The organism is Pseudomonas hygromyciniae (assembly GCF_016925675.1).
Taxonomy (GTDB): Bacteria; Pseudomonadota; Gammaproteobacteria; order Pseudomonadales; family Pseudomonadaceae; genus Aquipseudomonas; species Aquipseudomonas hygromyciniae.
Genome location: NZ_CP070506.1, coordinates 5,053,194 through 5,108,484, shown reverse-complemented (window position 1 = coordinate 5,108,484; position 55,291 = coordinate 5,053,194). Strand labels below are relative to the sequence as shown.

General features: G+C 59.6%; 54 protein-coding genes and 4 tRNA genes (1 of these 58 running past the window's edge). 35 read left to right on the top strand and 23 right to left on the bottom strand.

Going from position 1 to position 55,291, the window contains the following annotated elements; translation table 11 throughout:
* Positions 1 to 97: 97 nt before the first annotated feature.
* Complete coding sequence (locus tag JTY93_RS22860; protein WP_205478810.1) at positions 98 to 466, bottom strand: PilZ domain-containing protein; 369 nt, start codon at positions 464 to 466, stop codon at positions 98 to 100.
* A 173-nt stretch (positions 467 to 639) separates the two neighbouring features.
* Between JTY93_RS22860 and JTY93_RS22855 the strand changes: the two genes are divergently transcribed.
* From JTY93_RS22855 to yjiA, 3 genes are all read left to right on the top strand, one after another.
* A complete protein-coding gene (locus tag JTY93_RS22855; RefSeq protein ID WP_115129043.1) occupies positions 640 to 2,706 on the top strand; it encodes a carbon starvation CstA family protein in 2,067 nt (688 codons plus the stop codon).
* 15 nt (positions 2,707 to 2,721) lie between these two features.
* Positions 2,722 to 2,919, top strand: a complete 198-nt coding sequence (locus JTY93_RS22850) for a YbdD/YjiX family protein (protein WP_029292120.1) — start codon at positions 2,722 to 2,724, stop codon at positions 2,917 to 2,919.
* A gap of 156 nt (positions 2,920 to 3,075) precedes the next feature.
* Positions 3,076 to 4,035 carry a GTPase gene (yjiA, locus tag JTY93_RS22845; RefSeq protein ID WP_169999406.1) on the top strand — a complete coding sequence of 320 codons (960 nt, stop codon included), beginning with the start codon at positions 3,076 to 3,078 and terminating at the stop codon, positions 4,033 to 4,035.
* A 283-nt stretch (positions 4,036 to 4,318) separates the two neighbouring features.
* On the opposite strand, the gene glyA is transcribed toward yjiA, so the two are convergent.
* The 3 genes from glyA to JTY93_RS22830 form a co-directional block, all read right to left on the bottom strand.
* On the bottom strand, positions 4,319 to 5,572 hold the full coding sequence (gene glyA, locus JTY93_RS22840) for a serine hydroxymethyltransferase (protein WP_038443507.1): 1,254 nt from the start codon (positions 5,570 to 5,572) through the stop codon (positions 4,319 to 4,321).
* A 229-nt stretch (positions 5,573 to 5,801) separates the two neighbouring features.
* The gene (locus tag JTY93_RS22835; RefSeq protein WP_205518913.1) at positions 5,802 to 9,653 is read right to left on the bottom strand and encodes a bifunctional diguanylate cyclase/phosphodiesterase; all 3,852 of its coding nucleotides are present in this window, start codon (positions 9,651 to 9,653) and stop codon (positions 5,802 to 5,804) included.
* A 115-nt stretch (positions 9,654 to 9,768) separates the two neighbouring features.
* The gene (locus JTY93_RS22830) at positions 9,769 to 10,380 is read right to left on the bottom strand and encodes a LysE family translocator (protein WP_205479473.1); all 612 of its coding nucleotides are present in this window, start codon (positions 10,378 to 10,380) and stop codon (positions 9,769 to 9,771) included.
* A gap of 249 nt (positions 10,381 to 10,629) precedes the next feature.
* Between JTY93_RS22830 and ettA the strand changes: the two genes are divergently transcribed.
* Positions 10,630 to 12,294 (top strand): energy-dependent translational throttle protein EttA, encoded by a 1,665-nt coding sequence (gene ettA / locus JTY93_RS22825; protein WP_029292090.1) that lies wholly within the window; start codon positions 10,630 to 10,632, stop codon positions 12,292 to 12,294.
* Positions 12,295 to 12,642: 348 nt separating this feature from the next.
* The gene (gene gdhA / locus JTY93_RS22820; RefSeq protein WP_205479471.1) at positions 12,643 to 13,980 is read left to right on the top strand and encodes an NADP-specific glutamate dehydrogenase; all 1,338 of its coding nucleotides are present in this window, start codon (positions 12,643 to 12,645) and stop codon (positions 13,978 to 13,980) included.
* Between the two features lie 107 nt (positions 13,981 to 14,087).
* Here gdhA and JTY93_RS22815 read toward each other — a convergent pair whose 3' ends face one another.
* The 4 genes from JTY93_RS22815 to JTY93_RS22800 form a co-directional block, all read right to left on the bottom strand.
* Positions 14,088 to 14,444, bottom strand: a complete 357-nt coding sequence (locus JTY93_RS22815; protein ID WP_205479469.1) for a hypothetical protein — start codon at positions 14,442 to 14,444, stop codon at positions 14,088 to 14,090.
* 132 nt (positions 14,445 to 14,576) lie between these two features.
* Positions 14,577 to 14,879, bottom strand: coding sequence for a chorismate mutase (locus tag JTY93_RS22810; protein ID WP_205479467.1), 303 nt, complete (start codon positions 14,877 to 14,879; stop codon positions 14,577 to 14,579).
* Between the two features lie 164 nt (positions 14,880 to 15,043).
* Entirely contained in the window at positions 15,044 to 16,897 is a 1,854-nt protein-coding gene (locus JTY93_RS22805) for an Lnb N-terminal periplasmic domain-containing protein (RefSeq protein ID WP_205479465.1), read from the bottom strand.
* Positions 16,898 to 16,989: 92 nt separating this feature from the next.
* Positions 16,990 to 17,478: a DUF3015 domain-containing protein gene (locus tag JTY93_RS22800; protein WP_029292080.1), complete on the bottom strand. Its 489-nt coding sequence runs from the start codon at positions 17,476 to 17,478 to the stop codon at positions 16,990 to 16,992.
* 265 nt (positions 17,479 to 17,743) lie between these two features.
* Here JTY93_RS22800 and JTY93_RS22795 point away from each other — a divergent pair, with 265 nt between their 5' ends.
* A complete protein-coding gene (locus JTY93_RS22795) occupies positions 17,744 to 20,182 on the top strand; it encodes a Lon protease family protein (protein WP_169998546.1) in 2,439 nt (812 codons plus the stop codon).
* A gap of 222 nt (positions 20,183 to 20,404) precedes the next feature.
* Positions 20,405 to 20,725, top strand: coding sequence for a PA4575 family protein (locus JTY93_RS22790; protein WP_169998548.1), 321 nt, complete (start codon positions 20,405 to 20,407; stop codon positions 20,723 to 20,725).
* A 7-nt stretch (positions 20,726 to 20,732) separates the two neighbouring features.
* Here JTY93_RS22790 and JTY93_RS22785 read toward each other — a convergent pair whose 3' ends face one another.
* Positions 20,733 to 22,553 carry a hypothetical protein gene (locus JTY93_RS22785; RefSeq protein ID WP_205479463.1) on the bottom strand — a complete coding sequence of 607 codons (1,821 nt, stop codon included), beginning with the start codon at positions 22,551 to 22,553 and terminating at the stop codon, positions 20,733 to 20,735.
* Positions 22,554 to 22,717: 164 nt separating this feature from the next.
* Between JTY93_RS22785 and JTY93_RS22780 the strand changes: the two genes are divergently transcribed.
* Complete coding sequence (locus JTY93_RS22780) at positions 22,718 to 23,206, top strand: TIGR00645 family protein (RefSeq protein ID WP_029292073.1); 489 nt, start codon at positions 22,718 to 22,720, stop codon at positions 23,204 to 23,206.
* A 148-nt stretch (positions 23,207 to 23,354) separates the two neighbouring features.
* On the top strand, positions 23,355 to 23,972 hold the full coding sequence (bamJ, locus tag JTY93_RS22775) for a BamJ family beta-barrel-assembly machinery protein (RefSeq protein WP_169998552.1): 618 nt from the start codon (positions 23,355 to 23,357) through the stop codon (positions 23,970 to 23,972).
* 136 nt (positions 23,973 to 24,108) lie between these two features.
* Here the strand turns inward: bamJ and JTY93_RS22770 are convergent, their stop codons facing one another.
* From JTY93_RS22770 to JTY93_RS22760, 3 genes are all read right to left on the bottom strand, one after another.
* On the bottom strand, positions 24,109 to 24,366 hold the full coding sequence (locus tag JTY93_RS22770; RefSeq protein ID WP_038443494.1) for a PA4570 family protein: 258 nt from the start codon (positions 24,364 to 24,366) through the stop codon (positions 24,109 to 24,111).
* Between the two features lie 196 nt (positions 24,367 to 24,562).
* The gene (locus JTY93_RS22765) at positions 24,563 to 24,904 is read right to left on the bottom strand and encodes a zinc ribbon domain-containing protein YjdM (protein ID WP_169998554.1); all 342 of its coding nucleotides are present in this window, start codon (positions 24,902 to 24,904) and stop codon (positions 24,563 to 24,565) included.
* A gap of 115 nt (positions 24,905 to 25,019) precedes the next feature.
* On the bottom strand, positions 25,020 to 25,988 hold the full coding sequence (locus tag JTY93_RS22760; protein WP_032861875.1) for a polyprenyl synthetase family protein: 969 nt from the start codon (positions 25,986 to 25,988) through the stop codon (positions 25,020 to 25,022).
* 239 nt (positions 25,989 to 26,227) lie between these two features.
* On the opposite strand from JTY93_RS22760, the gene rplU reads away from it, so the two are divergent.
* The 5 genes from rplU to JTY93_RS22735 all read left to right on the top strand — a co-directional run bounded on the left by rplU (position 26,228) and on the right by JTY93_RS22735 (position 29,971).
* On the top strand, positions 26,228 to 26,542 hold the full coding sequence (rplU, locus tag JTY93_RS22755) for a 50S ribosomal protein L21 (protein WP_003176051.1): 315 nt from the start codon (positions 26,228 to 26,230) through the stop codon (positions 26,540 to 26,542).
* A gap of 34 nt (positions 26,543 to 26,576) precedes the next feature.
* Positions 26,577 to 26,834: a 50S ribosomal protein L27 gene (gene rpmA, locus JTY93_RS22750; RefSeq protein WP_029292052.1), complete on the top strand. Its 258-nt coding sequence runs from the start codon at positions 26,577 to 26,579 to the stop codon at positions 26,832 to 26,834.
* Positions 26,835 to 27,027: 193 nt separating this feature from the next.
* Positions 27,028 to 28,251 (top strand): Obg family GTPase CgtA, encoded by a 1,224-nt coding sequence (gene cgtA / locus JTY93_RS22745; RefSeq protein WP_154906582.1) that lies wholly within the window; start codon positions 27,028 to 27,030, stop codon positions 28,249 to 28,251.
* A 123-nt stretch (positions 28,252 to 28,374) separates the two neighbouring features.
* Entirely contained in the window at positions 28,375 to 29,493 is a 1,119-nt protein-coding gene (proB, locus tag JTY93_RS22740; protein WP_057441105.1) for a glutamate 5-kinase, read from the top strand.
* A gap of 13 nt (positions 29,494 to 29,506) precedes the next feature.
* Positions 29,507 to 29,971, top strand: coding sequence for a CreA family protein (locus JTY93_RS22735; protein ID WP_169998556.1), 465 nt, complete (start codon positions 29,507 to 29,509; stop codon positions 29,969 to 29,971).
* Between the two features lie 191 nt (positions 29,972 to 30,162).
* Here JTY93_RS22735 and rpsT read toward each other — a convergent pair whose 3' ends face one another.
* Positions 30,163 to 30,441, bottom strand: coding sequence for a 30S ribosomal protein S20 (gene rpsT / locus JTY93_RS22730; RefSeq protein WP_003215870.1), 279 nt, complete (start codon positions 30,439 to 30,441; stop codon positions 30,163 to 30,165).
* Between the two features lie 253 nt (positions 30,442 to 30,694).
* Here rpsT and murJ point away from each other — a divergent pair, with 253 nt between their 5' ends.
* From murJ to ispH, 6 genes are all read left to right on the top strand, one after another.
* A complete protein-coding gene (gene murJ / locus JTY93_RS22725; protein WP_205477293.1) occupies positions 30,695 to 32,233 on the top strand; it encodes a murein biosynthesis integral membrane protein MurJ in 1,539 nt (512 codons plus the stop codon).
* A 118-nt stretch (positions 32,234 to 32,351) separates the two neighbouring features.
* Positions 32,352 to 33,290, top strand: a complete 939-nt coding sequence (gene ribF, locus JTY93_RS22720) for a bifunctional riboflavin kinase/FAD synthetase (protein ID WP_057441100.1) — start codon at positions 32,352 to 32,354, stop codon at positions 33,288 to 33,290.
* Between the two features lie 13 nt (positions 33,291 to 33,303).
* The gene (gene ileS / locus JTY93_RS22715) at positions 33,304 to 36,135 is read left to right on the top strand and encodes an isoleucine--tRNA ligase (RefSeq protein WP_205477292.1); all 2,832 of its coding nucleotides are present in this window, start codon (positions 33,304 to 33,306) and stop codon (positions 36,133 to 36,135) included.
* Positions 36,128 to 36,637: a signal peptidase II gene (gene lspA, locus JTY93_RS22710; RefSeq protein WP_169951053.1), complete on the top strand. Its 510-nt coding sequence runs from the start codon at positions 36,128 to 36,130 to the stop codon at positions 36,635 to 36,637. Before ileS ends, lspA begins: the two co-directional genes overlap by 8 nt.
* 7 nt (positions 36,638 to 36,644) lie before the next feature.
* Positions 36,645 to 37,082, top strand: a complete 438-nt coding sequence (fkpB, locus tag JTY93_RS22705) for an FKBP-type peptidyl-prolyl cis-trans isomerase (RefSeq protein ID WP_169851210.1) — start codon at positions 36,645 to 36,647, stop codon at positions 37,080 to 37,082.
* Between the two features lie 139 nt (positions 37,083 to 37,221).
* The gene (gene ispH / locus JTY93_RS22700; protein WP_032861885.1) at positions 37,222 to 38,169 is read left to right on the top strand and encodes a 4-hydroxy-3-methylbut-2-enyl diphosphate reductase; all 948 of its coding nucleotides are present in this window, start codon (positions 37,222 to 37,224) and stop codon (positions 38,167 to 38,169) included.
* On the opposite strand, the gene JTY93_RS22695 is transcribed toward ispH, so the two are convergent.
* A complete protein-coding gene (locus tag JTY93_RS22695) occupies positions 38,123 to 38,704 on the bottom strand; it encodes a GspH/FimT family pseudopilin (protein WP_169998566.1) in 582 nt (193 codons plus the stop codon). The two genes, ispH and JTY93_RS22695, sit on opposite strands and share 47 nt — an antisense overlap.
* Before the next feature lie 203 nt (positions 38,705 to 38,907).
* Here JTY93_RS22695 and pilV point away from each other — a divergent pair, with 203 nt between their 5' ends.
* From pilV to thiO, 5 genes are read left to right on the top strand one after another with little or no spacing between them, the layout of a single operon-like run.
* A complete protein-coding gene (pilV, locus tag JTY93_RS22690) occupies positions 38,908 to 39,393 on the top strand; it encodes a type IV pilus modification protein PilV (protein WP_205477295.1) in 486 nt (161 codons plus the stop codon).
* A complete protein-coding gene (locus JTY93_RS22685) occupies positions 39,390 to 40,097 on the top strand; it encodes a PilW family protein (protein ID WP_169998568.1) in 708 nt (235 codons plus the stop codon). Before pilV ends, JTY93_RS22685 begins: the two co-directional genes overlap by 4 nt.
* A 34-nt stretch (positions 40,098 to 40,131) precedes the next feature.
* On the top strand, positions 40,132 to 40,623 hold the full coding sequence (locus JTY93_RS22680; RefSeq protein ID WP_205477291.1) for a pilus assembly PilX family protein: 492 nt from the start codon (positions 40,132 to 40,134) through the stop codon (positions 40,621 to 40,623).
* Between the two features lie 12 nt (positions 40,624 to 40,635).
* Positions 40,636 to 41,034, top strand: a complete 399-nt coding sequence (locus tag JTY93_RS22675; protein WP_205477290.1) for a type IV pilin protein — start codon at positions 40,636 to 40,638, stop codon at positions 41,032 to 41,034.
* A gap of 59 nt (positions 41,035 to 41,093) precedes the next feature.
* Positions 41,094 to 42,194: a glycine oxidase ThiO gene (thiO, locus tag JTY93_RS22670; RefSeq protein ID WP_205477289.1), complete on the top strand. Its 1,101-nt coding sequence runs from the start codon at positions 41,094 to 41,096 to the stop codon at positions 42,192 to 42,194.
* Positions 42,195 to 42,301: 107 nt separating this feature from the next.
* On the opposite strand, the gene JTY93_RS22665 is transcribed toward thiO, so the two are convergent.
* On the bottom strand, positions 42,302 to 42,535 hold the full coding sequence (locus JTY93_RS22665) for a PP0621 family protein (protein ID WP_205477288.1): 234 nt from the start codon (positions 42,533 to 42,535) through the stop codon (positions 42,302 to 42,304).
* 127 nt (positions 42,536 to 42,662) lie between these two features.
* Positions 42,663 to 43,688 (bottom strand): outer membrane protein assembly factor BamD, encoded by a 1,026-nt coding sequence (locus JTY93_RS22660; protein WP_169998579.1) that lies wholly within the window; start codon positions 43,686 to 43,688, stop codon positions 42,663 to 42,665.
* A 149-nt stretch (positions 43,689 to 43,837) separates the two neighbouring features.
* Between JTY93_RS22660 and rluD the strand changes: the two genes are divergently transcribed.
* The 7 genes from rluD to JTY93_RS22625 all read left to right on the top strand — a co-directional run bounded on the left by rluD (position 43,838) and on the right by JTY93_RS22625 (position 48,960).
* Positions 43,838 to 44,800 carry a 23S rRNA pseudouridine(1911/1915/1917) synthase RluD gene (gene rluD, locus JTY93_RS22655; RefSeq protein ID WP_029292014.1) on the top strand — a complete coding sequence of 321 codons (963 nt, stop codon included), beginning with the start codon at positions 43,838 to 43,840 and terminating at the stop codon, positions 44,798 to 44,800.
* Positions 44,797 to 45,522, top strand: coding sequence for a peptidoglycan editing factor PgeF (pgeF, locus tag JTY93_RS22650; RefSeq protein ID WP_205477287.1), 726 nt, complete (start codon positions 44,797 to 44,799; stop codon positions 45,520 to 45,522). The genes rluD and pgeF overlap by 4 nt, the downstream gene beginning before the upstream one ends.
* A 154-nt stretch (positions 45,523 to 45,676) precedes the next feature.
* Complete coding sequence (gene clpB / locus JTY93_RS22645; protein WP_092230488.1) at positions 45,677 to 48,241, top strand: ATP-dependent chaperone ClpB; 2,565 nt, start codon at positions 45,677 to 45,679, stop codon at positions 48,239 to 48,241.
* A 303-nt stretch (positions 48,242 to 48,544) separates the two neighbouring features.
* Positions 48,545 to 48,620 (top strand) — tRNA-Asn (locus JTY93_RS22640).
* Positions 48,621 to 48,629: 9 nt separating this feature from the next.
* Positions 48,630 to 48,706 (top strand) — tRNA-Pro (locus tag JTY93_RS22635).
* Positions 48,707 to 48,711: 5 nt separating this feature from the next.
* A tRNA-Lys gene (locus JTY93_RS22630) sits at positions 48,712 to 48,787 on the top strand.
* Between the two features lie 96 nt (positions 48,788 to 48,883).
* Positions 48,884 to 48,960 (top strand) — tRNA-Pro (locus tag JTY93_RS22625).
* A gap of 124 nt (positions 48,961 to 49,084) precedes the next feature.
* Here JTY93_RS22625 and JTY93_RS22620 read toward each other — a convergent pair.
* Genes JTY93_RS22620 through JTY93_RS22610 form a run of 3 tightly spaced genes read right to left on the bottom strand, consistent with a single transcriptional unit; the run spans position 49,085 to position 51,286 of the window.
* On the bottom strand, positions 49,085 to 50,383 hold the full coding sequence (locus JTY93_RS22620) for an NAD(P)/FAD-dependent oxidoreductase (protein ID WP_205477286.1): 1,299 nt from the start codon (positions 50,381 to 50,383) through the stop codon (positions 49,085 to 49,087).
* A 60-nt stretch (positions 50,384 to 50,443) separates the two neighbouring features.
* Entirely contained in the window at positions 50,444 to 50,617 is a 174-nt protein-coding gene (locus JTY93_RS22615; RefSeq protein ID WP_032861901.1) for a DUF3094 family protein, read from the bottom strand.
* Between the two features lie 39 nt (positions 50,618 to 50,656).
* Entirely contained in the window at positions 50,657 to 51,286 is a 630-nt protein-coding gene (locus JTY93_RS22610) for a DUF1780 domain-containing protein (protein WP_029292005.1), read from the bottom strand.
* A gap of 78 nt (positions 51,287 to 51,364) precedes the next feature.
* Here JTY93_RS22610 and JTY93_RS22605 point away from each other — a divergent pair, with 78 nt between their 5' ends.
* From JTY93_RS22605 to JTY93_RS22595, 3 genes are all read left to right on the top strand, one after another.
* Positions 51,365 to 51,856 carry an FAD/FMN-containing dehydrogenase gene (locus tag JTY93_RS22605; protein ID WP_240344387.1) on the top strand — a complete coding sequence of 164 codons (492 nt, stop codon included), beginning with the start codon at positions 51,365 to 51,367 and terminating at the stop codon, positions 51,854 to 51,856.
* On the top strand, positions 51,853 to 52,542 hold the full coding sequence (locus JTY93_RS22600; protein ID WP_205477284.1) for an energy-coupling factor ABC transporter permease: 690 nt from the start codon (positions 51,853 to 51,855) through the stop codon (positions 52,540 to 52,542). The genes JTY93_RS22605 and JTY93_RS22600 overlap by 4 nt, the downstream gene beginning before the upstream one ends.
* Positions 52,543 to 52,605: 63 nt before the next feature.
* A complete protein-coding gene (locus JTY93_RS22595) occupies positions 52,606 to 52,821 on the top strand; it encodes a hypothetical protein (RefSeq protein WP_057441062.1) in 216 nt (71 codons plus the stop codon).
* On the opposite strand, the gene yacG is transcribed toward JTY93_RS22595, so the two are convergent.
* The 4 genes in view from yacG to JTY93_RS22575 are tightly spaced (at most 2 nt apart) and all read right to left on the bottom strand, a layout consistent with a single transcriptional unit that may run on beyond the window.
* Positions 52,818 to 53,021: a DNA gyrase inhibitor YacG gene (gene yacG, locus JTY93_RS22590; protein ID WP_092238375.1), complete on the bottom strand. Its 204-nt coding sequence runs from the start codon at positions 53,019 to 53,021 to the stop codon at positions 52,818 to 52,820. The genes JTY93_RS22595 and yacG overlap by 4 nt on opposite strands.
* Complete coding sequence (coaE, locus tag JTY93_RS22585) at positions 53,018 to 53,641, bottom strand: dephospho-CoA kinase (protein WP_205477283.1); 624 nt, start codon at positions 53,639 to 53,641, stop codon at positions 53,018 to 53,020. The genes yacG and coaE overlap by 4 nt, the downstream gene beginning before the upstream one ends.
* Positions 53,638 to 54,510 carry a prepilin peptidase gene (locus tag JTY93_RS22580; protein ID WP_205477282.1) on the bottom strand — a complete coding sequence of 291 codons (873 nt, stop codon included), beginning with the start codon at positions 54,508 to 54,510 and terminating at the stop codon, positions 53,638 to 53,640. Before JTY93_RS22580 ends, coaE begins: the two co-directional genes overlap by 4 nt.
* 2 nt (positions 54,511 to 54,512) lie before the next feature.
* Positions 54,513 to 55,291: the 3' portion of a type II secretion system F family protein gene (locus JTY93_RS22575; RefSeq protein ID WP_205477281.1), read on the bottom strand. Its footprint extends 439 nt past the window's final position; the window shows 779 of its 1,218 coding nt (coding positions 440-1,218); its start codon lies beyond the right edge, outside the window; the stop codon is at positions 54,513 to 54,515.

Sequence of the window (55,291 nt, the reverse complement as noted above, 5' to 3'; positions counted from 1 at the left end):
TGAGCTGGCTTGCCTGCGATGGCGTCGAATCAGTCGATGCATCCCTGACTGACACGTCGCCATCGCAGGCAAGCCACACATTGACGTGTGCGCATCGTCAGATGCTCAGCAACTCGCCCAGCTCCCGATGCAGCTCGTCCTCATCCCCCAGATTCAGCTCGATCAACCTGCGCAAGTGGCTGATCGAGTTCACGTCGATATGCTTACAGACAAACCCCAGTTGCCCGTTGTCGTCATGGGCCAGCCGCACTTGCATGCTGACGTCCGTATCGGCGTCCAAATGAATGTCCACATCAAACGGCTCGTCACCCTTGGCCAGCCATGGCGTGGGCTTTTGTACCAGCAGCCCTTTGAGCGATAAATCCACTAACTGCACAGGCCATTTCTGGCCGTTCTGCTTGAGTTCGGTCTTGGCATCGAAGGCAATCCGCCGAAAACGGCGTCGATCTGATGGCTGCTCGCTCATGGTGAAACCCTCGGTAGGTACAGCAATTGTAGCCTTGCGCCATTATCGGGCGTTTATTTCTGCCTTTTTCACCCCGGCAAGGCTCTAGACCAACGTAGGGGGCTGGTCTTTAAGGCGCAGCGCGCTAAACTCGGACTGGCTGTCTTTCTGTCCAACCTGGCTGGAATATAAAAATGAAAAATAATAATAGCCTGCTCCGCCATCTACCCTGGCTGTTGCTGGCAATCGTAGGAGCGTGCGCCCTGGGCGTAGTGGCTTTGCGTCGCGGCGAGGCGATCAACGCCTTGTGGATTGTAGTCGCGGCAGTCGCCATTTATCTGGTGGCTTATCGTTACTACAGCCTGTTCATCGCAAATAATGTGATGCAACTCGATCCACGGCGGGCCACCCCCGCAGTGATCAACAACGACGGTCTGGACTATGTGCCGACCAACAAACATATTCTGTTCGGTCACCACTTCGCCGCCATTGCCGGTGCAGGTCCTTTGGTCGGGCCGGTCTTGGCCGCGCAGATGGGCTACCTGCCAGGTACCCTGTGGCTGATTGCCGGTGTGGTGCTGGCGGGTGCGGTGCAGGACTTCATGATCCTGTTCCTGTCCACTCGTCGCAACGGCCGCTCCCTGGGGGATATGGTTCGCGAAGAGATGGGCCGCATTCCCGGGACCATCGCGCTGTTTGGCTGCTTCCTGATCATGATCATCATCCTCGCGGTGCTGTCGCTGATCGTGGTCAAGGCCCTGGCTGAAAGCCCGTGGGGCATCTTTACGGTGATGGCGACCATCCCGATCGCGATGTTCATGGGCGTGTACATGCGCTACATCCGCCCGGGCCGCATCGGCGAGATCTCGATCATCGGCGTGCTGTTGCTGCTGGGTTCGATCTGGCTGGGTGGGCAGATCGCCGCTGATCCGGTATGGGCCAAGGCCTTCACCTTCACCGGGATCCAGATCACCTGGATGTTGGTCGGCTACGGTTTCGTGGCGGCGGTACTGCCGGTGTGGCTGATCCTGGCGCCCCGTGACTACCTGTCGACGTTCCTGAAAATCGGCACGATCATCGCCCTGGCGATCGGCATCCTGGTCACCATGCCTGACCTGAAAATGCCAGCGCTGACCCAGTTTATCGATGGCACTGGCCCGGTATGGAAGGGCGGCCTGTTCCCGTTCCTGTTCATCACCATCGCCTGTGGTGCGGTGTCCGGCTTCCATGCGCTGATCTCCTCGGGCACCACGCCCAAGTTGTTGGCCAATGAAGCCCACTCGCGCTACATCGGTTATGGCGGCATGTTGATGGAGTCGTTCGTCGCCATCATGGCCATGGTTGCCGCTTCGGTGATCGAGCCAGGCGTGTACTTCGCCATGAACAGCCCTGCGGCGATTGTCGGCACTGATGTGGTGACCGTTGCGCAGACCGTCAGCAGTTGGGGCTTTGCAATTACCCCGGAAGCGCTGCAGGCAGTGGCCAACGATATCGGTGAAACCACCATCCTGGCCCGTGCCGGCGGTGCGCCGACCCTGGCGGTCGGTATCGCGCAGATCCTGCACAGTGTGCTGCCGGGTGAAAACACCATGGCATTCTGGTACCACTTTGCGATCCTGTTCGAAGCACTGTTCATCCTGACTGCAGTTGACGCCGGTACCCGTGCCGGTCGCTTCATGCTCCAGGATCTGCTCGGCTCTTTCGTTCCGGCGCTCAAGCGTACCGAGTCCTGGACCGCCAACCTGATCGCAACTGCAGGCTGTGTGGCGATGTGGGGTTACCTGCTGTATCAAGGCGTGATCGACCCGCTGGGTGGCATCAACACCTTGTGGCCGCTGTTCGGCATCTCCAACCAGATGCTGGCCGGTATCGCGCTGATGCTCGCAACTGTTGTGCTGATCAAAATGAAGCGCCAGCGCTACATCTGGGTCACGCTGCTGCCGGCTGTCTGGCTGCTGATCTGCACCACCACCGCAGGCTTTATCAAGCTGTTCGACGCCAACCCGGCCATCGGCTTCCTGTCGCTGGCCAAGAAGTACAGCGATGCGCTGGCCAACGGGCAGATCCTCGCTCCGGCGAAGAGCATCGACCAGATGCAGCATGTGATTTGGAACGCCTACACCAACGCGACGCTGACGGTACTGTTCCTGTTCGTGGTCTTCAGCATCCTGTTCTATGCGATCAAAGTCGGCGTGGCCGCCTGGGGTACCAAGGAACGTACGGATAAAGAAGCGCCATTCCAAGCCATGCCGGACGCGTGATAGAGGGTTGCAAACATGTTCAATGACATTGGTCGCCTCGGTAAATACCTCGGTCAGGCCGCACGCCTGATGGTCGGCATGCCCGACTACGACACCTACGTCGAGCATATGCAAACCAAGCACCCGGACAAGCCGATGATGGACTACAAGGCGTTCTTCCGGGAACGCCAGGAAGCCCGTTACGGCGGCAAGGGCGGGCCCAAGTGCTGTTAAGTTGGTAAAACTGCTTTAACTGTAGGAGCGAGCTTGCTCGCGAAAAACCCAAGGACACCACGTGCATCCTGATAGCACGCGTTATCGTTGACGTTCTTCGCGAGCAAGCTCACTCCTACAGTGGTTTTTGCGTTCCCATTTTTCAGGAGAATATTTTTGTCCTCTCCCATCCCCGTCACCGTCCTCAGCGGCTTCCTCGGCGCTGGCAAGACCACCTTGTTGCGTCATCTGCTCAAGGCCGAACACGGCTTGAAAATCGCCGTGATCGAAAACGAATTCAGCGACGCCGGTATCGACACCCAGTTGCTGGGCGATGAGCCGGTCCAAGTCATGACCCTGTCCAACGGCTGCGTGTGCTGCACCATCCACACCGACCTGACCAAAGCCCTGTACCTGCTGCTCGAACGCCTGGACAGCGGCGAGATCGCCTTCGACCGCCTGGTGATCGAGTGCACCGGCCTGGCCGACCCGGCGCCGGTGGCTCAGACCTTTTTCATCGATGAAGAACTGCGCGAACGCTATATCCTCGACGGCATCATCACCCTGGTGGACGCCGCCCACGCCGAACACCACCTGACCCAGACCATCGCCCAGGCCCAGATCGGCTTTGCCGACCGCCTGCTGGTGAGCAAGCGCGATCTGGTGGACGACGCCAGTTTCGAGGCCCTCAGCCAGCGCCTGACGCGCATCAACCGTCGCGCGCCGATTCGCGTGGTGGAACATGGCAAGATCGATTTGGCTGAACTACTGGATGTGCGCGGCTTCAATCTCAACGCGGGCATGACCTTGCGCCCGGTCAGCCAGGCACCTTCCATCGACCGTATCTCCAGCCTGGTGCTGCGCACCGAACAACCGCTGGATATCGACCGCCTCAGTGAGTTCATGAACGAACTGCTGGAAGAACATGGCAAGCAACTGCTGCGCTACAAGGGCGTACTGAACATTGCCGGGGAGGATCGGCGCATGGTGTTCCAGGGCGTGCTCAAGCTCTACGGGTTCGATTGGGACACCGAATGGGCCGAGGGCGAGGCGCGGGAGAGTGTGATTGTGTTTATTGCCGACGAATTGCCGGAAGACAAAATCCGCGCAGGTTTTGCGCGCGTTTACCAATCCTGACCTGAAACACAGTCAAAAATGTGGGAGCGGGCTTGCTCGCGAAAGCGACCTGTCAGTTGATGCATATGCTGACTGATACACCGCTTTCGCGAGCAAGCCCGCTCCCACCTTTTGATCTACATTCCAAATTCAAATCGGCATAAGAAAGCCCGCCTGTAGGAGCGAGCTTGCTCGCGAAGAACTCATAGGCACCGCGTGCATTCAGGATGCACGCCTTACCGTTGACGTTTTTCGCGAGCAAGCTCGCTCCTACACAGCGGGCTTTTTATTCAAGCGACTGCAATCAAGCGCCGTATACCGGCAGCTTCTTGCAGATGGCCTTGACCTTCTCACGTACCGCGTCGATCACGGCTTCGTTGGACAGGTCTGCCAGGATGTCGCAGATCCAGCCAGCCAGTTCCTTGCACTCTGCTTCCTTGAAGCCACGAGTGGTCACGGCCGGGGTGCCGAAGCGCAGGCCCGAGGTGACGAACGGCGAACGTGGGTCGTTCGGTACCGAGTTCTTGTTGACGGTGATGAAGGCTTTGCCCAGGGCTGCGTCAGCATCTTTACCGGAGATGTCCTGCTTGATCAGCGACAGCAGGAACAGGTGGTTTTCAGTACCGCCGGAAACCACGTCAAAACCGCGCTCGATGAACACACTGGCCATGGCCTGGGCGTTTTTCACCACTTGTTGCTGGTAAGTCTTGAACTCAGGCTGCAACGCTTCCTTGAAGCAGATCGCTTTGGCGGCGATCACGTGCTCCAGCGGGCCACCCTGGGCACCCGGGAATACCGCGGAGTTCAGCTTCTTCTCGATATCGGCGTTGGCGCGAGCCAGGATCAGGCCACCACGTGGACCGCGCAGGGTCTTGTGGGTCGTAGTGGTCACGACGTCAGCGTAAGGCACCGGGTTCGGGTAGACGCCAGCGGCGACCAGACCGGCCACGTGGGCCATGTCGACGAACAGGTAGGCGCCAACCTTGTCGGCGATTTCACGGAAGCGTGGGAAGTCGAGGATCTGCGAGTAGGCAGAGAAACCGGCCACGATCATTTTTGGCTTGTGCTCGACCGCCAGGCGCTCGACTTCGTCGTAGTCGATCAGGCCATTGCCGTCGATGCCGTACTGCACAGCGTTGTACAGCTTGCCGGAGGACGAAACGCTGGCGCCGTGGGTCAGGTGACCGCCGTGGGCCAGGCTCATGCCCAGGATGGTGTCGCCGCCTTGCAGCAGGGCCAGGTACACGGCCGCGTTGGCTTGGGAGCCGGCGTGTGGCTGGACGTTGGCGTAATCGGCGCCGAACAGCTCTTTGGCACGGTCGATGGCCAGTTGCTCGACGATATCGACGAATTCGCAACCGCCGTAGTAACGCTTGCCCGGATAACCTTCGGCGTACTTGTTGGTCAGAACCGAACCTTGAGCCTCCATCACCGCAGGGCTGGTGTAGTTTTCCGAAGCGATCAGCTCAATGTGCTCTTCCTGGCGCACAGCTTCTTGCTCCATGGCGGCAAAGAGATCGGCGTCGTACTTGGCAATAGTCAAATCACGGCTGAACATGGCGGTCCTCAAGGATCGGGGGCAGAAAAGAGGGGCATTCTAACCCAATGGGTTTTAGATGGCATATGAAAGGACATCATGTCGCGGACAAGTGGCGCTCATCCAGAGATGGATGGCGTATTCGAGGGCCTCTTCGCGAGCAAGCCCGCTCCCACATTTGATTTGCGAACACATTCAAATGTGGGAGCGGGCTTGCTCGCGAAGAGGCCATCAGCCTCACCGCAAAACTTCAGTCAAACATGAACAGCGCATCATTACAGAACTGTGCCTCAAACCGATTGGCCGGCATCGGCCGCCCAAACAGATAGCCCTGCACCTCGTCACAGCCATGCTCGCGCAGGAAGTCCAGTTGCTCATGGGTTTCCACGCCTTCGGCGATCACCGCCAGGTTCAGGCTGTGGGCCATGGCAATGATTGCCCGGGCGATTTGCGCGTCCTGTTCGCCGGACGGCAGGCCGTCCACGAAGGTGCGGTCGATCTTCAGCACATCAATCGGGAATTGCTTGAGGTAATTGAGCGATGAATAGCCGGTGCCGAAGTCGTCCACCGCGATGCTCAGGCCGAGGTTTTTCAGGCTGGCAAGGATCTGCAGGGCCTCGTTGACCTCGCGCATCAGGATACTTTCGGTCAGTTCCAGCTCCAGGCACGCCGGCGGCAGGCCGGTTTCCTTGAGGATGGTGGCGATCCGCGTACCCAACTGTCCATCGGAGAACTGCCGCGCCGAAATGTTCACTGAGACCTTGGGTACCCGTACCTTGTTCTGGTGCCAGGTCTTGAGTTGGCGGCAGGCTTCGTCGATCACCCAGTCGCCCACATCCACCACCAGGCCCAATTCTTCCAGTACCGGGATGAAATCCCCCGGCGGCACCAGCCCGCGGCGTGGGTGACGCCAGCGCAGCAGCGCTTCGGCGCCGGTCAAACGTTTGCCATCGCCACTGAACTGCGGCTGGTAATACAGCACGAACTCGTTCTGTTCCAAGGCATGGCGCAGGTCGCTCTCCAGTTCCAGGCGCTCCAGGGCGCTGGCGTTCATATCGGCCTGGTAGAACTGGAAGTTGTTCTTGCCGCGTTCCTTGGCGTGGTACATCGCGGTGTCGGCGTTTTTCATCAGTTGGCTCAGTTCGTTGCCGTCCTGAGGGCTCAGGGCGATACCGATACTGGCGGTGACAAAAAACTTGCGGCCTTCGAGCACGAACGGTTTCACCAGGCTGGCGAGGATCTGCTCTGCCACGTGGATCGCCCGGTTCAGCGCCATTTCGCGGCTGACCCGTGGTTGCAGGAGCAAGGTGAACTCATCACCGCCCATGCGCGCCACGGTGTCGTCCTCGGCCACACAGCCGAGCAGACGAGTGGCCATTTCCTTGAGCATGCGATCGCCCGCGGCATGGCCCAGGGAGTCGTTGATCGGTTTGAAACGGTCGAGGTCGAGGAACATCAGCACCACCCACGACTTCTGCCGTTCGGCCGACTGCAGCGCGGTGTGCAGGCGGTCCTGGAACAGCGTGCGGTTGGGCAAGTGGGTCAGGGCGTCGTAGTAGGCCAGGCGGTGGATGCGTTGCTCACTGGCCTTGCGCTCGCTGATATCGCTGAAGAAGCACACATAGCTGGCCAGGTCGCCTTCGTCATCCAGCACCGCAGTAATGCCGACCCACGCCGGGTAATGCTCGCCACTGCGGCGCTTGAGCCACACTTCGCCTTCCCAGGTGCTGTGTTGGTGCAGTTGCTTGAGCACATAGCGCAGGTGGGCTTCCTGCTGTTCATCGACGGTGAGCATGTTCGGCAACTGGTCCAGCACATCGGCCACGGCATAACCGCTGACCCGGCTGAACGCTTCGTTGGCCTGCACGATATAGCCGGCCGGGTCGGTGATCAGGATCGCCGAAGTGGAGTGTTCGAATACCGTGGCGGCCATGCGCAAGTCTTTCTCGGCGCGGCGTTGCTGGCTGATGTCACGGCCCACGCCGAGGATGCCTTCGAACGCGCCGTGCTCGTCCCACACCAGCACCAGGCGCAGTTCGATCGGCACCTTGCGCCCATCGGCCCGCAGGCAATCGAACAGGAACAGTTGGGTCTGCACGTCGTCGCGCAGCAGGGCCAGGGCTTCGGGCTGGTCGAGGGCGCGGCTGACCCGTTCTACCAGGGTGTAGATGCCGGTCAGTTGTTGTGGGTTGGCGATGGTCGATTGCCAGCCGTTCTTGAAGATCCAGTCGACTTCATAGCCCAGTACTGCATTCACCGACGGGCTGACGTAGTTGAGGGCCAGCTTGCTGTCGGTGGAGAAAATCACGTCGCTGATACTTTCGGCCAACATCCGGTAGCGCTGCTCGCTGTCGCGCAGGGACTCGCTGGCTTCGATCTGATCGGTGATGTCCTTGGCCACGCCGATGATCCGCGTGACTTGGTCGCTCTTGTCCCGGGCCAGGGCCTGTTCGCGGATCTCGAAGCGCCGCCACTGGTTGTTGCGATGCCGAAAGCGCAGCTGGCACTGCAACTGGGCCAGGTAACCGGCTGCGCGCTGTTGCTGGCGCAGTTCGTGGTAGTACTCGGCGTCTTCAGGGTGCAGCAGGATCTCCCAGAAGTACTCGCCCATCTGCTGCAGTTCGTGTCTGTTGTAGCCCAGGGTATGGCCCAGGTGGTGGTTGCTGAAGATCATCCGTTGGCTGATCACATCCTGTACATACAGGTGATCCGGCACGGTGCGCACCACATCCGACCAGAAGCTTTCGCGCTCCACCAGCGACAGTTCGATCAGTTTGCGGCTGGTGATATCGCTGATGCTGAGGATCACCGCTTTATAGTCGTGCTGTGCTTCCGGCAGGCGCATCACCAGCCACAGGTATTGGTCGTTGCCTTCGATGTCGCTGAGTTGAATCTCCAGCTCCAGCTGTTTTTGCTGGGTCAGCACGGCTTCCAGCACTTGGTAGCCAATAGCGCTGGTGTTCAGTGCGCAACCGTCGATCAAGCGGTCCCAGGCCTGTTCGCAGGACGCCACATTCAGCAGGCGCACCGCCACTTGGTTGACTTCGGTGATGCGCAGTTCCTTGAGCAGTTGCTGGCGTTGCTCGGGGCTGGTTTGCAGCCAGTCCTGCAACTGCTCGCGGGTGTGCAACTGGGCCTTGTCAAAGAACCCCCGCAGGCCCGACAGGTCGAGCACGCACAAGGCCACGCCGGTGCCGTCGAAGATATCCTGATAGCGGCGCCGGCCTTCGTTGACCTGGCGCTGGCGGCGACGCATGTTCAGCAGCACCAGCACCGGGATCAGCGAAAAGGCCAGGCCCAGCAGGCACTTGCCGATAAACGCCGGCAGCAGTTGCTCCAGCACGGCGGCGCGGTCGAACAGGCCGCGCAGTTGCCAGTCGCTTTTGCTCAAGGGGGTGACCAGTACGGTTTTATTCAGTTCTTCCGGGGTCAGCCCGGCCGACCATTGGCTGGGCATACCGTTGTCGCGACTGACAACCCGGTGGTTCAACTGGTTTTCAATTGCCCACATCGGGCGCGGCCCCTGGCCGTCCTGGCGCGTCAGGTTGGCCAGGTAATTGGGGGCCAGGCGCAATGCCCAGTACATTTTTGCGCCGCCACTGGGTTGGTGCAGCAGCAGGTAGATGACGGAGCCGTCGCTGTTATTGCTCAGGTAATAGGACTGGGCATGGCTGCGCTTGACCAGCTCTTCGAGCCAGGCACTGTCTTGGCTGTCGGCGGCGGTGTCATTGATGATCGCGCCACTGGGGGCGAGCAGGGCGACGCTGCGTAGTTCCGGCAGCGAGCGTTGCAAGCTGCGCATCAGGGCCTGGTGCTGTTCTTCGTTGCGCGGCGGCTCGACAATCGGCAGCAGGTTGAGGGCGATTTGCGCGCTCAGGGCCATGTTCAGGCTGATCTGTTCGGCCAGGTCGGCGCTGTAGTTGATGGTGTATTGCTGCTGGTTCTTCTGGTTTTGCTGCAATTGGTCCAGCAGTTGCCAGAACAATAGCGCGAGCAGCAACAGGACCAGCGTCGCCAACGCGCCCTTGAGGGTTCCGTGCAGGGGCGCGCCTGGCGCAATATGGTCTGCGCGCAAGGGGCTTGGCTTTGTTACGTTGGTCAAGCTGTGATCCTGCGGTTTGGCTGTACTGGCGCGCGACGTGCACTATAAGCCGGACGCCCGGAGGGCGGCTAGCATGCCTTGAGTTGTGGCAAAGTGCCAGCCCCACCTGGCGGGACTATAAGGCCGGGCCGGTACGGATCAAGTCATCCGCCAGTTTGAATAGAATTGCCAGCGCAAAGCAACCAATAACCACAGAGGCCGTGCGGTTTATGTTCTGCGTGGTCAACCAGGCATGTCCGCTGCGCTTGATACGCGCACCAAACAGCACCCAGGCGCAGCCAACGGGGATCACTACCACCGTGAATTGCATGACGAACTGCCCGTACAGGGCCATATCGGCAAAAGTCTGCACCGGCACGACGAACGAAACCACCAGCAAACCTTTCGGGTTGATCAGCGTTAGTAAAAAGAAATGCCAGTTCGATACCCGTGCCCCGGGCAGTGGGAGCAGATGGGTGGCAGGCTCGCGCCACAAGCCGTACGAGGTCTTGACCAGGTAACAAATAGATAAGAACTGCATCACCTTCAGGCACCAGGGCGCATTGGCGCCAATATGGCTGAGGGCGTATCCCCAAAAAGAGATCTGCAGCAGGTAAGCCAGGCATTCCAACAGGCTCAGGGGCCAGGCCCGCCTGAAACCCGAGAGCACGCCAGAGCGTAATAACAGGGTATTTGTCGGCCCCGGCATTAATAGCAGCAACCCCAGTGCAGACATGAGGTTAAGCATTGAAGCTGTTTCCCGGGACAGTCATAGGGTAAGGCGTGGTCCAGAATGCATGTGACATGTGTCTTCTTCATTTGAGGAGGCGGGGTATTGTGTGCCATCTGGCCCGCATCAGGAAAAAGCGCGGCTCAAAAGCGCCTGTCAATCTGCCCGCCGCCGCTGACTTAGGTTAACCTTGATCATTCGATGTGCTACGTACAGCGCCATGCCGCTACGCAGGCCCTGTTCTCATCTTTTTACGAGGTCCACATTTTGGCTCAATACGTTTTCACCATGCATCGGTTGGGCAAAGTTGTTCCACCGAAGCGGGAAATCCTGAAAAACATTTCGCTGTCCTTCTTCCCTGGCGCCAAGATCGGCGTGCTCGGCCTCAACGGTTCGGGTAAGTCCACGCTGCTGAAAATCATGGCCGGCGTCGACACCGAGTTCGAAGGCGAAGCGCGCCCGATGCCTGAACTGAACATCGGCTACCTGCCGCAAGAGCCGATCCTGGATCCGTCCAAGACTGTGCGTGAAGTGGTCGAGGAAGCCGTCAGCGTCATCAAGGACGCCCAGGCCCGCCTGGACGAGGTCTACGCGGCCTACGCTGAACCGGATGCCGACTTCGACAAACTGGCCGCCGAACAGGCCAAGCTCGAAGCCATCCTGCAGGCCGGCGATGGTCACAACCTGGAGCGCCAGCTGGAGGTCGCCGCCGATGCGCTGCGCCTGCCGGCGTGGGACGCCAAGGTCGAGCACCTGTCCGGTGGTGAAAAGCGCCGCGTGGCCCTGTGCCGCCTGCTGCTGTCGGCCCCCGACATGCTGCTGCTCGATGAACCGACCAACCACCTGGACGCCGATTCTGTCGCCTGGCTGGAACACTTCCTCCATGACTTCCCGGGCACCGTGGTTGCGATCACGCACGACCGGTACTTCCTGGACAACGTCGCCGGCTGGATCCTGGAACTCGACCGCGGCGCGGGTATCCCTTACGAGGGCAACTACTCCGGCTGGCTGGAAGCCAAGTCCGACCGTCTGGCCGCTGAATCCAAGCAGCAGTCGGCCCATGAAAAGGCCATGAAAGACGAGCTGGAGTGGGTGCGCAAAGGCGCCAAGGCCCGTCAGTCGAAATCCAAGGCCCGTCTGCAACGCTTCGAGGAAATGCAGTCCCAGGAATTCCAGAAGCGCAGCGAGACCAACGAAATCTACATCCCGGCCGGTCCGCGCCTGGGTGACAAGGTCATCGAGTTCAAGAACGTCTGCAAAGGCTATGGCGACCGCGTGCTGATCGACAACCTGTCGTTCTCCATGCCTAAAGGCGCCATTGTTGGCGTGATCGGTGGTAACGGTGCGGGTAAATCCACGCTGTTCCGCATGCTGATGGGCAAGGAGCAACCGGATTCGGGCACCATCGAAGTCGGCGAAACCGTGCAACTGGCCTGTGTCGACCAGAGCCGCGAAGACCTAGACGGCAGCAAGACAGTGTTCCAGCAGATTTCCGACGGTTCCGACCAGATCCGCATCGGCAACTATGAAATCCCGTCGCGCACCTATGTCGGCCGCTTCAACTTCAAGGGTGGCGACCAGCAGAAGTTCGTCAAGGACCTGTCCGGTGGTGAGCGTGGTCGCTTGCACTTGGCCCTGACCCTGAAAGAGGGCGGCAACGTCCTGCTGCTCGACGAACCGTCCAACGACCTCGACGTTGAAACCCTGCGTTCCCTGGAAGAAGCCTTGCTGGACTTCCCGGGCGCCGCGATTGTGATCTCTCACGATCGGTGGTTCCTTGACCGCGTGGCGACACACATCCTGGCGTACGAAGATGACTCGCAAGCGGTGTTCTTCGAAGGCAACTACACCGAGTACGAAGCCGACCGCAAGAAGCGCCTGGGCGAAGCAGCTGCCCAGCCGCATCGTGTACGGCACAAGAAACTGGCCTGAATCGGCTGGTTTGAAAACAGCGGAGCCTTCGGGCTCCGTTTTTTTTTTGGCGCAATTGAGGTGGACCGAGGTGACGTCATCGCAGGCAAGCCAGCTCCCACACTAGATCGAGTCCCTCTGCTACGACACGGTCAAATGTGGGAGCTGGCTTGCCTGCGATAGCGGTTTCACTATTGGTGCATATCCCAAGTTTGAATCCCTGTAAGGGGGCAGAAAAGCAGCGTTATTTATATCTATTGCACCATTTAAATTCACAAAAGCGACATTTTGCCCTGTCGCGGTGCGACATGAATTGATAAAGTCCTGGGCAAATCGCCATTAATGACAATAAATCTGCCGAGACTTTTCATGATCGAATCCGTCGAATCCTTCCTTGCCCGCCTCAAGAAACGCGACCCGGACCAGCCGGAATTCCACCAAGCCGTGGAAGAGGTCCTACGCAGCCTGTGGCCCTTTCTTGAAGCCAATCCCCACTATCTGACCTCCGGCATTCTCGAGCGTATCTGCGAGCCGGAACGGGCCATTACCTTCCGGGTTTCGTGGGTGGATGACCAGGGCAAGGTCCAGGTCAATCGCGGCTTCCGCATCCAGATGAACAGTGCCATTGGCCCCTATAAAGGCGGCTTGCGCTTCCATCCGTCGGTCAACCTGGGGGTGCTGAAATTCCTCGCCTTCGAGCAGACGTTCAAGAACTCCCTGACCTCGCTGCCCATGGGCGGCGGCAAGGGTGGCTCGGACTTTGATCCCAAGGGCAAGAGCGACGCCGAGGTCATGCGTTTTTGCCAGTCGTTCATGAGCGAGCTGTATCGCCATATCGGTGCGGATGTGGACGTACCCGCTGGCGACATTGGCGTGGGCGCTCGGGAAATAGGTTTCCTGTTTGGCCAGTACAAGCGTCTGAGCAACCAATTCACCTCGGTGTTTACCGGCAAGGGCATGAGCTACGGCGGCAGCCTGATCCGTCCGGAAGCCACCGGTTTTGGCTGTGTGTACTTCGCTGAAGAAATGCTCAAGCGCCAGGGCCAGCGGGTCGAAGGCAAGCGCGTGGCGGTTTCTGGCTCCGGCAACGTCGCGCAGTACGCGGCGCGCAAAGTCATGGACCTGGGCGGCAAGGTGATCTCCCTGTCCGACTCCGAAGGCACTCTGTACTGCGAAAGCGGTTTGACCGAGGAGCAATGGTCGGCGTTGCTGGAGTTGAAAAACGTACAGCGCGGGCGCATCAGCGAACTGGCCACGCGCTTTGGCCTGGAGTTCCGCGCCGGCAAGACCCCGTGGGAATTGGCGTGCGATATTGCCCTGCCATGCGCAACCCAGAACGAACTGGACGCCGAAGCCGCCCACAGCCTGTTGCGCAACGGCTGCATCTGCGTGGCCGAAGGCGCCAATATGCCGACCACACTTGAGGCTGTGGATATCTTCGTCGATGCGGGCATTCTGTTCGCGCCGGGCAAAGCCTCCAATGCTGGCGGCGTGGCGGTGAGTGGTTTGGAAATGTCCCAAAACGCCATGCGCCTGCTGTGGACCGCCGGTGAAGTGGACAGCAAGCTGCACAACATCATGCAGTCGATCCACCACGCCTGTGTGCATTACGGTGAGGAAAATGGCCGGGTCAACTACGTGAAGGGCGCGAACATCGCAGGCTTTGTGAAAGTGGCCGATGCGATGCTGGCGCAGGGCATCGTCTAAGCCGTAACGCTGATTCACGGTAGGAGCCGACTGCTGGCGATGATGGCAGGCGTTGGTGAACGGACCTTTCGGTCGCCATCGCTGGCAAGCCAGCGCCTACAGGGGTTTTATTGGCTGCGATAGGCCCGTGCCGCGTCACGGTCCTTCTCTTGCTGCCAGGCGCGCTCGCGCTCGTTCCAGTGGCGCTCCCGGTAGTCATTCTGGTCCTCGCTCTCGCGCATGGCCTTGCACTGGCGAAAGCCGTCCTCCCAGCCTTCGGCGTACGCGCGGTCTTTCAAATAGCGTGGGACGTTCTTGCGAAACGCTCCGGTGATCACCCCGGCCGCCTGCCGCCCGCTGCTGCAGCCATCGTCAAAACCATCAGCGAAGGCCGGTGGATAACCCTTGGCCAGCAACTCATCGTGGGTGGATTGGCACCCTGAAAGTGCCATCACCACGCCCAGCATCACAGCAAAACGCCACATCTCATACTCCCAGGCCGTTGAGCGGCGGATAAGGGAAGTCTAGGAGAGGATTCGTCGGGGAGATGTGAAAGCCGGGTGAGCAATTTGTTTGGACGGCATATTGGTTGTGGCGAGCGGGCTCGCCACCAGGGGTTATGTCGTGGGTTGGGTGAGAGCCGCGTGTTCGGCCAATTCCTGCTGGATGAATGCGCTGATCATCGCCCGATACACCTGTTCAGTGACGTCGGGGTTGGCGCCAAGGGTGTGCGATAGCTCGCGAACCTTGTTGATGACTTGTTCGACACGCTGGGGAGCCTTGACGTCATCGCTGTCTTTTTTAAAGCGCGCAGCCTGGGAGACGAAACTGCCGCGTTCGGCCAGTAGGGCGACGATCTGGTGGTCAAGGCGGTCGATGTTTTCCCGGACTTGTTCAAGGGTGGTGCAGGTAACGGCCATGTCGTAAGAACTCCTGTAGGTATGGGGTAAACACGGACTAAAAATGTGGGAGCGGGCTTGCTCGCGAAAGCGGTGCTTCAGTCAATCTATCCGGCGACTGATACTCCACCATCGCTGGCAAGCCCGCTTGTACACATTGGAATTCAGTGGGTTTTGGAGTTGGGTCAGTAGTGATACCACTTCACTTCCAGCATCACTTCGTTCACCGGTGTGGCCATGTGGCTGAACTCGCGCTGTGCGCTCAGGCGTACGCCGAGGTTACGTGACACTTCCCACTGCTGATTCAGGCTGATACTACGGCGCACTTCGCCATTGGTGAAGAAGTCGCCCTTGGCCTCCAGGCTGAGGTTACCCAGCGGGTTTTTCCACAAGACCCCGGTGTTGAAGCCGGCCGCCGGGGAGATGAATTCGCTGAAGTCGTTGTTATGTTCCACGCGCACGGTGCCGAGGGCGAAGCCGAGCATGTCGTCGTGCAGTTGCCAGGTGCCGCCGGCACCGCCATTGACGTGGCTGACCAGGGTTTCGTCGTCATGTTTGCCCGGCACTCGCTCAAGGCCGCCGGTGACTTGCCAGGACAACGGCTGCAGCAGTTCATTACGCGGGGTCAGGGAGCGGATGGTCGCCAGGTCCAGTTGCTGCAGTTGCCAGTTGTTGCCTTCGTACTGGCGCAGTTTCATCTGCAGGATTTCGATCTGCGCGCCCAGTGGGAAGCCTTCGGCGTTGTCGTTGAGGTCGTGGTACGCCATGCGCAGGCCGTATTCGCCAAATGCCTTGTCGCCACGGGTGCCGATGCCCGCTTGCCAGGTGCGCGATTCATGGCCGTTCTCCGGCAGGCCTGGGCGCTCGATCTGCAGGTCGGGCGCCGGGTTCTGGTTGATTGCCCGCAGCAACTCGAAACTGCGCTGGGAGCGTTCGCTGTCGCGCTCCAGGCCGTTGGCACGGTAGCGGCCCAGGCGGTAGGCGGCGTCGATGATCAGGGCCTGGCGGTCTTTGCCCAGGCTTTTGAACGTGGGGTCTTGCAGTTGTTTCTGGTCATCGCTGATCTTCAGCACCCATTGCTGCTCGTCGCCGTCCAGGGGCTTGGCGCGTTCGAGCAACTCGCGCTCGCGGGACGGGCGGTAATCGATTTTTTCCACTAGGCCCGCGTCCTTCACCGCTTTTACGGTGTCGGTGGGGATGGCGGTCAGCGGGAACTGTTCGGTCAGGCGCAGGCCGGGGCGCGCCACTTGCAGCAGTTCCAGCAGGCGGTACGAGCAGTTTTCGTCGAAGAAGAAGTAGTCGAACTGGATCTGTTTGAGCTCCCACACGTGCTCGACCATGCGCTCGGTTTCGACCTGGGTCAGGTTCAGGCGGTATTCCCACAGGTCACGGTTCTCCAGGCTGCGGTATTCCGAGAGTTTTTCCTGGTAGGGCACCAGGGCGAACAGGCCGGGATAACCGCCCATCAGGCCTTTCCAGGCGTAGAGGATGCTGTTGTCCGAGCCTTCAATGTAGGCGCCGAAGTTGATCGCGTAGCTGAGCAGGGCAGTCTTGTTGCTTTGTACATCGGCCTGGTCGATGCGCAGCAAGGTATGGCCGAACATCGACGACGGGCTGTTGAGATAGGCCGCCGGGAAGATCATCACCGCGCTGTGGGGCGCGACGTCCTTGAACCATTGCTTGAACTCAGCGCAGTCCACGGCCGGCAGGTCGCTCAGGTGCAACTGGTCCTTGAGCCAGCGGGTGCGCGCCGGGTACACGCATTGGGCGTGTTCTTCGCCGAGGCTGGCCGGGGCGTACAGCGCATCGATGGTGGCCTTGAGCTCGGCGTCCGGGTGATGGGCGCCGTCTTTGGCAATGAAGAATTTCTGGTCGCTGACATAGCTGCGCCAGCCTTTGAGCTTGCCGGCTTCGTAGTGCCCCAGCGAAAGCCAGAACGGATCATTGGTCAGTTGCTGCAAACGTTGATCATCAAGATGCGGCGCCGCAGATAGCGGGGCGCAGGCGAAGAGTGCCAGGTAGGCAAGGCGTTTGAGCATAGGGGCAACTTAAGTCGGAATAAATAAAGACCCAAAGCGGGCAGGTCCAAAAAACAAAACCCGCGCCGGATAAGGGCGCGGGCAGGTCGAGCTTAAGCCTGGGTGGCGTATTTCGCCAGACGGGCGTCGCCTTTGAGAACAGCGATGGTGTTGGAGTGCACGTCTTCTGCGGTTACGTCAGCCTTGCTGAAGATCTGCTGGAAGTGTTCGTGAGTCACAGCGGCGAAGTGATCACGATCCTCTGGAGCAACGCCCAGGACCACGGCATAGGTGGTCAGTGCTTCGCCATTGCCTTTGGCCATGTCTTCGGACAGCTCATTCATCATGCCATTCATGGCAATCCACGATTTGCCGCCGTAAGTCAGCGCGCTGTTGGTGCTGCAACCGTTGGTGCCCGAGGTCATGCCGAAGGTGGCGTTACCGGAGGTGCCGTTGGTGGTTGAGGCCAGGAAGTGGGCTGGCGTGCCGCGCTGGCCTTCGAACAGCATGTTGCCCCAACCGCAGTTCGGGCCACCTGGCGCTTCGGCCATTGCATTGAGGGAGACAACGGTGAAGAGAGTACCGAGAAGGATCCGTTTCATAGCTTTGTTCTCTTAGTGTGCAAACCAATGGACAAGGGTTCAGGCGCCTCAAGGCGCCCTAGGGGCCAGTTATTAGTCCAACCCGCGCAGTTTGGAGTTTAGGCATGTTCCAAGGGTTCCGTGGTTTTTTGTAAAACAATCCACGCCGACTGGTTTTTTTGCACGCGGCATCCCGTGTCTATGCTTTACCTCAGTCGTGCCTTGCCAGCCAGCTACGCACGGCGCCAGAATGCCGCCATTGCCCCGCCTGATGTAAGGAAGCCCGATGCCTGATCCTGTTGCTGCCAGCTTGCGTCTAGCGCCCGAAGCGCTGACTCGTCCTTTCTCCGCTGAACAGTTCAGCTTCTCGACCACCAATGACTTGGAGCCCTTTCGCGGTGTGCTTGGCCAGGAACGCGCGGTTGAAGCGTTGCAGTTCGGTGTGGCTATGCCACGCCCCGGTTACAACGTGTTTGTCATGGGCGAGCCCGGTACCGGGCGCTTTTCGTTCGTCAAACGCTATCTCAAGGCCGAAGGCAAGCGCCTGCAGACCCCGGCAGACTGGGTCTACGTCAATAATTTCGACGAGCCCCGCGAGCCGCGTGCCCTGGAGTTGCCTGCAGGCGGTGCGGCGCCGTTCATCGCTGATATCAGCGGCCTGATCGACAACCTGGTCGCCACTTTCCCGGCCGTGTTCGAACACCCGACTTATCAACAGCGCAAAAGCGCCATCGACCGTGCCTTCAACCAGCGCTACGACCGTGCCCTGGATGTGATCGAGCGCCTGGCCCTGGAAAAGGACGTGGCGCTGTACCGTGACAGCAGCAACATCGCCTTTACCCCGATGCTCGATGGCAAGGCCCTGGACGAGGCCGAGTTCTCGCAACTGCCGGAAGCTGACCGTGAGCGCTTCCACACGGATATTTCCGAGCTCGAAGAACGCCTCAACGAAGAACTCGCCAGCCTGCCGCAGTGGAAGCGCGAGTCCAACAACCAGATGCGCCAGTTCAACGAAGAAACCATCACCCTGGCCTTGCAGCCATTGCTGGCACCGTTGTCTGAAAAGTACGCCGAGAACGCCGGCGTGTGCGGCTACCTGCAGGCGATGCAGGTCTATCTGCTCAAGACTGTGGTCGAGTTGTTGGTGGATGACGCAAAAACCGATGCCCAGGCGCGCAAGCTGCTGGAAGAGCAGTACTGCCCGAGCCTGGTAGTGGGCCATCCGCTCAATGGCGGCGCACCGGTGGTGTTTGAGCCGCACCCGACCTACGACAACCTGTTCGGCCGGATCGAATACAGCACCGACCAAGGCGCGCTCTATACCACCTATCGGCAACTGCGCCCGGGGGCGCTGCACCGCGCCAACGGCGGCTTCCTGATCCTGGAAGCCGAGAAAATGCTCAGCGAGCCGTTTGTCTGGGACGCGCTCAAGCGGGCCCTGCAATCACGCAAGCTGAAGATGGAATCGCCGCTGGGCGAGCTAGGTCGCCTGGCTACCGTGACCCTCAACCCGCAAGTGATTCCATTGCAGGTCAAAGTCATCATCATCGGCGCCCGTTCGCTGTACTACACCCTGCAAGACCTGGATCCGGACTTCCAGGAGATGTTCAGGGTACTGGTGGATTTCGATGAAGATATCCCGATGGTCGATGAGAGCCTGGAGCAATTCGCCCAACTGCTGAAAACCCGCACCTCGGAAGAGGGCATGGCGCCGCTGACCTCCGATGCCGTGGCGCGACTGGCGACCTACAGCGCACGGCTGGCGGAGCACCAGGGGCGTTTGTCGGCGCGTATCGGCGACCTGTTCCAACTGGTCAGCGAAGCGGATTTCATCCGTCACCTGGCCGGTGATGAGCGTACCGACGCCGGGCATATCGAGCGCGCGCTGAAGGCCAAGGCCACGCGTACCGGGCGGGTCTCGGCGCGGATCCTTGACGACATGCTCGCCGGGGTGATCCTGATCGACACCGCCGGCGCGGCAGTGGGCAAGTGCAACGGGCTGACGGTGCTGGAGGTCGGTGATTCGGCGTTCGGTGTGCCGGCGCGGATTTCCGCCACGGTATACCCGGGCGGCAGCGGCATCGTCGATATCGAGCGCGAGGTCAACCTCGGGCAACCGATCCACTCCAAAGGTGTGATGATCCTCACCGGTTACCTGGGCAGCCGTTATGCCCAGGAATTCCCCCTGGCGATTTCCGCGAGCATTGCCTTGGAGCAATCCTACGGTTACGTCGATGGCGACAGTGCCTCGTTGGGCGAGGCCTGCACGTTGATTTCGGCGTTGTCGAAGACACCGCTCAAGCAGTGCTTTGCCATCACCGGCTCGATCAACCAGTTCGGCGAAGTGCAGGCGGTGGGTGGGGTCAACGAGAAGATCGAAGGCTTCTTCCGTCTGTGCGAGGCTCGTGGCTTGACGGGCGAGCAGGGCGCGATCATTCCCCAGGCCAACGTCGCCACGTTGATGCTCGATGAGAAGGTGTTGCAGGCCGTGCGGGCAGGGCAGTTCCATGTGTATGCCGTGCGCCAGGCCGACGAGGCGCTGAGCCTGTTGGTGGGCGAGCCTGCCGGTGAGCCGGATGCCGAAGGGCAATTCCCCGAGGGCAGCGTCAACGCCCGCGTGGTTGAGCGTCTGCGGGCGATCGCCGAGATGATCAGCGAGGAAGACCTCAAGGAAGCGGAGAAGGAGTTGGCGCAGCAGGCGTTGGCGGAGGCCAAGCCAACCTGACGCCGTCTCACCCTCTGTAGGCGCTGGCAAGCCGGCTCCTACAGAGGTGTTATGCGCCATATTTTTGGCTGGGTTCTGGGGGCCGACCGCCGTTGGTCCCTACAACCTTGGTTTGTACCGGATTTCTTCTATTCTCAGCTCAAGGGACATCTACAGGAGTCATGGGATAGAGACAGCCTTGCACCTGGAGGCTGAACACCGGATCTACCGAGGGTCGCCGCCATGCCGCGCAACCTTTGCCTCACCCGCCAGTGCCTGGGCCTGGTCACCCGAATTGAATGTTCCATTCGTCCTCTTGCGGGGGATGCTGGGCTGTGGACGTTGCTGTTTGCCGCCGGAATGACCGGCGAGCAGCCCTCGACCATCAAATCCCAAGGGCCGTTCCATGGGCCGTTCGTCGCGGAAAACATTCTTGAATCGATTGTGCAAAGCCTGACACTGCACGGCTACGAGCTGGCCGACGACCCGCAGATATGGTGCCTTCACCTACAGGCTCACCTGCGCCAGCTCAATGGCGGTCGGCTGCCGGCTCTTCACCTGTAGGGCCGGTCTATTTGGTCTCGGGCTTGTCTAGCTTGACCTCAAAGCCATACTGCACGGTGTTCAGCGCAGTGCGCTGGTAGGTTTCAAGCTCGGTCGGTTGGCCATAAAAATAATGCACATCAAACAATGCCGTGCCGTATTCCGCGGCGCGGTGGCTGACGCCGAGGATTTCCTTCAGGTAATTGCCGCTGGCGTCCTTGGCAAAGAACCGCCAACTGTCGGAGGGGAAGAGGGCCTGGTCGACAATTAGCGCGTTGTCCTTGATTGACAGCCCTTTGGGCAGTTGTGCGGTATTGACGGTGTTCTTTTCGATGGTGGCCAGGAACAGCGGGATCGATCCCACGGCAAATGCCGGGGTTTCCGGGAATAGGTTGAGGTCGTAGGTGATGGTGCCGCGCCATGGGTCGACTTCAAAGGCCTCGGTGGGTAACTCGATGGGCTCGCCGCGCTTGCCTTGATCATTTGCGGTAAAGAACGTCAGCGGGGCGTCGCTGCTGGTGCGGGTCGCGCCGATCAGATCGTCATTGAACGTGAAGGGATGGTCAAAGGCGATGTGGGCGGCACTGGCGTCGTCCACCGATTGGCTGATCGTCACGCTGTTTTTCAGTTGCTCATCGGAGAGGCTGGCGCTTTGAACCCACTGCGCAGCCTGATCGTCATACACCGTGACTGGCATGGGCAAGCCCTGCACGGTTTTTTCCAGGCTGTTCTTGTCGAAGCGCCGTATCGGGAGTTCCAGGTCCTTTTGGGTGACTGTAGCGTCGGAGAAATCCAGCACACTGACTTGCAGGTTATCGATCGCCCCGCTGAAGTAGACCTTGGCGTAGTGGCTGGATTGTTGTTGCTCAAAGGCTTTGCGCTCGTCTTCCAGTTGCTTTTCAAAGGTCTCGGACCAGGTTTTCTGCTTGCGCATCTGCTCCAGTTGTTTCTCGTAGAACGCCACCTGGGCGGCACTTTCGTTGATCGAGCCGGAACGGGCAAGAAACTGCCCGGTGCTGTCCCGGGCCTGGACCAGCAGCGGGTTGGGCGACTCATCGGCCACTTGTGGCGCCAGGGGGCTGGTGTTGGTCAGTTCGATCTCGGCGTAGTTGTTTTCCAGGGCCAGCAAGGTAAGCGTGATGTTTTGCTGGGTGTGTTTGCGGCCTACGTCTTGGCGTGTCAGGTCGAAGGTAAGGACTTTACTCGGCGCAATCACCTCGACCTTGCCCTTGAGGGTGACGGGTTGTGGCTGGCTCTTGTTGTCCGTCTCGATGCCTTCGATGAAGGGGTAGGTAACGGTCAGATCGTCCGGGTTGGTCAGGTTGGAGCTGCTGGGGCTCAGTTGAATGCCAGGGTCGGTTTCCGACCATTCCGGCTGGAATGGGATGATCTTGTTGTTGCTTAAGGTCACCGATTGCCATTCCAGGCCATGGGGAAAGGGGAATTGGTCCGGCATATTGAAGCTGAACGGGAACACCGGTTGCAGATCGGTCAGGTAGTCCGAGTGCGAGTTCTTGCGCAGGACGAATAGCCCGTTGATGTAGGTATCCACCAGTGCTTGTGGCGTCGGGTAGTGCGCAAGCGCGGCCAGGGTGTTTTCCCCGTACTCGGTCTCGACGGGTTTGGCATCGAGTTTGATGCGTGCCCGCTCCAGTAGCAGCAGCGAGCCACCCAGTTCGCCTACGGCCTCCTTGAGGCGGGGATCCTGGATGGCGTCCAGGGATTGCTCGAACTGAGCGGTTTTTTCTTCAAGGCTGGCTTGCTTGTGCTCGTCGCTGGGGGAACAGCCGCTGGTCGCCAGCAATGCTACACACAGGCCAAGACTGGCCAAGGGAGATCGCACATCCATTATTTGAGATTCCTGTCCGGCAGCATCGAGCCACTTTAATGAGGCCGACACTAGCAGAAAAATTGTCTTACAGAAGCGCTACAGGTCAGTTTCCGGGTGGTTATGGCGCGATGTGCGTGGCTGATATACTCGCCGCCATTTCTAGCCAAGCTGTGTGAGATTCCATGGAACGCTTTATCGAAAATGCAATGTACGCCTCCCGCTGGCTGCTGGCGCCGATCTATTTCGGCTTGTCCCTCGGGCTGTTGGCGTTGGCGCTGAAATTCTTCCAGGAAGTGATCCATCTGCTGCCCAATGTCTTTGCAATGGCCGAGTCGGAACTGATTCTGGTGCTGCTGTCGCTGATCGACATGGCCCTGGTGGGTGGTTTGCTGGTGATGGTGATGATTTCCGGCTACGAGAATTTTGTCTCGCAATTGGATATCGACGACAACAAGGAAAAACTCAACTGGCTGGGCACCATGGACTCTTCGTCGCTGAAGATGAAAGTGGCGGCGTCCATCGTGGCGATTTCCTCGATCCACCTGCTGCGTATTTTCATGGATGCCAAGAATGTCGATCCACAGCACCTGATGTGGTACGTGATCATTCACATGACCTTCGTGATCTCGGCGTTTGCCATGGGTTACTTGGATAAAGTCACCAAGCATTGATCCAGGTCCGGCGCCTTTTGGCCCGGGATTTTGGGCTCATCAAGCGTAGGGCGAGTGTGCTAGTCTGCTCGCCCTTTTAGTTTGGATCACACGCAAGAAGCTGCGCTTTTGCAGGTTTTTTGCGGTTGTCCTACAGCGGAGCCTTTCCATGTCCGAAGTCAATCTGTCCACCGACGAAACCCGCGTCAGCTACGGCATTGGCCGTCAGTTGGGCGACCAACTGCGCGACAACCCGCCACCGGGCGTCAGCCTGGACGCGATCCTGGCCGGCCTGACCGACGCGTTCGGCGGTAAGCCAAGCCGTGTTGACCAGGAGCAAATGGCTGCCAGCTTCAAAGTGATCCGCGACATCATGCAAGCCGAAGCAGCGGCCAAGGCTGAAGCAGCCGCAGGCGCTGGCCTGGCATTCCTGGCTGAAAACGCCAAGCGTGAAGGTATCACCACCCTGGCTTCCGGCCTGCAGTTTGAAGTGCTGACCGCCGGTGACGGCGCCAAGCCGACCCGTGAAGACCAGGTGCGTACCCACTACCATGGCACCCTGATCGACGGCACTGTGTTCGACAGCTCCTACGAGCGTGGCCAGCCGGCAGAATTCCCGGTCGGCGGCGTGATCGCTGGCTGGACTGAAGCCCTGCAACTGATGAATGCCGGTAGCAAATGGCGCCTGTACGTGCCGAGTGAGCTGGCTTACGGCGCACAAGGCGTTGGCAGCATCCCGCCGCACAGCGTTCTGGTATTCGACGTCGAGCTGCTCGACGTTCTGTAAGACCTGCTGCTGAATTACCTGTAGGAGCGAGCTTGCTCGCGAAGGGTGTCAACGATAACGCGTAGTTTCTGGACTAACGCGGTGCCTTTGATACCTTCGCGAGCAAGCTCGCTCCTACAGTGTTTTACGTCGTTGCTCATGGGTGAAACTTGCCATTGAGCTCCGTCACTGGGCGCAACGCTCGGGCATAGCAGAATAGAAACAGATTCCTCACTACCTCCTTCAGCACCCCGGGTTCACTGGAACTCAGGCCGTTGACGTCCAGGTCGCCCTGGTCCTGCAGCTCATTCAACGCTTCTTCTTCCAGCACCGCACACACTTCGCCGGTTTCCCTATGAAGGATCCGCAGGTAAGGGTGCGGACGGTCCAGCCAGGCATCAATCAAATAAGTCATGGTTCGTCTCTCCTTGAAGGGGTTTCAATGAGAATAATTCTTATTCGTTGAATAGCAAGTCCCTATTGGCAATTTTCTGGTTTTTCTGTGTGGGCGTTGTGCAAGGTCAAAGTGGGTGGCTTTTTGCTACTTGGAGGGGGGATGCGGGGAGGGTGAGACGCCATCCCGCGACAGGCGCGGGATGGGGGCAGGCAGGTCAGACCTTGCGGACGAACTCGGACTTGAGCTTCATCGGGCCGATACCGTCGATCTTGCAATCGATATCGTGGTCGCCATCGCACAGGCGGATGTTCTTGACCTTGGTACCGACCTTGACCACCAGCGAGGTGCCCTTGACCTTGAGGTCTTTGATCACGGTGATGGTGTCACCGTCTTGCAGAACGTTACCAACGGAGTCTTTCTTCACGGTTTCATCGTTGGCTGCTTCGGCTTCACCACCGACGGACCACTCGTGGGCGCATTCCGGGCAGATCAGTTGGGCGCCGTCTTCGTAGGTGTATTCGGAATTGCATTTTGGGCAGGGTGGCAACGTGCTCACTAAAGCTCCTTGAAAGAGTCAGGATGGCTAAAAGTCGCACATTATATAGGGTTTTGCTGGGGCGGGGGCGATGCGGTCTAAATGTGGGAGCAGGCAAGCCTGCTCCCACAGGGAATCAGTGAGTACGCGCGACCGCAAACTCACTCAGCTCCACCAGGGCATCCCGGTATTCGCTGGCTGGAAGGGCTTCCAGGCATTTGATGGCGCGGGCTACGTAGTCGCGGGCCAGTTGTGCGGTGTAGTCGAGCGAGCCCGAGGCTTCCACGGCTGCGCGGATGCTTTCCAGGTCCTCGATGCCGCCTTTCTGGATCGCCTTGCGCACCAGTGCCGCCTGTTCCGGGGTGCCTTCGCGCATGGTGTAGATCAGCGGCAGGGTCGGCTTGCCTTCGGCCAGGTCGTCACCGACGTTCTTGCCCAGGGTTTCAGCATCGCCGCGATAATCGAGCAGGTCGTCCACCAGTTGGAAGGCCACGCCCAGATGGTCACCAAAGGTGCGCAGGGCTTCGGCCTGTTCGGCGGTCGCCTCGCACAGCGCGGCGGCACTGTGGGTCGAGGCTTCGAAGAGCATCGCGGTCTTGCCGCGAATCACTTCCATGTAGGTTTCTTCGGTGGTGCTCGCGTCACGCACCTTGGACAGTTGCAACACTTCGCCTTCAGCGATGATGCGCGTGGCCTGGGACAGGATCTTCATCACGGGCATCGAGCCCAGTTCGACCATCATTTCGAACGAGCGCGAATACAGGAAGTCGCCCACCAACACGCTGGGCGCGTTGCCCCACATGGCGTTGGCGGTCTCGCGACCACGGCGCATGCCAGACATGTCGACCACGTCGTCGTGCAGCAGGGTGGCGGTATGCAGGAATTCGATAGTCGCGGCCAGCAGGCGCAGGTCATCGCCTTCGCGGCCCAGGGCCTTGCCACACAGCAACACTAATAAAGGACGCAGGCGTTTACCGCCGGCCGAAGTAATATAGTCGCCAATTTTGGAGACCAGCGGCACTTTAGAAGTCAGCTGCTTCTTGATGATGCCGTCGACGGCGCTAAAATCGTCCGCCACCGCGCGGTAGAAAGCTTGGGGTTGCATCAGCGACAGTCGCTCCAGAAGGGTTGCGCGGCATGCTAGGACCCGCGCCCCCGGGTGTCAAGGCGCGATAGACGGCTACTTGCAAGCCTTCCCCAGCTTGCGTACAATCGCGCACCCTGAACTTCCTGGGCAGCACCTGCCTTACGCAATTGCATTCGGGACGTCCATCCCATGCAGCCATGCCAGCCAATACCTCTTCTTATAAAGCGCTGGGTGAGCAGGATTATCGGAGAAATACCATGTCGTACGCAGTAATTGTTACTGGTGGCAAGCAATACAAGGTCGCCCCAGGTGAATACCTGAAGATCGAAAAACTGGAAATCGCTACTGGCGAATCCGTTACTTTTGATCGCGTTCTGTTGGTCGCCAATGGCGATGACGTGAACATCGGCGCTCCAGTTGTTGCTGGCGCTACCGTTGTGGCTGAAGTGATCTCCCAAGGTCGTCACGATAAAGTCCGCATCATCAAGTTCCGTCGTCGTAAGCACCACATGAAGCGTATGGGCCACCGCCAGTGGTACACCGAGATCAAAATCACCGGTATTCAGGCTTAATTTCAGCCTAATTCCTCACTAGGAGAATTGACTCATGGCACACAAAAAAGCTGGTGGTAGTACCCGTAACGGTCGCGACTCAGAAGCCAAACGCCTTGGCGTTAAGATGTATGGCGGCCAGAAAATCATTCCGGGCAACATCATCGTGCGTCAGCGCGGCACCCAATTCCACGCCGGTTACGGTGTAGGCATGGGTAAAGATCACACCCTCTTCGCGAAAATCGAAGGCGTGATCAAGTTTGAAGTAAAAGGCGCGTTCAACCGCCGTTACGTGAGCGTTGTCTCGGCTTAATTGCGAGCTCGCTGGAAAAGCCCTGTCTTGCGACGGGGCTTTTTCGTTTGTGGGGTGAGTCTCTTGCAAAGCTGTTTGTAATGGGCTCCGGCGCTGGATTTTCGGTCGTCGATTGAGGTCGCTGCGCTCATTTTTGCAAGAGTCTTATGTCTTGGTTTCTTAAGCTCGTCCGTGCGGCGAGAGGCGTTTTGTTATGAAGTTCGTTGATGAAGTTTCCATCCGAGTAAAAGCAGGTGACGGCGGTAACGGTTGCATGAGTTTCCGTCGCGAAAAGTTCATCGAAAACGGTGGCCCGAACGGCGGTGACGGCGGTGACGGCGGTTCCATCTACATGATGGCCGACGAAAACCTCAATACCCTGGTGGACTACCGTTACACCCGGCACTTCGATGCCGAGCGTGGCTCCAACGGCGGTAGCACTGACTGCACCGGCAAAAAAGGTGAGGATTTGGTGCTGCGCGTGCCGGTCGGCACCACGATCATCGACTCTGCCACCCAGGAAGTGATTGGCGACCTGACCAAGGCCGGCCAGAAGCTGATGGTTGTGCAGGGCGGCTGGCACGGTCTGGGTAACACCCGATTCAAGTCCAGTACCAACCGTGCGCCACGCCAGACTACGCCAGGCAAGCCGGGCGAGCAGCGTGACCTGAAGCTGGAAATGAAGGTGTTGGCGGATGTCGGTCTGCTGGGCCTGCCAAATGCCGGCAAAAGTACCTTCATTCGCTCGGTGTCTGCGGCCAAGCCTAAAGTGGCGGATTATCCGTTCACCACTCTGGTGCCGAACCTGGGCGTGGTCAGTGTCGATCGTTGGAAGAGCTTCGTGGTTGCGGACATTCCGGGCCTGATCGAAGGTGCCTCCGATGGTGCGGGCCTGGGGATTCGCTTCCTCAAGCACTTGTCTCGTACCCGTCTGTTGCTGCACCTCGTCGATATGGCGCCGCTGGATGAAACCAGCGCCCCGGACGCTGCAGAGGTGATCGTCAACGAACTGGCCAAGTTCAGCCCGTCCCTGGCTGAGCGTGACCGTTGGCTGGTGCTGAACAAGTGTGACCAGATCCTCGAGGAAGAGCACGAAGAGCGGGTCAAGGAAATCGTTGATCGCCTGCAGTGGGAAGGGCCGGTGTACGTGATCTCCGCCATTGCCAAAGAAGGCACTGAGCGTTTGACTCGTGACATCATGCGCTACCTGGAAGATCGTGCTGATCGCCTGGCTGCTGATCCGGTCTACAAGGCCGAGCTGGCGGATCTTGACCAGCGCATCGAAGACGAGGCGCGCGCGCAGTTGCAGGCGCTGGATGACCAGCGTGCCCTGCGTCGCAGTGGCGTCAAGTCGGTCCATGACATCGGTGACGATGATTGGGACGAGGAAGATGTGGATGATGAAGATGGTCCAGAAATCATTTACGTGCGTGACTGATCTGTTGCGATAAACTTAAGCGCCGCTCAATCGAGCGGCGTTTTAGTATCTGGAAATCGGTAGTCACGAATAACGTTATGGGCGGCGCTGGGTCGCGTGGCCCTCAATCTAAGGTTGAAGATGATGCGGAGCAAAGTGACGGGTGCGCAACGCTGGGTCGTAAAGATCGGAAGTGCGCTGCTGACGGCAGATGGCAAGGGGCTGGATCGCGCGGCCATGAGCGTCTGGGTTGAACAGATGGTGGCCTTGCATGAGGCGGGTGTCGAGTTGGTGCTGGTGTCGTCCGGGGCGGTTGCCGCCGGGATGAGCCGCCTTGGCTGGACCGCGCGACCCAGCGCGATGCATGAGTTGCAGGCTGCTGCTGCGATTGGTCAGATGGGGTTGGTGCAGGCCTGGGAATCCAGCTTCGCCGAGCACGGACGTCATACCGCGCAGATTCTGTTGACCCATGACGATCTGTCCGACCGCAAGCGCTACCTCAATGCCCGTAGCACCTTGCGTGCCCTGGTCGAGCTCAAGGTGATCCCGGTGATCAACGAGAATGACACCGTGGTGACCGACGAGATCCGTTTTGGCGACAACGACACCCTGGCTGCCTTGGTGGCCAATCTGGTGGAGGCCGACCTGCTGGTGATCCTCACGGATCGCGATGGCATGTTCGACGCCGATCCGCGCAACAATCCGGATGCTCAGCTGATTTACGAAGCGCGGGCCGATGATCCTGCGCTCGACGCCGTGGCCGGCAGTGTCGGCGGCGCCCTGGGTCGTGGCGGCATGCAGACCAAGTTGCGCGCGGCGCGCCTGGCGGCCCGCTCCGGTGCTCATACCATCATCGTTGGCGGGCGCCTGGAGCGTGTGCTGGATCGCCTCAAGGCCGGTGAGCGCATCGGCACACTGCTGTCGCCCGAGCGTGGCATGCTGGCGGCGCGCAAGCAGTGGCTGGCCGGCCATCTGCAGACCCGCGGCACCCTGGTGCTGGATGCGGGCGCGGTGTCGGCGCTGTCCCAGGGGAACAAGAGCTTGTTGCCGGTAGGCGTCAAGTTGGTCCAGGGTAGCTTCCGTCGTGGTGAAATGGTGGTGTGCGTAGCGCCGGACGGTCGTGAAATCGCCCGTGGCCTGGCCAACTACAGCGCCCTTGAGGCGCAGAAAATCATTGGGCAGTCGTCTGAGTCGATTGTCGGTCTATTGGGTTACATGGCTGAGCCGGAGCTGGTTCACCGCGATAACCTGATCCTGGTTTAAAGGAAAAGCTGCGATGCGTGTGATGAAGGGATTGTTGGGGTTGTTGGTGGCGATACCGCTGCTGGCTTCGGCCGAAGAGATTGGCCAGGTATCGACGGTGTTCAAGTTTGTCGGACCAAACGATCGGATTGTGGTCGAGGCCTTTGATGATCCTAAGGTGGATGGCGTGACCTGCTACCTGTCTCGGGCCAAGACGGGCGGGGTGAAGGGCGGACTAGGGCTGGCTGAGGATCGCGCCGAGGCCTCGATCGCCTGTCGCCAGGTGGGGCCGATTCGTTTCAAGGGTGAGCTCAAAGATGGCGACGAGGTGTTCAAGGAGCGCACGTCGCTGGTGTTCAAGACCATGCAGGTGGTGCGTTTCCTCGACAAGAAGCGCAATACCCTGGTGTATCTGGTCTACAGCGACCGCCTGATCGAAGGTAGTCCGCAGAATGCGGTGACGGCGATTCCAATCCTGCCGTGGCCTGGCGCGCAATAGGTACTGGCAATGCAGCGTTGCTTTATGTGGGAGCTGGCTTGCCTGCGATAGTGGTTTAGCAGTCGACATCCATGTTGAATGTTATGTGCCCGTCGCAGGCAAGCCAGCTCCCACATTTGTTTTGGGGTGTGGCATAAATCGTAGGCAATAAAAAACCGACCCTAGGGTCGGTTTTTTAACAAGCTTATCGCTTAGGCTGCAGCAGCAAGGTTCAGAGCCTTGATGTGGCCATTCAGACGACCTTTATGGCGAGCAGCTTTGTTCTTGTGGATGATGCCTTTATCGGCCATGCGGTCGATAACTGGCACGGCCAGAACGTAAGCAGCTTGAGCTTTTTCAGCGTCTTTTGCGTCAATGGCCTTAACTACATTCTTGATGTAGGTACGAACCATGGAACGCAGGCTGGCGTTGTGGCTGCGACGCTTCTCAGCCTGTTTTGCACGTTTTTTGGCGGAAGGTGTGTTGGCCACCGTCGAGCTCCTCGAAAGACTTTTTAGGAAATAGCAAACAAAATAGGCCGCGAATCATGCCGATGAGTTGAAGTCTTGTCAAGGGCGGCTGATGCGAACTGCTGAGTGGTCGATCTGAAGAGGCGGGTTATTTATTTCCGGCGCTTGACCTGTAAACTCGCGAGCTTTGGCTCTGTGCTGTTGCAGGCGCGCAGTATCGCATAAGTGGGCGCTTTGTACGCCTGCTCTTTATCTATAGGCAAAAACTCTTTCAATGAATCTGCTCAAGTCGTTGGCCGCCGTCAGCTCTATCACGATGATTTCCAGGGTTCTGGGGTTTGTACGTGACACCCTCATTGCACGTATTTTTGGCGCGAGCATGGCCACGGATGCCTTCTTTATCGCGTTCAAGCTGCCCAACCTGCTGCGGCGGATCTTCGCTGAGGGCGCGTTTTCCCAGGCCTTTGTGCCGATTTTGGCTGAGTACAAAACCCAGCAAGGCGAAGAGGCCACTCGCACATTCATCGCCTATGTCTCGGGCCTTTTGACCCTGGTGCTGATGCTGGTGACCATTGCCGGGATGCTCGCCGCCCCCTGGATCATCTGGGCCACGGCCCCTGGTTTTGCCAACACACCGGAAAAATTCGCCCTCACCAGCGATCTGTTGCGGGTGACCTTTCCTTATATATTGCTGATCTCCCTGTCGTCCCTGGCGGGCGCGATCCTCAATACCTGGAACCGTTTCTCGGTGCCAGCGTTTGTGCCGACCCTGCTAAACGTCAGCATGATCATCTTTGCCCTGTTCCTCACGCCGTACTTCGATCCGCCGGTCATGGCGCTCGGCTGGGCAGTGCTGGCTGGTGGCCTGGCGCAGCTGTTGTATCAACTGCCGCACCTGAAAAAGATTGGCATGCTCGTGTTGCCGCGCTTGAATCTCAAGGATACGGGCGTCTGGCGGGTCATGAAGAACATGCTGCCGGCGATTCTCGGGGTTTCGGTCAGTCAGATCTCCCTGATCATTAATACCGCGTTTGCTTCACTGCTGGTCTCAGGCTCAGTGTCGTGGATGTATTACGCCGACCGTTTGATGGAGTTGCCCTCCGGTGTGCTGGGCGTGGCGCTGGGCACCATTTTGCTGCCAACCCTGGCGCGCACCTATGCCAGCAAGGACCGCCATGAGTACTCGCGCATTCTCGACTGGGGCCTGCGCCTGTGCTTCGTGCTGGTGCTGCCATGCTCCCTGGCCCTGGGGATCCTGGCCGAGCCGCTGACCGTCTCGCTGTTCCAGTATGGCCAATTCAGCGCCTTCGATGCCTTGATGACCCAGCGCGCGCTGATTGCTTATTCGGTGGGGTTGCTGGGGATTATTGTGATCAAGGTCCTGGCGCCGGGCTTTTATGCCCAGCAAAACATTCGTACCCCAGTGAAAATTGCGATTTTCACCCTGGTGGTCACACAGCTGTTCAACCTGATATTCATCGGGCCGTTGGCTCACGCGGGCCTGGCCTTGGCCATCAGTGCCGGTGCCTGCATCAACGCCGGCCTGCTGTTTTATCAACTGCGTAAACAAAAAATGTACCAGCCGCAGCCAGGCTGGGGTGTGTTTGCGCTCAAGTTGCTGCTGGCGGTGGCGGTGATGTCGGCGGTATTGCTGGGGCTGATGCACTGGATGCCGGCGTGGGACGAAGGACAGATGCTCGAGCGATTCCTGCGCCTGGGCCTGTTGGTCGTGGCCGGGGTGATCGCCTACTTTGGCATGTTATTGCTGCTGGGCTTCCGCCTGCGGGATTTCAATCGCAAGGCGCTGAATTGATCGCAATCAACAATAAGCTGGCTGTTTTGTCGATTCGAATCATTTGGCCTGTGCTGTTGCCTGTCGTCCGGGGCTGGGTGTGGTTATAATCGACCACTTTATGAGCAAGAAGCGCGTTATGCAGCTGGTTCGAGGTCTCCACAACCTGCGCCCCGAGCATCGGGGGTGCGTCGCCACTATTGGCAACTTTGACGGTGTTCACCGTGGCCACCAGGCTATCCTGGCGCGGCTGCGCGAGCGCGCAGTCGAGTTGGGCGTGCCCAGCTGCGTGGTGATTTTCGAGCCGCAGCCCCGTGAATTCTTCACCCCCGAGACGGCCCCGGCCCGTTTGGCCCGCTTGCGGGACAAACTGCAACTGCTGGCCGAAGAAGGCGTGGACCGGGTCCTGTGCCTGGCGTTCAACCAGCGTTTGCGCAGCCTCAGCGCCACCGAGTTTGTTGACCGCATCCTCGTCGATGGCCTGGGTGTGCAGCATTTGGAGGTCGGTGACGACTTCCGCTTCGGTTGCGACCGCGTAGGGGATTTCGATTTCCTGCAACAGGCCGGCGTAACCCAGGGTTTTACTGTCGAAGCCGCGCAAACCGTCGAACTGGACGGCCTGCGCGTGAGCAGCACCCAGGTGCGAAATGCCCTGGCGGCGGCCGACTTCGCCTTGGCCGAGCGTTTGCTCGGCCGCCCGTTCCGGATTGCCGGGCGGGTCCTGCACGGCCAGAAGCTGGCGCGCCAACTGGGCACGCCAACCGCCAACGTGCAACTCAAGCGCCGTCGCGTGCCACTGACCGGGGTGTATCTGGTGAGTGTCGATATCGACGGCCAACCGTGGCCCGGAGTCGCCAATATAGGCGTCAGGCCAACGGTTGCAGGTGATGGCAAGGCCCACCTGGAAGTTCACCTTTTGGATTTTGCCGGGGATTTGTATGACCGGCGTTTGACGGTGGTTTTCCACCAAAAGCTGCGTGAAGAGCAGCGATTCGCCTCCTTGGAGGCGCTGAAAACGGCGATCAATGCGGATGTCGCCGCCGCCCGTGCACTAGCCGCACCTAGCGCCCATCGCTAATGAAGAGCCTTAAATGACCGACTATAAAGCCACGCTAAACCTTCCGGACACCGCCTTCCCAATGAAGGCCGGCCTGCCACAGCGCGAACCGCAGATCCTGCAGCGCTGGGACAGTATTGGCCTGTACGGAAAGTTGCGCGAGATTGGCAAGGATCGTCCGAAGTTCGTCCTGCACGACGGCCCTCCTTATGCCAACGGCACGATTCACATCGGTCATGCGCTGAACAAGATTCTCAAGGACATGATCCTGCGCTCTAAAACCCTGGCGGGTTTTGATGCGCCTTATGTCCCGGGTTGGGACTGCCACGGCCTGCCGATCGAACACAAGGTCGAAGTGACCTACGGCAAGAACCTTGGCGCCGATAAAACCCGCGAACTGTGCCGTGACTACGCTGCCGAGCAGATCGAAGGGCAGAAGTCCGAGTTCATCCGCCTGGGTGTGCTGGGCGAGTGGGACAACCCATACAAAACCATGAACTTCAAGAACGAGGCCGGTGAAATCCGTGCCTTGGCCGAAATCGTCAAGGGCGGTTTCGTGTTCAAAGGCCTCAAGCCGGTGAACTGGTGCTTCGATTGCGGCTCGGCCCTGGCTGAAGCGGAAGTCGAATACGAAGACAAGAAGTCTTCCACCATCGACGTAGCCTTCCCGATTGCCGACGACGCCAAGCTGGCCCAGGCGTTTGGCCTGGCAAGCCTGAGCAAACCGGCTGCCATCGTGATCTGGACCACCACCCCGTGGACCATTCCCGCCAACCAGGCGCTGAACGTGCACCCGGAATTCACCTACGCCCTGGTGGACGTTGGTGATCGCCTGCTGGTACTCGCCGAGGAAATGGTCGAAGCGTGCCTGGCTCGCTACGAACTGCAAGGTTCGGTGATCGCTACCACCACCGGTTCCGCGCTGGAACTGATCAACTTCCGTCATCCGTTCTATGACCGTCTGTCGCCGGTGTACCTGGCTGACTACGTCGAGTTGGGTTCGGGTACCGGTGTGGTCCACTCCGCGCCGGCCTACGGCGTGGACGACTTCGTGACCTGCAAAGCCTATGGCATGGTCAACGATGACATCCTCAATCCGGTGCAAAGCAATGGCGTATACGTGCCTTCGCTGGAGTTCTTCGGCGGCCAGTTCATCTTCAAGGCCAACCAGCCGATCATCGACAAACTGTCGGAAGTCGGTGCGCTGCTGCACACCGAAACCATCAAGCACAGTTACATGCACTGCTGGCGCCACAAGACCCCGTTGATCTACCGTGCCACCGCGCAATGGTTCATCGGCATGGACAAAGAGCCTGTCGCCGGCGAAACCCTGCGCAAGCGTGCGATCAAAGCCATCGAAGAAACCAAGTTCGTCCCGGCCTGGGGCCAGGCACGTCTGCACTCGATGATCGCCAATCGTCCGGACTGGTGCATCTCCCGCCAGCGCAACTGGGGCGTACCGATCCCGTTCTTCCTGAACAAGGAAAGCGGCGAACTGCACCCGCGCACCGTCGAACTGATGGAAGTGGTAGCCCAGCGCGTTGAGCAGGAAGGCATCGAAGCCTGGTTCAAGCTGGACGCTGCTGAGCTGCTGGGCGATGAAGCGCCGCTGTACGACAAGATCAGCGACACCCTCGATGTGTGGTTCGACTCGGGCACCACCCACTGGCACGTGCTGCGCAGTTCGCACCCGATGGGTCACGAGACCGGCCCGCGTGCCGACCTGTACCTGGAAGGCTCGGATCAACACCGTGGCTGGTTCCACTCGTCCCTGCTGACCGGCTGCGCCATCGACGATCACGCGCCGTACCGCGAACTTCTGACCCACGGTTTTACCGTCGACGAGAACGGCCGCAAGATGTCCAAGTCCCTGGGCAACGTAATTGCGCCGCAGAAGGTCAATGACACCCTCGGTGCCGACATCATGCGCCTGTGGGTGGCTTCCACCGACTACTCGGGCGAGATGGCCGTTTCGGAGCAGATCCTGCAACGCAGTGCCGATGCCTACCGCCGTATCCGCAATACCGCACGCTTCATGCTGTCGAACCTGACCGGTTTCAACCCGGCCACCGACATCCTGCCGGCCGAGGAAATGCTCGCCCTGGACCGTTGGGCCGTGGACCGTACCCTGTTGTTGCAGCGCGAGTTGCAGGAACACTACGGCGAATACCGGTTCTGGAACGTCTATTCGAAGATCCACAATTTCTGCGTGCAGGAGTTGGGTGGTTTCTACCTCGACATCATCAAGGACCGCCAGTACACCACCGGCGCCAACAGCAAGGCGCGCCGCTCGGCGCAAACCGCGCTGTATCACATCTCTGAAGCGCTGGTGCGCTGGATTGCACCGATCCTGGCCTTCACCGCCGACGAGCTGTGGGAGTACCTGCCGGGCGAACGTAACGAGTCCGTGATGCTCAACACTTGGTACGAAGGCCTGACCGAATTGCCGGCCGACTTCGAACTGGGCCGCGAGTACTGGGAAGGCGTGATGGCCGTCAAGGTTGCGGTGAACAAGGAACTGGAAGTCCAGCGTGCGGCCAAGGCCGTGGGTGGCAACCTGCAAGCCGAAGTCACGCTGTTTGCCGAGGAGGGCCTGACCGCCGACCTGGGCAAGTTGAGCAACGAGCTGCGCTTCGTGCTGATTACCTCGACAGCCAGCCTGGCGCCATTCGCCCAGGCCCCGGCTGATGCGGTCGCGACCGAAGTACCGGGCCTCAAGCTCAAGGTGGTCAAGTCGGCCTTCGCCAAGTGCGCCCGCTGCTGGCACTGCCGTGAAGACGTCGGCGTGAACCCTGAGCATCCGGAAATCTGCGGTCGTTGCGTCGACAACATCAGCGGTGCTGGCGAGGTTCGCCACTATGCCTAAATCCAGCCGTTTCGGACGTCTGGGTTGGCTCGCATTGAGCTTGCTGGTCCTGGTCATCGACCAGGTCAGCAAGGCTCACTTCGAGGGCACCCTGGAAATGTTCCAGCAGATCGTGGTGATTCCTGACTACTTCAGTTGGACCTTGGCCTACAACACTGGCGCCGCATTCAGCTTTCTGGCTGACGGCGGTGGCTGGCAGCGTTGGCTGTTTGCCCTGATCGCCGTGGTGGTCAGTGCGGTGCTGGTGGTCTGGCTCAAGCGCCTGGGCCGCAACGACACCTGGCTGGCTATCGCCCTGGCGCTGGTGCTGGGCGGGGCCCTGGGCAATCTGTACGACCGCATTGCCTTGGGCCATGTGATCGACTTCATTCTGGTGCACTGGCAGAACCGCCATTACTTCCCGGCGTTCAACTTTGCCGACAGCGCCATCTGCGTTGGCGCAATCATGCTGGCGCTGGATATGTTCAAGGGCAACAAACCCGGAGAAGCCGTAAATGACTGAACAAGTATTGGCCGAGCAACGCATTGGCCAGAACACGGAAGTCACCTTGCATTTTGCATTGCGCCTGGAGAATGGCGACACGGTCGACAGCACGTTCGACAAGGCCCCGGCGACCTTCAAGGTCGGCGACGGCAACCTGCTGCCGGGTTTTGAAGCCGCCTTGTTCGGCTTCAAGGCAGGCGACAAGCGCAACTTGCAGATTCCGCCGGAAAACGCCTTTGGCCAGCCCAACCCGCAAAACGTACAGATCATCCCGCGTTCGCAGTTCCAGGATATGGAACTGTCGGAAGGCTTGCTGGTGATCTTCAACGATGCGGCGAATACTGAACTGCCCGGCGTGGTGAAAACCTTTGATGACACTCAGGTGACCATCGACTTCAACCACCCGTTGGCCGGCAAGACCTTGACCTTTGATGTTGAAATCATCGACGTTAAAGCGCTCTAACTGACGATCCCGGCCTACTGTAGGAGCGAGCTTGCTCGCGAAGATCTTCAACGATAATGCTGACATCCTGAATGATCGCAGTATCTGTGAAATTTTCGCGAGCAAGCTCGCTCCTACATGGCAAGACACGAGGCACAGCATGCAAATCAAACTCGCCAACCCCCGTGGCTTCTGCGCCGGCGTGGACCGGGCGATCGAAATCGTCAATCGCGCCCTGGAAGTCTTCGGGCCGCCGATCTACGTGCGCCATGAAGTCGTCCACAACAAGTTCGTGGTCGAAGATCTGCGTGCTCGCGGTGCGATTTTTGTCGAGGAACTGGATCAGGTGCCGGATGACGTTATCGTCATTTTCAGCGCCCACGGCGTTTCCCAGGCCGTGCGCACCGAAGCGGCAGGCCGTGGCCTGAAAGTCTTCGATGCGACCTGCCCGCTGGTAACCAAGGTGCATATCGAAGTGGCGCGCTACAGCCGCGACGGCCGTGAGTGCATTCTGATCGGCCATGCCGGTCACCCCGAAGTCGAAGGCACCATGGGGCAGTACGACGCCAGCAATGGCGGCGCGATCTACCTGGTGGAGGACGAAAAAGACGTCGCCGAGTTGCAAGTGCATAACCCTGAGAAGTTGGCATTCGTGACCCAGACCACGTTGTCGATGGATGACACCAGCCGCGTCATCGATGCCCTGCGTACTCGTTTTCCCGCCATCGGTGGGCCACGCAAGGACGATATCTGCTACGCCACGCAAAACCGCCAGGATGCGGTCAAGCAACTGGCCGATGAGTGTGACGTGGTACTGGTAGTGGGTAGCCCCAACAGCTCCAACTCCAATCGTCTGCGTGAACTGGCCGAACGCATGGCCACCCCGGCATACCTGATTGATGGCGCCGAAGACCTGCAGCGCAGTTGGTTCGACGGTGTCGAGCGCATCGGTATCACGGCGGGCGCTTCGGCGCCGGAAGTCTTGGTGCGTGGCGTAATCCAACAGTTGCAGGCGTGGGGCGCGACAGGCGCGGACGAGCTGGCAGGGCGTGAAGAAAACATTACTTTTTCCATGCCCAAGGAGCTGCGGGTTCGTTCGCTGCTCTGAGTCCCAGCTCGCTGGTGTACCCCCGGCACAACGCCTGCTCGGCTTTGTCGCTGCGCAGGCTGATCCGGCCGGTGGGTGCCAGCACTACCTGATGCAGGCTCAGCGGCTGGTCCGTTGAGCACACATGCACGGTGCCAGCGCGAAACCCTCCCGCAGACAGCAGGGGTTCGCCCAACCCGCTGAAGCGAATTTGCGTGCGCACCGGGGTATTGCCCACGATGGGGATCCGCCCATTATCCTGGCGCTCCAGCAGTACCGGGTTGTCGTCGTCCAGATGGCCGCGCCCATTCATGTCCACCACCACCCTCCAGCCTCGGCTCCAGTCGTCATCCAGCGCATGGATGACCACCGTCCGATTGCGCGCAATGGCTTGGGTACGGGCGTAGCGCAGGCCGGAGGCCAGTGCCTGTGCCGCGCTCAGTCGCGTTTGTGAGTCCAGAAGGCTCTTGAAACCAGGCACCGCCAATTGCGCCAGGATGCCGCTGACGATCAAGCCGAGCAGCAGTTCGATCAATGTGAAGCCGCGTTGTTTCATACATCGTCCCTCCGTGGACAGTTCATTCGTCTGTGGCAGGAATAGTTATAGCGGCGGCCCACGCCTGCGCAGTGATGGCCTTCCTGTCCAAAGTATTTCCCTATATTCCGAGGGGCAGCGCGGCTGCGCGAGCGGCGCTAGTCTTTGGCAACGCACGGCCATCTGGGCCGTTTTTATGACCCTCGACAAGGATGACGATGGCTATGCGAGCTTGCCCGACAACGTGTTGTGTTCCCGTTCCCGCAGGCCGGGAGGTCGGCATGAGCCTGATCGAAGTATTGGTCTCGCTGCTGATTCTCGGCGTTGGCCTGCTGGGGGCCGGGCTGATCCAGTTGAATGCACTCAAGTACACCGACAGTTCCAGGATGATCAGCCAGGCGAGTTTCATCGCCTATGACATGCTCGACCGGATCCGTGCCAACGCGGGTGCTGATTACGTCTGGGGAAGTGGCGATACTTCGCCCTCCAATACCTTGTCCGCGAGTGTTCGCGACCTGGATTTGCACGACTTCGAGGCCAACATCAGCCACTTGGCTGGCGATACCGCCAAAGGTTCGATTGCGGTCAACCAGCGTGAGGTCACCATTAGTATCAGTTGGGATGATTCGCGCGCAGCCAATGCTGGCAACACCCGTGAAACATTCACCCTGACCAGTCGGGTCGCCGTTGATCCGAGGCCTTCGCGATGAAACGTTCCAGTTCGGGCTTTGGCCTGGTCGAGGCATTGCTGGCGGCAACCCTGGGGTTGATCGTGATCCTGGCGGCCGTCCAGGTAACACTGGCCGCTCGCAGTACCGCTGCCAGCCAGCACGCCTCGGCGCTATTGCAGGATGATGGGCGATTTGTCCTGGGCAAGATGGTTCAGGAGATTCGTCTGGCGGGGATGTTCGGCTGCCTGTCCCTACCTTTGATTGCTCAGGCGCCTGCTGACTTTTCCAGGCCGGTCGGTGTGGTGGTCAATGGCGCCTCAACTAGCCTGACCCTGGTCACCGGCGATGTCGGTGACCAGGGCAGTCGACCTGACTGGACGGTGCTCAGCAATTGTATCGACAGCGCTCAGAGCTATTCGGGGGTACCACCCAAGCCAGGGCCCGGGCAGATCGCTTTTCCCGTGCGCAAGCTGACCTACACCTTTGAGTCGGGGCAACTGAAGCTCAGCACCCCGGCAACACCGGCCAAGGCGGTGCTGGTGGATAACGTGGGGGCGTTCGAATTGAGTTTCGGGATGGCCAGCCGGCCTGGGTCTAGTGTCGTGACCCGGTATGACAGCCGCCCCAGCGACGAATCGCTGATCCGCAGTGTGCGTGTGGTGTTGACGCTGCGCGATCCGGCAGGTCGCGTGCGGGACCAGGTCTACAGCGCCGTCGCAGCCGTGCGTAATCGCCTTGAATAGCGGGCGCGGGATATCGGCCTCCAGGCAGCGCGGCATGGTGTTGTTGATCAGCCTGGTATTGCTGCTGCTGTTGACGGCTCTCGGGCTGTCATCGATGCAGGGTGCAACGTCGCAGGAGCAACTCGCCGGCAGCATCAGGCATCGCAACCTATCGTTTCAAGCTGCCGAAGACGGGCTCAGGCGCGGTGAGTCGGCTGTGCAGGCGCATGGGTTTGGTTTGCCGACCTGTCAGTCGCAAGTGGCCTGTGCTCCGCCAAAAGAGGCGTATGCCATCAGTCATCCGGGCGTTGATCCGGTCTCGGCTATCGCGTGGGTCGGCCTGAAGGGGGGCGTCTACGGCATTCAAAATCTGGGGGCCGGTATCGGATTGGCACATTTGCCGCCCGATACCCCGGCGACTTTATATCGGGTCACGGCAGTGGGGATCAGCGGTCAGTCGCGCACCGTCCTGGAGAGCGTCTATGCGCGAGTCGTGCCGGATGCCGATGGGCGATTCCGACGAATTCTATGGCGACAACTTCAGTAGGTGAGCATCACGATGAGGGGCAACTGCAAAGGATTCACCTTGATAGAGCTACTGATTGCACTGGCGATCATTGCCACATTGGCCGCGGTGATTTATCCGGGATACACCGCCCATGTGAAAAAGGCCTACCGCACAGAAATCGTCGGTCTGCTCACGGAGCAAGCCCAGCATCTGGAACGCTATTACGTGAGAAATGGCACTTTTATTGATGCCAGCGGCGTCAGTACCGGCAATGATCGCTATAGAATCACGGTGATACTGAACCCGCAGGATTTCACCCTGACCGCGACGCCTTTTGCGGGGACGATGCTGGGTGATACTTGTGGTGAGTTCAGTTTGACCAGTACTGGCGCACGGGATAATCCCGGCGCGGTGCCCGGCACCACTCGTCAGGAGTGCTGGGGGCGATGAGGCTGGTGGGCGATGGGGTGCCTGGGGCACTCCTTTCTTTTTATGGGCTGGATCGAACAATGACCAAGCAACAGCAAGTCGTAGTTGTGGGTGGTGGTGTTATCGGGCTGTTGACGGCGTTCAACCTGGCAACGCAGGGGCAGGCAGTAGTCGTGCTGGACCGTTCAGCGGTCGGGCAAGAGTCTTCCTGGGCCGGTGGCGGGATTGTTTCGCCGTTATACCCATGGCGCTACAGCCCGGCCGTCACGGCGCTGGCCCATTGGTCCCAGGATTTTTACCCGCAATTGGCCCAGCGCCTGTTTGCCGCCACTGGTGTGGATCCCGAGGTTCATACCACGGGCCTGTATTGGCTGGACCTCGACGACGAGGCCGATGCCCTGGCCTGGGCCGTGCGGGAAGGCCGGCCACTGAGCAAGGTGGACGTGTCGGCCGCCCGTGATGCGGTTCCAGTGCTGGGGCCGGGTTTTTCACAGGCCATTTATATGGCGGACGTGGCCAATGTGCGTAATCCACGCCTGGTCAAATCCCTCAAGGCTGCGTTATTGGCGTTGCCTGGCGTGACTCTGCATGAGCATTGCGCAGTACGGGGCTTTATCCAGGAGGGCGGCGGCATCGTCGGAGTCAATACGGCTCAGGGAGAGGTGCGTGGCGACCAGATCGTGCTCGCGGCCGGTGCCTGGAGTGGTGAATTGCTGGGTAGCCTGGGGCTGACGTTGCCGGTGGAGCCGGTCAAGGGGCAGATGATTCTGTACAAGTGCGCCTCTGACTTTCTTTCGAGCATGGTCCTGGCGAAAGGACGCTATGCGATTCCTCGCCGGGATGGGCACATCCTGGTTGGCAGTACGCTGGAACATGAAGGCTTCGACAAGACACCGACCGAACCGGCCCTGGAAAGCCTGAAAGCCTCGGCAGTGGAGTTGATTCCGGCGCTGGCGGATGCCGAAGTGGTGGGCCACTGGGCCGGGTTGCGGCCTGGTTCACCCGAGGGCATCCCTTATATCGGCAAGGTGTCAGGGTTTGAAGGGTTGTGGCTGAACTGCGGGCATTATCGCAACGGCCTGGTATTGGCACCTGCGTCTTGCCAGTTGTTTGCTGACTTGCTGCTGGGGCATGAGCCGGTCATTGATCCGGCCCCTTATGCGCCCGCTGGTCGGATATAGAGGCGGCCCTTTGTAGGTGCCGGCCTGCCGGCGATGGCGGCAGATGTTTGTGGGGTGATCTTCTGATCGCCATCGCTGGCAAGCCAGCTCCCACAGTTCCGGGATTATCAGCGCTCGATTGACTTCGGTCCCTGCTCGAGGTGCGCTTGAGTGCAGTACCACTCCTGGCGCTGGCTCAATGCCCGGTCCTGGGGCAAGTGCACACCGCAGTGCGCACAGCGAACCATGGGCGCGGCGCCTTGTTCGTTGGACTGTTGCTGGGTCGAAGCGGGGCGCTTGAACTTGCGCCAGAACCATACCGCAGCAGCAATCAGGGCAATCCAGAACAGTAAACGAACCATGGCAGGCAGCTTCTCGACAGGGAATCCGGCAGTTTAGCCAAGGATGTTAGCGGCGCACAGGGTAATAAAGTCGCGCTATGAAAAAAGGAGCCCCGAGGGGCTCCTTCTTGCGCTGCCAGACTGGTTTTCAGTCAAAGACACCGAATGTCATGTAGCTGAACCACGAGCGATCCTGGTTGTTGCCCAGGGCTTCTGGTGCTTGTTCCTTGATCACGTCGCCGTTCTCGTCATGGGGCTTGAGTTCGGACGGAATGGCGTCCTTGGCGTCCTGGTACTGCTTGAGGATGTCCTGGTTGGCGCGGGTTTCGCCCGGCGGCAATGGCGGACGGGACTCGATCAGACCCAAGGTGTACTTGCTCAGCCACGAGCGGTTATCCGCTTCGGCAACCTGCGGGACAAACTGGCCGTCTTTCAGGCTAGGGTGGTCCGGGTAGTTGAGTTTTAGCGTCTGCAAGCTGGTGTCTGCCAGGGTGTCGAGGTGCAGGCGCATGTAGGCTTCAGTCATTACTGCCAGGCCATCACCCACCGAAGGGGTTTCCTGGAAGTTTTCCACCACATAGCGACCACGGTTGGCGGCAGCGACATAAGCCTGGCGCGTCAGGTAGTAGTGGGCTACGTGGATTTCGTAGGAGGCCAGCAGGTTGCGCAGGTAGATCATGCGCTGCTTGGCGTCCGGCGCGTAGCGGCTATTGGGGAAGCGGCTGGTCAGCTGGGCGAACTCGTTATAGGAGTCGCGCGCGGCACCTGGGTCACGCTTGGTCATGTCCAGCGGCAGGAAGCGCGCCAGCAGGCCTACGTCCTGGTCAAACGAGGTCAGGCCCTTGAGGTAGTAGGCGTAGTCCACGTTCGGGTGCTGCGGGTGCAGGCGGATAAAACGCTCGGCAGCGGACTTGGCAGCTTCCGGCTCGGCGTTCTTGTAGTTCGCATAGATCAGTTCGAGCTGGGCCTGGTCGGCATAGCGGCCAAACGGATAACGCGACTCCAAGGCCTTGAGCTTGGCCGTGGCGCTTGTGTAGCTATTATTGTCCAGGTCGGCCTGAGCCTGCTGGTACAGCTCGACTTCACTGAGGTTTTCGTCGACGACGTCCTTTGTTGACGAGCAAGCAGCAGTCATGGCGAGGATGGCGATCAGCAGCAGGTGTTTCACTTGCATGGCGGCTTGCGTCCCTATGACGGCCGCTGTCTTGGGCGGGGCCGTCCTGTTATGATGAGCGCCCCGATGAAAGCCTCGGGGCAAAAGACGCCGTATTTAACCACAAGCGCGCAGCCGAAACCAAAGGCTGTGCCACGCCTAGTCTGAGCATGTCCGATAAAATTGAACTTCGCGCAGAGGTGCCGTCCGAATTGGGCGGCCAACGCCTCGATCAAGTCGCCGCACAACTATTCGCTGAGCACTCGCGCTCGCGCCTTTCCGCCTGGATCAAAGACGGCCGCCTGACTGTGGATGGAGCGGTTATCCGCCCGCGAGACATAGTTCATGGCGGTTCGGTTCTTGAGCTGACTGCCGAGCAGGAAGCCCAGGGAGAATGGATCGCCCAGGACATCGAGCTGGATATCGTCTATGAAGACGACGACATCCTGGTGATCAACAAACCCGCAGGCCTGGTGGTTCACCCGGCAGCCGGGCACGCTGATGGCACCTTGCTCAATGCCTTGTTGCACCATGTGCCGGACATCATCAATGTCCCGCGCTGCGGCATTGTCCACCGCCTGGACAAGGACACCACCGGTCTGATGGTGGTGGCCAAGACCATCCAGGCGCAGACGCAGTTGGTCACACAATTGCAGAGCCGCAGCGTCAGCCGCATCTATGAGTGCATCGTGATTGGTGTGGTCGTAGCCGGTGGCAAGATCAATGCGCCTATCGGTCGTCACGGCCAGCAGCGCCAGCGCATGGCGGTGATGGAGGGTGGCAAGCAGGCCGTCAGCCACTACCGCGTGCTGGAGCGTTTCCGTTCCCACACCCATGTGCGGGTCAAACTGGAAACTGGGCGTACCCACCAGATCCGGGTGCATATGGCGCATATCAACTTCCCGTTGGTCGGCGATCCGGCCTACGGTGGTCGTTTCCGTATTCCGCCGGCCGCCAGTGTGACCATGGTTGAATCGCTCAAGTCGTTCCCGCGCCAGGCGCTGCATGCACGCTTCCTGGAGCTGGATCATCCGACGAGCGGTGAGCGGATGAGCTGGGAATCGCCATTGCCCGATGACTTTGTCTGGTTGTTGTCGCTGCTCAAGCAGGACCGCGAGGCCTTTGTCGGATGAATGACTGGCTGATTCCTGACTGGCCTGCGCCGGCCGGGGTGAAAGCCTGCGTCACCACCCGTGCGGGCGGCGTCAGCCTGGCGCCGTTCGACAGCCTCAATCTTGGCGATCATGTCGAGGACAGCCCTGAGGCTGTGCTTGAGAATCGCCGTCGCCTCACTGCCGCGTTCGATATCCAGCCAGCATGGCTGCGCCAGGTCCATGGTGTGGTCGTGGTCGAGGCCGACCCTGGGCAAATTGCCGAGGCAGACGGCAGTTGGACCGATACGCCCGGCATCGCCTGCACGGCGATGACCGCTGATTGCCTACCGGCCTTGTTTTGCAACAAAGCCGGCACCCGGGTTGCCGCTGCCCATGCCGGTTGGCGTGGACTGGCTGCGGGTGTGCTGGAAGCTGCCGCCGAAAGCCTGGACGCTGCGCCTGCTGACGTACTGGTCTGGTTAGGCCCGGCGATTGGCCCGAAGGCCTTTGAAGTGGGCCCGGAAGTGCGTGAAGCCTTCGTGCAGCAACATCCACAGACCGCGCAGGCGTTCGTTCCCAGCCATAATCCTGGCAAGTTCCTGGCCGACATCTATCAGTTGGCGCGTCTGCGCCTGGCTGCGCGCGGTATTACCGCCGTTTACGGTGGCGGTTTGTGTACCGTGACCGACCCACGCTTCTTTTCTTACCGGCGCAGCCCGCGCACCGGTCGATTTGCCTCCCTGATCTGGCTCGAACGCTAGACTCTGCTGATCCATATCATGCATTGCCGGCTTGAATCCTCCAGAATCCACCCCATCTATAAGGGTATCTGGCAGGTTTCTTCATTCAGGATGCGTTAATCGCGAGCAGCCTCGCTCGCACATAGCTCCGGCCTGCTCAAAAGGAAGGTGACTAATGCGTATTGATCGTTTAACCAGCAAATTACAATTGGCGTTATCGGATTCCCAATCCCTGGCGGTTGGCCTCGACCATCCGGCCATTGAGCCCGCGCACTTGATGCAGGCGCTCCTCGAGCAGCAGGGTGGTTCGATCAAACCCCTGCTGATGCAGGTGGGCTTTGATGTCAACAGCCTGCGCAAGGAATTGAGCAAAGAGCTCGACCAACTGCCGAAAATCCAGAATCCGACGGGCGACGTGAATATGTCCCAGGATTTGGCGCGCCTGCTCAATCAGGCGGACCGCCTGGCTCAGCAGAAGGGCGACCAGTTCATCTCCAGCGAGCTGGTGCTGCTCGCTGCCATGGACGACAACAGCAAGCTCGGCAAGTTGTTGCTGGGCCAGGGCGTGAGCAAAAAGGCCCTGGAAAATGCCATCAACAACCTGCGCGGCGGCGAGGCGGTGAATGACCCCAATCACGAGGAGTCGCGCCAGGCCCTGGACAAATACACCGTCGACCTGACCAAGCGCGCCGAAGACGGCAAGCTGGACCCGGTGATCGGGCGTGACGATGAAATTCGTCGCACCATCCAGGTCCTGCAGCGTCGCACCAAGAACAACCCGGTGCTGATCGGCGAGCCTGGGGTGGGTAAAACCGCCATCGCTGAAGGCCTGGCCCAGCGCATCATTAATGGTGAGGTGCCGGACGGCCTCAAGGGCAAGCGCTTGCTGTCCCTGGACATGGGGGCGTTGATCGCCGGTGCCAAGTTCCGTGGCGAGTTCGAAGAGCGCCTCAAATCCCTGCTTAACGAGCTGTCGAAGCAGGAAGGGCAGATCATTCTGTTTATCGACGAACTGCACACTATGGTCGGCGCCGGTAAAGGCGAAGGCTCGATGGACGCGGGCAACATGCTCAAGCCAGCACTGGCTCGGGGCGAGTTGCATTGCGTGGGTGCAACTACGCTCAACGAATACCGCCAGTACATTGAAAAGGACGCAGCCCTTGAGCGTCGTTTCCAGAAAGTCCTGGTAGAAGAGCCGAGCGAAGAAGACACCATCGCGATCCTGCGTGGCCTCAAAGAGCGCTATGAAGTCCACCACCGCGTGGCGATCACCGACGGCGCGATCATCGCGGCGGCCAAATTGAGCCATCGCTATATCACTGATCGCCAGTTGCCGGACAAGGCCATCGACCTGATCGACGAAGCGGCCAGCCGTATTCGCATGGAGATCGACTCCAAGCCTGAAGTGCTGGACCGCCTGGAGCGGCGGCTGATTCAACTGAAAGTCGAATCCCAGGCGCTGAAGAAAGAGGACGATGACGCAGCGAAGAAACGCCTGGAAAAACTCCAGGAAGAAATCGTCCGCCTGGAACGTGAGTATTCGGACCTGGAAGAAATCTGGACCTCGGAAAAAGCCGAAGTACAGGGATCCGCACAGATCCAGCAAAAGATCGAGCAGTCGCGCCAGGAACTGGAGGCTGCACGCCGTAAGGGCGATCTGAACCGCATGGCCGAGTTGCAGTACGGGGTGATCCCGGACCTGGAGCGCAGCCTGCAAATGGTCGACCAGCATGGCCACAGCGAAAACCAGTTGTTGCGCAGCAAGGTGACCGAGGAAGAGATTGCCGAGGTGGTTTCCAAATGGACCGGCATTCCCGTATCGAAGATGCTGGAAGGCGAGCGTGACAAACTGTTGCGTATGGAAAGCCTGTTGCACCAACGCGTGATTGGCCAGGAAGAGGCCGTGGTAGCGGTGTCCAATGCGGTACGGCGTTCACGGGCCGGTTTGTCCGACCCGAATCGCCCAAGCGGCTCGTTCATGTTCCTCGGCCCGACCGGTGTGGGTAAGACTGAGCTATGCAAGGCCTTGGCCGAGTTTCTCTTTGATACCGAAGAGGCGATGGTGCGCATTGATATGTCCGAGTTCATGGAGAAACACTCCGTGGCTCGCTTGATCGGGGCGCCACCAGGCTATGTGGGTTACGAGGAGGGCGGCTACCTGACCGAAGCGGTACGGCGTAAGCCTTACTCGGTGATCCTGCTGGATGAGGTCGAGAAGGCCCATCCGGATGTGTTCAACGTGTTGCTGCAAGTGCTGGAAGATGGCCGGCTGACGGACAGCCACGGGCGTACCGTGGACTTCCGTAATACGGTGATCGTGATGACCTCCAACCTGGGCTCGGTACAGATCCAGGAAATGGTCGGGGATCGTGAAGGTCAGCGTGCGGCGGTAATGGATGCGCTGACCAGTCACTTCCGCCCGGAATTTATCAACCGGGTCGATGAAGTGGTGATCTTCGAGCCTTTGGCGCGGGATCAGATCGCCGGGATCACCGAGATCCAGTTGGGCCGCCTGCGCAGCCGTCTGGCGGAGCGCGAGCTGATGCTGGAACTGAGCAGCGAGGCGTTGGACAAGTTGATCGCTGTAGGTTACGACCCGGTGTATGGCGCGCGGCCATTGAAACGTGCGATCCAGCGCTGGATCGAGAACCCGCTGGCCCAACTGATCCTCTCGGGCAGCTTTATGCCGGGGACCAGCGTCAAGGCCACCGTGGAAAACGACGAAATCGTCTTCCACTAAGCGCCGATTGGGTGGTTATAAGCAGAGGCCCCGCATTGCGGGGCCTTTTTTTTCGATAGGGCGTTGAACTGTAAGGCAAAGGCTTGTAAAGTGCGCCCCGCAGCAACGTCAGCCCAAGGGTTTCTTCTCCCCAAGGAGAAATCAGAAAGAAGCGCAAATCATTGTCTTAAAAGCAATTTAAAGGGTTGACAGGGGTTTTTAAGATTGTAGAATAGCGCGCCTCAGACACGCTAACGTAGCGATACGGACAGCGTCGAAGAGAAGGATACACCGCAGTAAAAGTTGTACTTTGAAATATGTAGTTCCGTGATAGCTCAGTCGGTAGAGCAAATGACTGTTAATCATTGGGTCCCAGGTTCGAGTCCTGGTCACGGAGCCAATTTCAAACCGGGGTATAGCGCAGTCCGGTAGCGCGCCTGCTTTGGGAGCAGGATGTCAGGAGTTCGAATCCCCTTACCCCGACCATTTTTGGGTCGTTAGCTCAGTTGGTAGAGCAGTTGGCTTTTAACCAATTGGTCGTAGGTTCGAATCCCACACGACCCACCATTTTTGAGACCAGTTAACGCTGGAATCGAATCTTAAGATCAGAGGCCAAAAGCACTGATCGAAGAAGGCGACTTGAAAAGGTCGCCTTTTTTTTACCGGGGTATAGCGCAGTCCGGTAGCGCGCCTGCTTTGGGAGCAGGATGTCAGGAGTTCGAATCCCCTTACCCCGACCATATTAAAAATCCTCGTATCGAAAGATACGGGGATTTTTTTTGCGTGGAATTTAACAACCGCGCAGATCAGTGAGAGGGTGCGAGCTCCCTCTCACATTGACCTGCCCCGTCCGGGGCCGTGTTGTTAGTGAAGTTTGAGCCGCGGCTCGGTGCCCCGCCCAATCTTGCTGCCCAGCATCAACATCATCGTGCGGAAGAACCCGTACAACGCCATCTGGTGCATGCGGTACAGCGACACATAGAACATCCGCGCCAGCCAGCCTTCGAGCATCACACTGCCGGTCAGGTTGCCCATCAAGTTACCCACAGCCGAAAAGCGCGACAGCGAGATCAGTGAGCCGTAGTCGGTGTACTTGTAGCTGGGCAGTGCTTTGCCTTCGATACGCAATTTCAGCGATTTGGCCAGCAACGACGCCTGCTGGTGGGCCGCTTGCGCCCGTGGTGGAACGTTGCGGTCGGTCCCTGGCTGCGGGCAGGCCGCACAGTCACCAAAGGCGAAGATATTCTCGTCACGGGTGGTCTGCAGCGTTGGCTGCACTTGTAGTTGGTTGATGCGGTTGGTCTCCAGGCCGTCAATGTCCTTGAGGAAGCCCGGCGCGCGAATCCCTGCGGCCCATACCTTGAGGCTGGCGGGAATCACCTGGCCACTGCTGGTAATCAGGCTGTCGGCGGTGACTTCACTCACTGCCGAGTTGGTCATGACGGTCACCCCGAGTTTTTCCAGGGTTTTATGCACAGGTCCGCTGATCCGCTCTGGCAGGGCCGGCAATACCCGTGGTCCGGCTTCGATCAGGGTGATGGACATGTTTTCTGGCTTGATCCGGTCCAGGCCATAGGCCGCCAGTTCATGGGCCGCGTTGTGCAACTCTGCGGCCAACTCGACGCCGGTAGCGCCAGCGCCAACGATTGCCACACTGATTTTTTCCACCACGTCAGTTTGCCCGGCATGGGCGCGCAGGTAGTGGTTGAGCAATTGTTGGTGGAAGCGTTCCGCTTGTTTGCGGGTATCAAGGAACAGACAGTGTTGTGCCGCGCCTTCGGTACCGAAGTCGTTGGTGGTGCTGCCGACAGCAATCACCAGGGTGTCATAGCTCAACACGCGGGCAGGCACCAGTTCCCGGCCTTCTTCATCAAGGGTCGCGGCCAGCTGGATTTTTTTCTGTTCACGATCGAGCCCGCTCATGCGCCCCAGTTGGAACTCGAAATGGTTCCATTTTGCCTGGGCAACGTAATTGAGTTCGTCTTCAGAGGAGTTCAGCGAGCCGGCGGCAACTTCGTGCAGCAGGGGTTTCCAGATATGGGTCAGGTTGGTGTCCACCAGGGTGATGCTGGCGGTGCCGCGCTTGCCCAGAGTCTTACCCAGGCGGGTAGCCAACTCCAGGCCGCCGGCGCCGCCGCCGACGATAATAATACGATGGGTCATGGGGATATCTCGCAAGGCTAAAAGAAATCGGTGCAGTTACCCGAGCGAGCGCCAGGCAGCTCATAGCGTCAGGTAACTCAAAAGGCGGCTCAGGAGGCCCAGGCCAATCACCACAATCAGCACCACCCCAAGGAGCAGCCACGGCCGGAAAGGCTTGCGCTCAACCTGGTGTTGGGACAGTTGCAGGTACTCTTCGACATGTTGTTGGTCGTCAGGGTTCAGGCGGCTGGTCATAAAGGCCTCGTCAGGTAGACGTTGCAAAAGGGCACCACGTTACAGGCTGATACCCACGTCGAACACTATGCTGCGCCCCAGGTTGTTGCGCAAGAAATCCGGGGCGTCCGGATGGGCGAACAATACGCGCGCAAAGGTCGGGCCAACCAATGACAGCGAGCGCCAGCCCTGGCGAAGGTATTCGGTGGGCGGCGGGAAATGGCTGTTGAGGTCCAGCACTTCGCGTTTGAGGCTGGCGAAGGCGATGATATCCAGCTCCCCCAGGTCCATGCCGCGTTCTTTATAGTTGTGGGCCTTCTTGCGCAGGGTCGGCGCCAGGCGCAGGAGGAACTCATGGGCGGGAATGCGCCTGGGCTTTGCTTCACGTCGCACCAATTGGCTCAGGGAAAAAGCACTGCGCCGCCGCAGCAGTTCGTCGCGCCATTCGTCATTCAGGCGCCGGCCTTCGTCCAGCACAAAAAATACTTCGAAACTGGCATCACGAAACAGCACATCCGGCGGCTCTTGACCGGCGGCATGAAACTCTTCGGCGCGGTAGGGCACATTCAGGCCTTGTAGCAGGCGCTGGCAGACCCAACGCTCACGCTCCCATTTGCGGGCATTGGACAGGAACGCGTTGGCTTGTTCGGCCGCTATGGTGAGCAGGCGCAAATAATCTGAGTCATCCATGGTTCCAGCTTAGCGTTCAAATGATGACCGCAGGAAGTCCCGTGTGAAAAGGCTCGGTGTAGACTGGCGGTCCGGTTGATGGTTTTGCACAAGGAGTTCGCGGTGAGGCTTTTGGTTGCGGTGTTTCTGATCTTTCTGCCCCTATGGGCTCAGGCGGCTGAACTGGGGGAGCGGCTGGCGCCGTGGACCCTGCTCGATCAATTCGATCAGCCCTATACCCTGGATAATCAGGCGCAGATCCTGCTGGTAGCGCGCAGCATGGACGCGGCCAAGCAGGTGGATGCGGCATTGCAGGGCCGGCCCAAGGGCTATCTGGAGGCACGCCATGTGGTGTTTGTCGCCGATATCCAGCGTATGCCGAGGCTGATCGCCAAGCTCTTCGCCGTCCCCGCGATGCAGGCCTACAACTACCGGGTCATGCTCGACCGTGATGCGCGGATCACGCCGCGTTATCCGGCGCCTGTGGATAAAGTGTTATGGCTGCAATTGGAAGACGGCAAGCTCGTCGCGCGCCATGAATACAGCTCTGCCACCGAACTGCGCCAGGCCCTGGAGCAGCTGCAGCCGTGATCAGTGCCGCCGTGCTGGCGCCGCAAACCCTGTGGCTGGGCTGGCTGCTGTATGCGCCGGTGATTGTTTGGGCGATCCTGCGCTCGTCCTGGGTCGAACTGTTTGCCGACCGGCGGCGCCAGCACTTGTTGTTTGGCACGGTGTTCGCGCTGTTCATGCTGTGGCTGGTGCGTCGGGATTTCGATACCGGCGTGTCCTACCACTTTATTGGCATGACCGCCGTAACCCTGTTGCTCGACTGGCCGCTGGCAATTGTCGGTGGGCTGGCTGCGCAACTGGGCCTGGTGCTGCTCGGGCGCCAGGACCTGGCGGCGGTCGGGGTCAACGGTGCACTGCTGATCCTCTTACCGGTATTGGTGACCGAGACATGTGCGTTGCTGGTGGAGCGGGCGCAGCCGCGCAACCCCTTCGTGTATATCTTCTGTTCCGGTTTTTTTGCCGCCGCATTGTCGGCGTTGCTGTGCCTGTTGGCCGGCCTGGGCTTGCTGTGGCTGGACGGTCGCTTCGCCATGCCCGAATGGATCGAAGACTTTATCGGCTACCTGTGGCTGATCATCTTTCCCGAAGCCTTCATCAACGGCATGGTGATCAGTGCCTTGGTGGTGTTTTGCCCGGAGTGGCTTGAGACGTTCAACCGCACGCGTTACCTCTCGGCGCCCTGGAAGGACGACAATTCGCGGCCTTGATCCAAATCAAAGGCACAACGCGCAAGTGGTCGCATGCTCTGCGAAACTTCCAGGAGCACGATCATGAGTGTGTACGAGTGGGCACGGCAGGAGTTGCGCAGAAGCCAGGATGCGGCACAGGAAATCGGTTTTGATCCGGGCTTGAGCCTGCGCGCCTTGCTCAGTGCGGTGGTGCAGCAGAGCAAGGGCGTGCGCAGTGCCGAAGACTTGGCCGACGAGTTGCAGTTTCTCGCAGAAAACCTCGATGACCAGCAGGACTACGGCTTTATGCGGCCTTAGTGGGCTCGCGGTGGCAGGTCTTCGGAGAACAGTTCGTCTTCGGCATCCGGGCTGACCGGAATCTTGTGTTCTTCCGAAGCCCAGGCACCGAGGTCGATCAGTTTGCAGCGATCCGAGCAGAATGGCCGGTTGAGGTTGGTCGCTTTCCATTCCACGGGGGCGCCGCAGGTTGGGCATTCGACGGTCAAGGGTTGGCTCATGTTCGGCCTCCACGCAAAGTAAGGTAAAAATGGTGCAGTCGCTCGACCTCGGCCTGGAGCCAGGCCAGGTCCTGGTCATTGACCAGTACATCGTCGGCATGGCGCAAGCGATCTTCCCGGGAGGCCTGGGCCTTGAGAATCGCCTGCACCTGTTCTTCGCTGATGCCGTCGCGCAGCAGGGTACGCTGAATTTGCGTTGATTGCGGCACATCGATCACGAGGATGCGTTGGGTCATGGTGTATTGACCCGACTCGATCAACAACGGCGACACCAAAATCCCATAGGGCGAGCGGGTGCGGGCCAGATGGCTGTGGATCTCGTCGGCAATCAGCGGGTGCAGCAGGGCTTCCAGCCACAGGCGTTCTTGCGGCGCCTCGAAAATGCGTTTGCGCAAGGCGGCGCGATCCAACTGGCCATCGGGCAGGAGGATCCCGCCGCCGAAGTGCTCGGCAATCTTCGCCAGCGCTGGCCGCCCTGGCTCCACCACCCAGCGTGAGGCATGGTCGGCGTCGATCAGGTCCACGCCAAGGTCGATAAAGTGCTGGGCCGCAGCGCTTTTGCCGCTGCCGATGCCGCCCGTCAGGCCAAGAATCCAGGGTGTTGCGACAGAAGTGGTCATTTGAAACCGACAGACTGCAAATAGAGGTCGGTTATTTGACCACCCCAGAGCAATGCAATCCAGCCGGCAATCGCCAGATAGGGGCCAAAAGGCAGAGGCACCGATGTCTGCGCGTTACGCATGCGCAACACAATCACCCCTGCTATTGCACCCACCAGCGACGCCAGCAACAGCGTCAGCGGCAGAACCTGCCAGCCACCCCAGGCGCCGAGCAGTGCTAGCAGCTTGAAGTCGCCATAGCCCAGGCCGTCTTTGCCAGTGCACAGTTTGAACAGCCAGAACACCGACCACAGGCTCAGATAACCGGCAACCGCGCCCAACAGAGCATCGGGCAACGCTACATACAGCTCGAAGTAGTTGAGGATCAGCCCAAGCCACAGCAGTGGCAGCGCCAGCACATCCGGTAATAGTTGGTGGTCGGCATCAATCAGGCTCATGGCCAGCAAGCCCCAGCTCAAGAACAGCACGCCAGCGGCCGGCCAGCCGAAGCCGTAGTGCCAGGCGATAAATGCCGAGAGCAGTCCACAGGCCAGTTCGGTAAGTGGATAGCGTGGGCTGATGGAGCCATGGCATCGTGCGCAACGCCCCCTGAGCAGCAGATAACTGAGCACCGGGATATTTTCCCACGGGCGAATCGGCTGGTCGCAGTGCGGGCAGCAGGAATTGGGGTGCAACAGGTTATAAGTCGGGCCACCGGGTTCTGGGGGCAGGCCGAGTATCTCGTGGGCCTGGGCGCGCCAGTCCCGTTCGAGCATTTTGGGCAGGCGCCAGACCAGCACATTGAGGAAGCTGCCGACGATCAGCCCCAGCACCAGTGCTGCCCAGACGAACAGCCAGGGATGGAGGATCAGGAGTTGGTCCAGGGTCATATTCAAAACGCCGTGCCAAGCTGGAAGATCGGCAGGTACATGGCGATTACCAGTGCCCCGACAATGCCGCCGAGCACCACCATGATCAGCGGTTCCATCAAGCTGCTCAGGTTGTCCACCAGGTTGTCGACGTCCGTTTCATAATGATCGGCGACCTTCTCCAGCATGCTATCCAGCGCGCCCGACTCTTCGCCGATGGCTGTCATCTGGATCGCCATGCCTGGGAACAGGCCACTGGCGGTCATGGTTCGATTCAATTGCATTCCTATTGCCACGTCCTGACGCATACGCGTGATTGCCTGTGTGAACCGCTCGTTGCCGGCGGCTCCGGCCACTGAATCCAGCGCCTGCGCCAGCGGTACACCGGCGGCAAAGGTGGTGGCGAGTGTACGAGCGTAGCGGGCGACAGCGGTTTTTTTCAGCAGTGTGCCTGCCAGCGGCAGTTTCAACAAACCAGCGTCCAGCCACAGGCGAAAGCCGCTGTGTCGGCGGTAGGATCGGCGTATCCCCCAGACCGTCGCGGCCACGACCAGCAATAGCATCCACCACGCGCCCTGCATGAATTCGGACAGCCCGATAACCAGCAGGGTAAAGCGCGGCAGAGGTGTGTCGATGCCGGCGAACAGGCTCTCGAATTGGGGGACGACGTGGATCAGCAGGATGCTGCTGACCAGCGTCGCCACGAGCAGGACCATCAGCGGATAGGTCATGGCCTTCTTGATCCGGGCCTTGAGGCGTTGGCTCTTTTCCAGGTGGATGGCTACCCGCTCCAGCAGGGGCT

What these genes read in the sequence shown, in the direction of transcription:
- JTY93_RS22860 (WP_205478810.1), bottom strand. Translation starts at nt 466, where the DNA reads ATGAGCGAGCAGCCATCAGATCGACGCCGTTTTCGGCGGATTGCCTTC.
- JTY93_RS22855 (WP_115129043.1), top strand. Translation starts at nt 640, where the DNA reads ATGAAAAATAATAATAGCCTGCTCCGCCATCTACCCTGGCTGTTGCTG.
- JTY93_RS22850 (WP_029292120.1), top strand. Translation starts at nt 2,722, where the DNA reads ATGTTCAATGACATTGGTCGCCTCGGTAAATACCTCGGTCAGGCCGCA.
- glyA (WP_038443507.1), bottom strand. Translation starts at nt 5,572, where the DNA reads ATGTTCAGCCGTGATTTGACTATTGCCAAGTACGACGCCGATCTCTTT.
- JTY93_RS22830 (WP_205479473.1), bottom strand. Translation starts at nt 10,380, where the DNA reads ATGCTTAACCTCATGTCTGCACTGGGGTTGCTGCTATTAATGCCGGGG.
- gdhA (WP_205479471.1), top strand. Translation starts at nt 12,643, where the DNA reads ATGATCGAATCCGTCGAATCCTTCCTTGCCCGCCTCAAGAAACGCGAC.
- JTY93_RS22815 (WP_205479469.1), bottom strand. Translation starts at nt 14,444, where the DNA reads ATGTGGCGTTTTGCTGTGATGCTGGGCGTGGTGATGGCACTTTCAGGG.
- JTY93_RS22810 (WP_205479467.1), bottom strand. Translation starts at nt 14,879, where the DNA reads ATGGCCGTTACCTGCACCACCCTTGAACAAGTCCGGGAAAACATCGAC.
- JTY93_RS22805 (WP_205479465.1), bottom strand. Translation starts at nt 16,897, where the DNA reads ATGCTCAAACGCCTTGCCTACCTGGCACTCTTCGCCTGCGCCCCGCTA.
- JTY93_RS22800 (WP_029292080.1), bottom strand. Translation starts at nt 17,478, where the DNA reads ATGAAACGGATCCTTCTCGGTACTCTCTTCACCGTTGTCTCCCTCAAT.
- JTY93_RS22795 (WP_169998546.1), top strand. Translation starts at nt 17,744, where the DNA reads ATGCCTGATCCTGTTGCTGCCAGCTTGCGTCTAGCGCCCGAAGCGCTG.
- JTY93_RS22790 (WP_169998548.1), top strand. Translation starts at nt 20,405, where the DNA reads ATGCCGCGCAACCTTTGCCTCACCCGCCAGTGCCTGGGCCTGGTCACC.
- JTY93_RS22785 (WP_205479463.1), bottom strand. Translation starts at nt 22,553, where the DNA reads ATGGATGTGCGATCTCCCTTGGCCAGTCTTGGCCTGTGTGTAGCATTG.
- JTY93_RS22780 (WP_029292073.1), top strand. Translation starts at nt 22,718, where the DNA reads ATGGAACGCTTTATCGAAAATGCAATGTACGCCTCCCGCTGGCTGCTG.
- bamJ (WP_169998552.1), top strand. Translation starts at nt 23,355, where the DNA reads ATGTCCGAAGTCAATCTGTCCACCGACGAAACCCGCGTCAGCTACGGC.
- JTY93_RS22770 (WP_038443494.1), bottom strand. Translation starts at nt 24,366, where the DNA reads ATGACTTATTTGATTGATGCCTGGCTGGACCGTCCGCACCCTTACCTG.
- JTY93_RS22760 (WP_032861875.1), bottom strand. Translation starts at nt 25,988, where the DNA reads ATGCAACCCCAAGCTTTCTACCGCGCGGTGGCGGACGATTTTAGCGCC.
- rplU (WP_003176051.1), top strand. Translation starts at nt 26,228, where the DNA reads ATGTCGTACGCAGTAATTGTTACTGGTGGCAAGCAATACAAGGTCGCC.
- rpmA (WP_029292052.1), top strand. Translation starts at nt 26,577, where the DNA reads ATGGCACACAAAAAAGCTGGTGGTAGTACCCGTAACGGTCGCGACTCA.
- cgtA (WP_154906582.1), top strand. Translation starts at nt 27,028, where the DNA reads ATGAAGTTCGTTGATGAAGTTTCCATCCGAGTAAAAGCAGGTGACGGC.
- proB (WP_057441105.1), top strand. Translation starts at nt 28,375, where the DNA reads ATGCGGAGCAAAGTGACGGGTGCGCAACGCTGGGTCGTAAAGATCGGA.
- JTY93_RS22735 (WP_169998556.1), top strand. Translation starts at nt 29,507, where the DNA reads ATGCGTGTGATGAAGGGATTGTTGGGGTTGTTGGTGGCGATACCGCTG.
- murJ (WP_205477293.1), top strand. Translation starts at nt 30,695, where the DNA reads ATGAATCTGCTCAAGTCGTTGGCCGCCGTCAGCTCTATCACGATGATT.
- ribF (WP_057441100.1), top strand. Translation starts at nt 32,352, where the DNA reads ATGCAGCTGGTTCGAGGTCTCCACAACCTGCGCCCCGAGCATCGGGGG.
- ileS (WP_205477292.1), top strand. Translation starts at nt 33,304, where the DNA reads ATGACCGACTATAAAGCCACGCTAAACCTTCCGGACACCGCCTTCCCA.
- lspA (WP_169951053.1), top strand. Translation starts at nt 36,128, where the DNA reads ATGCCTAAATCCAGCCGTTTCGGACGTCTGGGTTGGCTCGCATTGAGC.
- ispH (WP_032861885.1), top strand. Translation starts at nt 37,222, where the DNA reads ATGCAAATCAAACTCGCCAACCCCCGTGGCTTCTGCGCCGGCGTGGAC.
- JTY93_RS22695 (WP_169998566.1), bottom strand. Translation starts at nt 38,704, where the DNA reads ATGAAACAACGCGGCTTCACATTGATCGAACTGCTGCTCGGCTTGATC.
- pilV (WP_205477295.1), top strand. Translation starts at nt 38,908, where the DNA reads ATGCGAGCTTGCCCGACAACGTGTTGTGTTCCCGTTCCCGCAGGCCGG.
- JTY93_RS22685 (WP_169998568.1), top strand. Translation starts at nt 39,390, where the DNA reads ATGAAACGTTCCAGTTCGGGCTTTGGCCTGGTCGAGGCATTGCTGGCG.
- JTY93_RS22680 (WP_205477291.1), top strand. Translation starts at nt 40,132, where the DNA reads ATGGTGTTGTTGATCAGCCTGGTATTGCTGCTGCTGTTGACGGCTCTC.
- JTY93_RS22675 (WP_205477290.1), top strand. Translation starts at nt 40,636, where the DNA reads ATGAGGGGCAACTGCAAAGGATTCACCTTGATAGAGCTACTGATTGCA.
- thiO (WP_205477289.1), top strand. Translation starts at nt 41,094, where the DNA reads ATGACCAAGCAACAGCAAGTCGTAGTTGTGGGTGGTGGTGTTATCGGG.
- JTY93_RS22665 (WP_205477288.1), bottom strand. Translation starts at nt 42,535, where the DNA reads ATGGTTCGTTTACTGTTCTGGATTGCCCTGATTGCTGCTGCGGTATGG.
- JTY93_RS22660 (WP_169998579.1), bottom strand. Translation starts at nt 43,688, where the DNA reads ATGCAAGTGAAACACCTGCTGCTGATCGCCATCCTCGCCATGACTGCT.
- rluD (WP_029292014.1), top strand. Translation starts at nt 43,838, where the DNA reads ATGTCCGATAAAATTGAACTTCGCGCAGAGGTGCCGTCCGAATTGGGC.
- pgeF (WP_205477287.1), top strand. Translation starts at nt 44,797, where the DNA reads ATGAATGACTGGCTGATTCCTGACTGGCCTGCGCCGGCCGGGGTGAAA.
- clpB (WP_092230488.1), top strand. Translation starts at nt 45,677, where the DNA reads ATGCGTATTGATCGTTTAACCAGCAAATTACAATTGGCGTTATCGGAT.
- JTY93_RS22620 (WP_205477286.1), bottom strand. Translation starts at nt 50,383, where the DNA reads ATGACCCATCGTATTATTATCGTCGGCGGCGGCGCCGGCGGCCTGGAG.
- JTY93_RS22615 (WP_032861901.1), bottom strand. Translation starts at nt 50,617, where the DNA reads ATGACCAGCCGCCTGAACCCTGACGACCAACAACATGTCGAAGAGTAC.
- JTY93_RS22610 (WP_029292005.1), bottom strand. Translation starts at nt 51,286, where the DNA reads ATGGATGACTCAGATTATTTGCGCCTGCTCACCATAGCGGCCGAACAA.
- JTY93_RS22605 (WP_240344387.1), top strand. Translation starts at nt 51,365, where the DNA reads ATGGTTTTGCACAAGGAGTTCGCGGTGAGGCTTTTGGTTGCGGTGTTT.
- JTY93_RS22595 (WP_057441062.1), top strand. Translation starts at nt 52,606, where the DNA reads ATGAGTGTGTACGAGTGGGCACGGCAGGAGTTGCGCAGAAGCCAGGAT.
- yacG (WP_092238375.1), bottom strand. Translation starts at nt 53,021, where the DNA reads ATGAGCCAACCCTTGACCGTCGAATGCCCAACCTGCGGCGCCCCCGTG.
- coaE (WP_205477283.1), bottom strand. Translation starts at nt 53,641, where the DNA reads ATGACCACTTCTGTCGCAACACCCTGGATTCTTGGCCTGACGGGCGGC.
- JTY93_RS22580 (WP_205477282.1), bottom strand. Translation starts at nt 54,510, where the DNA reads ATGACCCTGGACCAACTCCTGATCCTCCATCCCTGGCTGTTCGTCTGG.